The following is a 57,671-nucleotide window of genomic DNA, read 5'->3' as shown; positions in this document are numbered from 1 at the left end:
AGGTTTGGGAATGCTATTTGCTGCCTATGGAATTGAAAATGCTAGTGATGGCGATCGCGCTCCCACTCTAGATGTGAGATTTCCAGTGCTGGTACTCTCAAGTATCTTAGGGTTGTTGTTCTTGCTAATTTTTCCACTGCATCTTAATAATGTGAATCAAGCTAAGAATCAAGCACTTAATCAGATTACCCAAGAGGCAGATCAGGCAGAAAATCAACTAAACAGTCGCTTCTCCCAATTACAAGCACAACTGAATACTGAACAAGGAAAAGCTCAACTAGATCAGCTGCGAAACCAGACCAAAGCTCAGTTGACTGAGATACTTAAAGACGAGCAGAAATATAAGCAAGCACTTGAAAGCCCTCAAATACCCCCAACTGTAAAAGATGTACTCAAGAAAGCTAAAGCAGATCCGAAAGTGCTTGACAAAGCCATTGAACAACAAACAGATATTCAGGCGCTACGCAATCAACAATTAAGCCAAGTCCGCCAGCGTAGGGACGATGCTGAAAAACAAGCTAAAGACAACGCTTGGAAATCTGGACTGCGAACTGGTATTAGCAGTTTGCTGTTATCAATTGGTTACATAATCATCGGCTGGACAGGATTAAAAGGTATGGGTGCTTTACAAGGTGGTGGAGGCCGCAAAACTCCTGCACCACGTTAGAAAATTTTTAATGGCAGTAAGACAGATCAAATATTTTTTTGACCTTCCGGGTGAATCCTACGGAGACGCTGTGCTAGAACCAGTCCCCATCGTTAGGAGAATTGCCAGAACGGGGGCTGGAATCACAGTTCATACTGCCACTTGAGGATTTTGGAGCCACTGTGTTGGTGTTAGCGTCGTGGTAGCGACCTAGGGGAGCCACTACGCTTTTACAGGTTTCTCGGCTTGTAGGCACCAGAGAGCCTTCCCACAAGGTAGTAAGTGTCTGTTGAGGTTCCCTGCGTTATAGCAAGTGGCATGATTTTATATTGGTTAAATCAAGCTACCAACAATTAACCGCTATGTAGCTTGACAAAATTAAAATATTTTTACTTAGAGTTTAGAATGTTCTCAATTTATATACTGACATATAACGAAGAATTAGATATTGCTGCTTGCATAGAGTCAGCGATGCTATCGGATGAAATTATTGTTGTAGATTCATGCAGTAGCGATCGCACTGTAGAAATTGCCAATCGCTATCCTATCCGCATCGTTCAACACCCTTTTGAAAGCCACGGACGCCAACGTACTTGGATGCTAGAATCCATTCCCCCCAAGCATGAATGGGTTTATATTCTAGAAGCCGATGAGCGCATGACACCAGAACTGTTTGCAGAATGCGAACAAGCAATTCAGCATCCAGAATACATCGGTTATTACGTTGCTGAACGTGTCATGTTTATGAATCGTTGGATTCGCTACAGTACCCAATATCCGCGTTACCAGATGCGCCTTTTTCGTCATGGTAAAGTTTGGTTTACAGATTATGGTCATACAGAGCGAGAAGTTTGTAACGGTACAACCAGCTTTTTAACAGAAACTTACCCTCATTACACTTGTAGCAAGGGCTTGAGCCGTTGGATTGAAAAGCATAACCGCTACTCGACAGATGAAGCCGCAGAAACATTGCTTCAAATTCAACAAGGTAGTGTTAACTGGCGAGATTTATTCTTTGGGAAGTCAGAGGTGGAAAGACGCCGCGCTTTGAAAGACTTATCTTTGCGTTTACCTGCCAGACCGATTGTACGCTTCTTGTATATGTATTTTTTATTAGGTGGCTTTTTAGATGGACGTGCTGGGATGGCTTGGTGTACATTACAGGCATTCTATGAATATTTAATTTTACTCAAAGTTTGGGAAATGAAGCACATACCCGTAACCAGCTTAGATACACAAACATCTTTTCGAGAAAAAAATACACAGGCTGATGTAGCCTGAGTTCATCTTCGGTTTAAAGACTATGCCAATTTGCTAGCTGTAAGTGGTTTTACTCACCAATAAGATTTACCTAAAAAATTTTGTAAGACATCTTGCACATATTCTTGAGATTTCCAAGTCCAAGGATATGGCTGAGGATGTTCTTCGCATTATGTTAAATTAATATTTATATATAGATTTATTAGAAAGATTTCTCTTGCTTGGCTGAGAGATATTAAAAGGAAAAACCGTTCTTTATACTGTTTGACAATAGTTTTATAACTATGAGCCGCTTTTGATTACGCGCGGTAAGATTAGTAATAACCAGGTGACTTGCAACAATTATTTACAAATCTTACAAAGAAAAGTAACATCATCTGAGACAAACCAGCCTTGATTTTAATAGGTAGTTATACCAGATCTATATGAGGTTGCGTTTTATTGACTCAGAGGCTAAAGCCTCTGGCTCACGAACCTAGATACAGAGCGGCCTTCCGCATTGCTGGGGTCGTTAGGCTAATTAGGCGCAAGTTTATCAAGAAGTGGTCTAACCTAATAATCCAGAAAAGCACCGGATTTTCGGCAACGAAAAGGTATTTTTGTAACTGTGGCTAAGCTGCTAGTAGAGACAGCTGCTTGCAGTAACTTGTGCTTTAACTAGTGTCTCCTTGAGTTAACGAAGATGTTGGTATGAATACTGATAACAAAAGCTCCACTAGCTTAAAAAAGGAGAATAGGGACTTGGTAATTAATCGTCTAAAACAGGACTTAAAAAATGACCTGATCGCTGGTTTGTTGGTAGTAATTCCACTAGCAACTACGATCTGGCTAACTATTACCATTGCTAATTGGGTAATCAACTTTCTTACCCAAATTCCCAAACAACTGAATCCCTTTGAGGGGCTGCATCCTATACTAGTAAATATACTGAATTTAGGAGTCGGATTAGCTGTACCACTGCTGAGTATTCTATTGATTGGTTTGATGGCTCGAAATATTGTGGGGCGCTGGTTATTAAATTTTGGCGAACAGGTATTGCAGGCGATTCCTTTAGCTGGACAGGTATACAAAACCCTGAAACAGCTTTTAGAAACACTCCTCAAAGATTCTCCTGGCAAATTTCGTCGCGTAATTTTGCTAGAGTATCCCAGGCGAGGAGTATGGGCGATCGCCTTTGTCACAGGCATCATCAGCAATGAAATTCAAGCCCAGATGTCTCGTCCTATGTTGAGCGTTTTTATACCAACGACCCCGAATCCCACTACAGGATGGTATGCAATAGTTCCTGAAGATGAGGTAGTGAATCTGTCATTGTCGATAGAAGACGCTTTTAAGATAGTAGTCTCTGGTGGCATTGTCGCCCCCAATACATCCCTAGCAACCCTAACAGTCTCTCAAAAGGAAGTACCAAACCTAGAAACAAAGTCAGAAATCATTCCGCTGGTAGAAAATTCAAATCTCTCGGACAAAGTTACAAGCAAATAGATAATATAGTTGTCTGACCATGCGAAAATCTACTGACTTCTAACTTCATTCTTTCTACTTTTATCAGTCTTTAATTCATTCCAACTTTACTTTTATGCAAGACCGTAAACCCCAGCAACTTGCTCGTGAACTAGCGCTGTTAAGCCTCAGCCAGTTGCCAGTCAATCCTAAGAAACTGACAGAAGAACATCTGCCCAAATTAGTACTAGCAGCAGTACGCACCCTCAGATCAGAAGTCCAGGATACCTTGGATAATGCAGCTGGTGAACTACAACGCAGTCACGATCGCATCTTAAGCAGTCAAACTCGTGCTTCCGACATCAATACTGCTAGAACAATGCTGCAAGAAGCGATCTCATACACACAAACAGCAATCAATAAATTAGGTGCAGCAGTAGAGTTCCCTGAACTAATTCAGCTAGCAAATCAAGACAAGACAGTCAGCAAATATGCTATTCAAATTGTCAAGATAGTCAGCGAACAACGAACTATTGTTGATGAACAAATTACCGCTGCTCTAGTAGATTGGCAAGTTGCTCGCCTCGCCCAAATCGATCGGGATATTCTGCGAATTGCTGTGGCAGAAATGCTGTTTTTAGACTTGCCAGATAGTGTAGCCATCAATGAAGCTGTAGAACTAGCCAAACGCTACAGTGGCGACGAAGGTCATCGGTTTATTAATGGCGTTCTGCGCCGAGTCACAGAGCAAAAAAAGACAGCATAGCGTTTTATAGAAACCAAAGCGACCTTTATGAGTGCTAAGTTTTGAGTTAAGAGTGAGAAGTGAGGAGTGAGGAAATCCTGGGGGTTTTCACACCAAAAAACAGACAGGAGTTAAATTAAACTCATAACTCATAACTCATACTTACATCACAACTAATATCACTAGCTGCAATGGTTTTTAATTGGTTCCGCCGTCAATATAACGATTCCTCCGAGATTCCCGCCCAACAACAGCAACAAGAAACTCCTCCTGTACCAGAACCCCAACCAGAACCAGCCGAAACGTCAACGCCAACAGCAGAAACTACACCAGAGACAACGGCAGATTTATTAGCTTTTGCAAAGGCCGCTTATAAAAATATCCAACAAAAACAGCAATCCCAAGCAGTTGAACAGGAGCCAGCAGAAGCTGAAATTGAAACTGTACAATCACCAGCATCGGCAGAATTAGATGCAACTGTTAGTCAAACAATTACAGAAGAATCTGCTGAAGTTACAGAAAATCTACCAAGCTTAGAAATCGATGCAACTGTTGCTCCAACAACTCCTGAGGAATTATCAAGTACAGAAGAAGAAAGTACAGCTACTTCTGCAATAGCAGAAATTGCCGAAACAACAGATGTCGCCAGCCCAGAATTAGCGCCGAATGCGGTAGAAACAGCAGCCACTGAATCTATTAGTACCCCAGAGCTAGCACAGCCAACAGCATCAGCAAACTTATCCTTCTTAGAACGGGCGGCGGCGGAACGGCAAGCAAAGCAGGAAAGGCTAATAGCCAATGCCATTGAAGTACCAGAACCTGAGATAGTACAGCCATTAGCTACTACCTCAACTAGCGTCACGCCGGAGACAACACAAGAATTTACTGGACTGGCCTTTGATGAAGGATTTGTCTGGTCAACAGAAATCTTAGCAGCCCAAGGTAGGCGTCCAGAGGATATTTCTATTGAAGAAATTACCTGGCTGAAAAAGTTACGGCAGGGCTTAGACAAAACCCGTCGGAGTATACTCAACCAGCTCAAGGCAATTGTGGGTCAGGGACCTCTCAACCAAGCTGCGGTAGGGGAGATTGAAGCTTTGCTCCTCCAAGCTGATGTAGGTGTGGAAGCAACAGATTTAATTATCAATGCCCTACAAAAAAAATTGCGGGATGAAGTTACGCCTCCAGAAGAAGCGATCGCTTACCTCAAACAAATTCTGCGGGATATGCTGGATAATCCAGTACAGAAAAACTACAAACCGACTTTTGCCCCAGAAAAGGAAACACTCAATATTTGGTTGATCACTGGTGTTAATGGTGCGGGTAAAACTACTACTATCGGTAAAATCGCTCATCTCGCACAAAGATCGGGTTATAAATGCTTGATTGGTGCGGCAGATACTTTCCGTGCCGCAGCGGTAGAACAAGTGAAGGTCTGGGGTACTAGAAGTGGTGTAGAAGTAATTTCCAATCCCGGTAAAAATACAGATCCAGCCGCAGTGGTGTTTGATGCGATCGCTGCTGCTCAAGCTAGAGAAACTGAATTACTCTTAGTTGATACCGCAGGGCGATTGCAAAACAAGAAAAACTTAATGGACGAACTCACGAAAATTCGTCGGATTATTGACAAAAAAGCCCCTAATGCCAAAATAGAGTCACTCTTGGTTCTAGACTCCACTTTAGGTCAAAATGGATTGCGCCAAGCTGAAGTCTTCTCGCAAGCGGCCCAACTCAGTGGCGTGGTATTAACTAAGCTCGATGGCACTGCTAAAGGCGGTGTTGCTCTTGCTGTCGTACAGCAGCTAGGTTTACCAATTCGCTTTATCGGTGCTGGTGAAGGAATTGAAGACCTACGTCCCTTTTCTAGTTACGAGTTTGTCGAAGCACTCTTAAGTGGCTGATTTAAAATTTTGCAGTTAAGATTTTTCTTTGGAAACTAATAAATTTGGGACTTACGGCTCTGGTGCGATCGCTTAAATTTACTACTAGTGAATTACTGAAAAAAGCGTAAGTCCCAAAGTCATTAGTTTGTTATAAAATTTGCACTACCTTTGCTAAAATTCTACTCTAATGGGGGGTTCCTAAATCTAGGATTACAGTATAGTTGCAGCGCAAAAAACTCTGTAGACTCTGATGTAGTGCTCTTTTTAAAGTCAGACAGATCTAAGCAACTTTATTCTCTATAGAGTTTCTTACAAATTACCACTGGGTTAGTTACCAGGTAACTCCCAAGAAAGGTATGCATAAGTACCCAGTAGCAATAGATTGTTGCCAGTAACCTGTAGAAACTCCTAAGTGTATTATCAGTCTCTACTGTTTATAGAATCCATAAATATTCTCTGCGCAAACTTTAAAAATGTAAAATATGTTTGTTAAACTACAAAATTCTCCATAAGCTCTAATTGTCAAAATCTGAGGTAGGTGTATTCTCCATGAGCTGCTTAGGTGTAGCCCGCCGTAGGCATCGCTCGTTGAACAACTTTTCTTCCATCAAATAGCCGCATTACCTTGACATCTTTTTAGCCTAGAAGCTGAATGGCATTTGCTTTGCTCTCAAGCTTTTAAGAGACCCTCAAACCCCTAGGAGCTTTGACCCCTCACCCCCAATAATGATGCTGGCAACGTAATATATTATTTTCCGCCCAAAGCATTTTTCTGTCGAAAGACATATAACTAAGTAATTTAGTGATGAGAGAATCAAAATTCTGCTAGGGTCTGCCGAAAATGGCTAATTTTAACCCTGAGTTTCTGAAGAAGAATATAGTACTTAAAATTGCTAACTTTAGTAAGAAATATAATAACCAAATGCAATACTTATATAATTCACTGCCTACGTCTTTCTACTCTTGCTAAAATGACAAATCTTGTCCCAATATGGTTTAGCAATGCCAAATCCAAAAGATTTATCAGTAATCTCAAGTTTGTCTCTTTTAAAATGCAATAGTACCTGTGCTTGTGTCTCAACTGCCCTCTCAACCCACTGACAGTAATAGTAGTGCTGCAACTGATGTAACTCCAGTCGTAGCGCTGAAAGAACTCGTGTCAAGGCTGCACCGGGAACAGAACAAAATTCAGGATTTGTTAAGTTCTTTAGGATTTGCCCTTAGAAGCTTCAATAATTTGAATCAATTTTTGGAGTTGATTCCGCTGATGGCAACCAGAGTTACAGATGGGGACGGCAGCGCCCTATTTCTGTACAAACCTAACGGTCAAGTCAGATTAGAACAACTACACTGGCAAGATAGTGGTCAGCGTCGGAATATTCGTAAAGCCCTAGAAACCGCTACTAGTCAAATCACCCTTGTGCCAAATACTGCCCCTCTAGCAACCGCCACGGGGATTTTGGACGATCAAATGCATCGTTATTTGGGGCCAGATGTGCAAATCTTTGGCACGGCTATTTTGGTAAAACATACAGAACGCGGATGGCTGTATGTTTTAAGCCGCGATCCAGAATATAGCTGGACAGAAACTCGACAAAAGTTAGTCCGGTTAGTAGCAGATCAAACCGCAGTAGCGATTGAAAACGATGAACTAGCAGTCGAACTGAGGAAAAAAGAACGCCTAGATCAAGAACTAGAAATTGGTGCAGAAATTCAACGGCGACTTCTACCACGTCAATGTCCGATCGTTCCAGGTGCGGTCTTAGCTGCACGCTGTAAACCTGCTAATCGTGTTGGTGGAGACTACTACGACTTTATTCCCACCAATCAAAATCAGATTCAGCTAAACCCCAAAACTGGTTTAGAAACTGGAACTTTGGGTTTAGTGATTGGGGATGTCATGGGTAAAGGTGTTCCCGCCGGTCTGATTATGACGATGATGCGGGGAATGTTACGGGGAGAAGTATTGCATGGTAATTCTCCCTCAAAGATTTTGCAAAACTTAAATCGAGTCATGTATGCGGATTTAGAAAATTCTCACCGCTTTGTGACGTTATTTTACTCAGAATATAATCCTTTAACGCGAGTTTTATCTTACAGTAACGCTGCACATAACCCTCCTTTGTGGTGGCACGCAGCAACAAAAACTGTAACCAGGTTAGACACTCTGGGAATGCTAATTGGTTTAGATGCTAATAGTCAATATGAAGATGCCCAGGCACAATTAGAACCTGGGGATACAGTTATTTACTATACAGATGGCTTAACTGATGCCGCAGCAGCGGGTGGCGATCGCTTCGACGAAGAAAACTTTGTTGCTTGTTTCAGTGCTGCTTGTAGATATTGTGATGGACCAGAAGAGATTGTAGAATACCTGTTTGACCAAGTGCAGCAATTCATCGGTGATGAGAAACAAAACACCGATGATATGACATTAGTAGTTTTACAAATTGAATAGTTCTTCGTCATTAGTCATTAGTCAAAAACTAATGACCAATGACTAATGAGCAATGACCAATATCAAAACACAATTGTCCAACCTTGCTTGCGGGAATCTTCTTTGGTATAGGAAACACCATCAATCTTGATTCCTTTGTGATCAAGTAGGGTAATAATGCCGCCATTATTATCTAATTGAATACCGTCTTTACCTAAAGGGACTTTGATAACCTCGCCTGGATTAATAGTGCCACTGAGGCGCTGTTTGCGCTTGAGGCGATCGGCAATTGCCCAACCACTCAAATCAACTTTATCGGGTGAGGTATTAATTAAAGTCACAGTTTCTTTACCAACATCATCACCAGCCGGATTTACCAAAGCTGCAATAATGCGGACTGCTGCTGTTGCCGCAATTGGCGTAATTTCATCTATTCTGTTACCAGTATTGTCATCGGTATGGAACGATTGGGACTGGAAGGCTAAAAAGATTCCTACCCATTGATTCCGCGCTGGATAATGAATTAGCAGTCCGCCATCTTGCCAAACACCATTATCTTTTTGGAATTGACCGGCATTACCCTGGTTAAAGTGGATGTCATGAATACCGTTACCAGGAAGAAAACCAAAATACTTGTCCTTCACATCTGCTTCTGGACCCCACCTTTCACCAAAAGGATAGAGTACTGCTTCTGGTGAAGCGATCGCCCGCCCAATGTATAATTCCAGCAACTCGTTGAGGTCGTTGTCTGGTCCGGGAACGTTGTAAGGCAATGGCTTCATCTGCTTTGGATCGAATAAATTCCCCCGAATGTAGTCTAAAGCGACTCCTCCTGGTTTACTCGGCAACTCATTAAAGCCAAAATTTAACTCTTGTAGTTCCTTTGTGATGGGGTGAGAGAAGTTTTCGTCAATTAAGTACAGTAATTCGGAAGGACTTTCTTGTGATTTAACATTGATGGCAATGCGATATTTATTCTTCTTATCGTCAGTTACCAGAACTTGATAATGGGGAGATGAGCCTTCACCAAGCTTGCGATCTACCACTTGGCATTTTAGAACCCCATAATTTTTCAATGGCATCTGTATTCTCCTAAATTTCTCTGTAGACAAAGCTGGTCTAATATTTTACTTACTTTGTTTATAGATAATTTAAATAAAAGTTAAACTATCTAGATGAATCAGCTATCATGTTCAATCTTGGCTAAGTATTGTGAGATACAGTAGTAGCCTGTTGGGTAGTTTTTTTCTGTAAGCAATCAGTGATAAATCAGCCCTAGCCAATGGGGGTAACCGCAAGAATCTGCGATCGCTAATGGGGAATTGCGATAAGTATGGAATACCCAATTGGCTGTAGCTTTTAGATTTTCCTTGCGACGTTTATCTTCGCCAAACGCTTCAAAAGCCAGACTCCACCAAGCATTGTCGTGAACTGCCAAATTAGTGATTTCTACACTACAACCGTTATCGATAGGTTCGTTAGCTGCAACGGCTTGTACGGAAAAATCAGCGAAAACTTGAAAAAGCTGCGAATAGCGAACTTTCTGCACAGTTATCCATGAGGGATTACCTAAAACTATTGCAGGCTGAAAACTTTCATCTTGGGAATCTTCACACAGCCATTTGCCCCATTTTTCTGCTTTACCAGTGACTAATTCTCCAAAATCCATTACATCTAGTTCTGCTTGGCGCCATTTAACTTCTAGCCTTCCCTGTCGTAGTTTGATTCCCAGATAATCACATCCTGGCGAGTAGAGATAAACATCTTCCCGTGCTTCTGGTGATTTTAATGGGTCAATCAGACAATTTGCACAAAACCAAACTTGAATATTGTCTGGGAACTTGCCAGGATAAAACCAGCGCAATTCATTACTGATCAACATAAATTCGTTGATTAACTTTAGTTATTTAATAGCGTCCCTGTTGATGGGACAATGAGAAACTGTGCCTGCCTTGTTTTGCTTCCAGTCCAAAGGAATTTATAAAAATGTGGAAACGAATTGCATTCATGTTGCTATTGGTATTGAGCTTTAGCCTAAGTAACCCTGGTGTAGCAGCTGCGGCGGGACTCAAAAGCTTTGTAAACACTACTAATGGCTATGAGTTCTCATATCCTAACGGCTGGTTGCAAGTTAAAGTTGCCAACGGTCCTGATGTAGTGTTTCATGATTTGATTGAAATCAGTGAAAATGTCTCAGTAGTAATTAGTCCTGTTCCAGAAGGTGAAACTTTGGCAAAACTGGGGACACCAACAGAAGTAGGATATAAGTTGGGTAAGGCCGCTCTGGCTCCCCCTGACTCAGGTCGTTCAGCTGAATTAGTCAATGCTTTTGAACGGGAATCTGATGGTAAGACATACTACATCCTAGAGTATGCGGTTAAACTACCCAATCAGCAACAGCGACACAATATCGCTAGCGTCGCCGTCAGCCGTGGTAAACTTTTTACTTTTAATGCCTCAATTCCAGAAAGACGTTGGCAGAAAGTTAAACCTGCTATGGAAGAGGTTGTAAATTCATTTTTAGTTTATTAATTGATAATGGGGAATGGGTAAAGATTAATAGTTAATTTTTAATTCCTCTTTCCCCCTCTTTTTCTACTTTGATATGGTTATTCCACCGTTTGTACTTGCTTCTGCTTCACCAGCGCGACGCCGCTTACTACAAACTGTTGGCATTGAACCAATAGTTTGCCCTAGCGATTTTGATGAATCGCAAATCCAATTAAACGATCCTAGTCAATTGGTGCAAACTCTTTCGCAGCGCAAAGCGGAAACTGTAGTTCCGCAGTTTGAATCAGCTTTGATTATGGGTTGCGATTCAGTTTTGGCTGTTAATGGTGAGATTCACGGTAAACCTGCCAACGCTCAAGAAGCGATCGCCCGTTGGCAGATTATGCAAGGTAAATTTGGCGACCTTTACACAGGCCATACCTTGATTGACCTGGCGCAAAACCGCAGTGTGGTGAAGTGTCAGGTGACTAGGGTTTACTTTGCCCAAATGAGCGATCGCGACATTCAAGCTTATGTGGCTACAGGTGAACCTCTCAAATGTGCTGGTGCTTTTGCGCTTGAAGGTTTTGGTAGTTTATTTGTAGAAAAAATTGCAGGTTGTCACAGCAACGTTATTGGTCTAAGTTTACCTTTGCTGCGCCACATGCTAGCAGAACTAGGATACAACGTCGTTGATTTTTGGCCTTAGTCAAAAGTCAATGGTTAATAACTAAACTGCCTAGTATGCAGTACTGCTTCTCCATGATCTGGAATCCAAGCTAGCCACTCGTCTTCCGCAACCTGACACAATAACAGTGCTTCCTCAAAACTAAAAGGATTAGGAAGTTGCAACAGTTTCACCCAGGTAGAAGCGGCAAACTTCTGTGATGGCTCTTGGGCGTAAGACTTGCTGGTAATATCCAGATTCCGCCTTCTGAGTTGCACTGCAAAATCTGGTCTTTCAGAATCTAGTTTCATAGCTAATGGACTAATATCAAATTTATTCTGTAACTAAGGATACAAAATAAATAATACTGTTGAAAAGCAACCGTTTTATAACTTTACGTTGGATGGGTGTAAGTGTTTGCTTATGTTGCAACCTAGAACAGCTAGGGCGCGGCTAGTTGTAGACTGGCAACTAGACCATATTCCCCAGCTACAATATGTCATTTACTTCTACTCCCTCACTGCGTGAGCAACAACATCCTCTAATTCGTCAGCTGGCTGATTGTATTGAGACAGCTTGGCATCAGCATTTGGATTTGTCGCCTTACAATTTACCTGCGGAATTGGGGTATGTGGAAGGCAGACTTGAGGGTGAAAAACTGACCATTGAAAACCGCTGCTATCAGACACCCCAGTTCCGCAAAATGCACTTAGAACTGGCAAAGGTGGGAAATATGCTAGATATTTTGCATTGCGTCATGTTTCCTCGCCCAGAATATAACCTACCGATGTTTGGTTGCGATTTAGTGGGCGGTAGGGGTCAAATTAGCGCGGCGATCGCAGATCTTTCACCTGTGAGTTTAGATCGCACCTTACCCGAATCTTATACTTCGGCGCTGTCAGCTTTAAAAGGGGTAAACTTCTCCCAACCTCGTGAATTGCCAGAATGGGGACATATCTTTTCTGATTTTTGCATCTTTATTCGCCCCAGTTCTCCAGAAGAAGAAACGCTGTTTCTCTCCCGCGTACAGGAATTTTTAACAGTTCATTATCAGCAAGCGATCGCCTCTAGTCCCGTTTCACCGGAACGAGTGCCGCAAATTCTGGCTGGACAACGCAACTATTGCACCCAACAGCAGCAAAATGACAAAACCCGTCGCGTACTCGAAAAAGCTTTCGGCCCAGTTTGGGCAGAAAATTATATGACCACAGTTTTGTTTGATCTTCCAGATTAATCTCTACTGACATACAGAGAAAGTTTTTTCAGACGGGGAAGATAGCAAAGACAAACAGAGACTTTTTCAAAAATTCGCCCTTATCCCTCCAAAGTTCTGAGCGCTGAAAGTCGGCGCTTAGACTTCTGTGTTTTTCTCCCTTTCCTGCGCATATTCTCATCTGTAGGTTCTGTTACGTTTTCCAGAAACTGATGAATGTAGAATTCATTTAACCAAAGTTTGATGGAGTGAGTCAAAACCAGCAGAGAGGCTAAGTCTTTGGAGTGGATATCTAAAGACACTTGGTTGTCTTGTGGATATGGATATAAGTCAAAAACTCTGCTTATAAGTTAACCAGAAAGTTAAGGAAAAAGAGATGTTAGGACTTCTCTGTTTGATAGATATTTTTTAGTTGATCGATGTTTCACTGAAAGTCAACTCACTTTCGTAACTAAATTGGGTTCACCAATGCAAACAGCTGAATTTCATATTCTCTTTTACTTTTGTAACTAAATACAGTCCCTGCCATCAATCTGTGGAATTATTTCTGAGCAGATGTAACCTTGAACCCCAAAAAACTTGTTTATGTTATAGACAACTGGCAGATTCTAGTTTGCGATATTTGCCGTTGTTAATTTCAAGGTAATCAACTCTTTCAGACTACCCACAGTTAGGTGCAGCTAGAAATATTCATTCAATCAACAAAGTTCTTTTGCTAGCATCATCACCAGCAAAAAGTTTGTAAGTGCAAAGGCAACATTTTTACGAGACTTCACCTTCATAAGATTGATGTCGATAATGTTACCTTTGCTAATACCAATTCCAGGAAAAAATGAGACAGATGCGTAGGTTGGGGAGCCACTCACGTGGGCGGGTTTCCCGACTTGAGTGAAGTGGCGTTTGAACTCAGTGAAACCCAACAATTACAAAACTTTGAAGTGTTGGGTTTCGTTCCTCAACCCAACCTACATCCACATCATATTTTTTGTGAAATGGTATAAGCTCCACGGCATCACTTCAGTTGATTAAAGCATCTATCTAGTGGAGTAAAACTACTAAAAACTAAAAATTTTTGCACTTACAATACGCTTTCACCATCACAGGCTATGTCAAAGACATCTGCCGTAAAAGTGTCTACGCAATTGTCATCCTCTCATACTTAATTCAGTTCACTAATAACTGTATGAGAAGCTGGCTGTTTACTAAAAACTCTGTTTGACTAGTGCAGCAAGGCAAAAACTACTATCCAGTTGAAAACTCTAAAAAACTGTCTATATAAGCTTTCTTTCTGCCTACTAAATTCTGCCTTTTAACACTAGTCAAACTGCGCATAAGTCGCTTTTTTCAATCAGCACAACTCAGATAAATGGGCAATATATCATGTCAAGGGTGACTGAGAAGCCACAGTTAAGGGAGCAGCAAGTTGATCAACCTAAAGTTTGGTGGAGCATTGCTGTAGCCCTACCAATAGTAATCGCTGTCGGCGTTTTAGGTACAGCCAAAGTCGAGCAGTTGAAAAAGTTAGCTTCGTCCGTACCCATTAGGCCAATGACCAACAATATCACTGCTGTGGGGCATTTGGAACCACGTGGAGAAGTAATTAAGTTGTCTGCGCCAATGGCGGGGATGCAAGCGTCGTCGCGAGTTCAACAACTCTTGATTAGAGAAGGCGACAAGGTAAAACAAGGTCAAGTACTTGCGATTTTGGATAACCACGATACTCAAACAGCTGCACTAGAAGAAGCAAAAGCAAAACTGCAAGAATCTCGTGCCAATTTAGCACAAGTAAGAGCTGGCTCACCAAGAGATATTCAAGCCCAAACATCTGTAATTGCTCGATTAGAAGCTCAGTTACGTGGAGAAAGGGATGCACAGCAAGCAACCATCGCTCGAATCGCAGCCCAACTAAGTGGCGAAAAACTCGCTCAACAAGCAATGGTTAATCGCTTAGAAGCGGAACTGGGAGGACAAAAAGATACTTTAAGAGCCACACTGACACGAATACAAGCTGAACAGCGTAATACCCAAGTCGATGCTCAACGCTATGACATGTTGTATAGAGAAGGTGCAATTTCTCAACAGGAGCGAGATAGAAGGCGCTTAAGCGCAATCACTAGCAATCAACAGGTTGTAGAAAGTCAAGCTACTCTCAAGCAGACTATTGCAACTATTAAACAGCAAATTGCTGAAGCTAGAGCTAATCAAGTCAAAACCTTATCCACTTTACAACAGCAGCTGATTGAAGCCAGAGTTAACCGCGATAAAACAGTAGCAACTTTGCAAAGGCAAATCGACGAAGAAAAAGCTAAACTCAACAGACTTCTAGAAGTTCGCCCCACTGATGTGCAAATGGCACAAGCGCAAGTCAGCAATGCGATCGCAATGGTGAGAAAAGCGGAAGCAGAACTCAAATTGAGCTATGTTCTAGCCCCAATTAATGGTGAGATTTTAAAAATTCACACCAAGTCAGGAGAAGCCATCAATCAAATGGGAATTGCTGAAATTGGGCAAACCGATCAAATGTTCGTCATCGCTGAAGTAGCTGAAGACAGTATTGGTAGAGTGCGTCTCGGTCAAAATGCCACTGTTAGTAGTGACAATGGAGCCTTTACCAGCGAATTAAGGGGAACAGTTACTGAAATTGGTAGAAAAATTGGCAAAAAAGATGTGCTGAATACAGATCCAGCCGCAGATGTTGATGCCAGAGTTGTAGAAGTGAAAATTGCTCTGACTCCAGAAGATAGCTCAAAAGTTGCAGGCTTAACCTACGCAAAGGTTGTAGTTGAAATTAATAACTAAGCAATTCAAAATTCCAAATAACTAGCCTTGTTTTAGCAAGCTAATGAGTTACTAACTGTATCCAAAATAAACTTGGAAAAATTTAGCAATTTCAAGCTCATACCAACAGCTTTTAATATCAAACTTTATTACTAATCTTTATGTGGTCTTGGTTGAGATTGCTAGAAAATCATTTTGATTAAAATTTTTACTCTATAATCCAAAACCTCAAGTGTGAAATTGGTATTAGTAATGATAAATGAATTAATTGCTGGGATTTTTCAACCCCATAAGCTCAATAAAAAAATACCTTTATCCTGGCTACAACTAACAAGAGAAAGAACTCGCTTAGCCGTGGCTTTGGCAGGGATTGGCTTTGCCGATATTTTGATGTTTATGCAATTAGGTTTCCGAGATGCTTTGTATTTTAGTAACGTTCGTTTTCATAGTAGCTTGCAGGGCGACATTATTTTAATTAATAGTCAATCTAATGCTGTCCTATCAATGAAAAGTTTTTCCCAACGGAGATTATATAAAGCTTTAGATTTACCAACAGTACAATCAGTACATGGAATATATCTGGACTATACAAGCTGGAAAAATCCTGAAACAGGCCGTCCTCGTAGCATTCTAGTATTTGGATTTAATCCTGAAGTCAACTTATTTAACTTACCTGGAGTTCAAGAAAATTTAGAGCAACTGAAACTGCCTGATGTAGTGTTATATGACCGTTCTTCTAGGGTAGAGTATGGGCCAATTGCTGCTAATTTTGACCAAGGCAAAACTGTGACAGCAGAAGTACGGCGGCGACGAATAAAAGTAGGAGGACTATTTACTTTAGGTGCATCATTTGGGGCTGACGGTAACCTAATTACTAGTGATATCAACTTCTTACGAATATTCAATAATCGTCAGCGAGGTTTAATTGATATTGGAGTTATTAAATTAAAGCCAGGAGCAAACGCTACTACTGTCACTCAAGACTTAAGAAATTATTTACCTAAAGAAATCAATGTTTTAACTAAGCAAGAATTCATCGACTTTGAACGAAATTACTGGGCTAGTAGTACCGCTATTGGATTTATTTTTACTTTAGGTACAATTATGGGTTTCATCGTAGGAACTGTAATTGTTTATCAAATACTTTATACAGAAGTAGCCGATCATTTGGCGGAGTATGCTACTTTGAAAGCCATAGGATATACACAAAATTATTTATTAAAAGTAATCTTACAAGAGGCATTAATATTAGCAGTAATCGGCTATATGCCTGGATTCACTTTTGCTTTATTTATGTATAAGACTGCCAGAGATGCAACACTATTACCAGTATTTATGAGCCTTGGACGAGCAGTAACAGTGTTGATTTTAACTATGGTAATGTGCTTTATTTCTGGCGCAATAGCTGTGCGGAAATTACGTTCAGCAGATCCGGCAGATATATTTTAGTTAATAACAAACGAAAAATTATTAATTATTATTTTTTAAATTAAAAATGATTATAAATGCTCAATACTTATTAAGATTCATATTTTATAATTAATAATTGACAACCTGTTTTTAGTACTAAATTTCCGTTCTTGGACTGCTAACATCTAGCTATTTAACTTATGATGAAAAAAGAACCTGTAATTGCTATTAAAAATCTCAATCACTACTATGGTAGAGGCGCACTTAAAAGACAAATTTTATTTAACATTAACCTAGAAATTTTCCCTGGAGAAATTGTGATCATGACCGGACCATCTGGTTCAGGTAAAACAACATTACTGAGCTTAATTGGTGGTTTACGGTCTGTACAAGAAGGTAGTTTAAAATTTTTAGATAGAGAATTATTTGGTGCTAGCCAAAACCAATTAGTGCAAGTTCGGCGCAAAATTGGTTATATTTTTCAAGCTCATAATTTGTTGGGTTTTTTAACAGCCAGACAAAACGTGCAAATGGCGGTAGAGTTAAATGATGAGATTGCACAAAGTGAAGCAATCGCTAAATCAGAAGCAATGCTTGGGGCTGTTGGCTTAACCGAAAGAATTAATTACTATCCAGATAATCTTTCTGGAGGTCAAAAACAAAGAATTGCGATCGCTCGGGCTTTGGTGAATCATCCCCCACTAGTACTAGCAGACGAACCTACAGCAGCTTTAGACAAACAATCTGGACGTGATGTTGTAGAAATAATGCAGAGTCTTGCCATAGATCAAGGAACGTCTATTTTGTTGGTAACCCATGACAACCGGATTTTGGATATAGCCGATCGCATTGTAGAAATGGAAGATGGCCTTTTAACGCGTGATTCTCAAGCTATGGTTAACAGTTACGATTCTGGTGTGAAGAATCATAACTCAGAAAAACGATAGAACTGCACCCTAAAACCCTAATAATTATTTAGCAGAACCTGATTGTTTGAATATCGACTGCTGTAAATTTTTTGGGGAGTTAGGTTGACGACTAGTACGGAATGTAACATTTACACCTTCGTTTGACTGCTCCAGTACTAAAAGAGGAGTAGGCTTAGCCTTTTGATCCCAGTGCATGTGGGCAACGCGCCCTTGAATTGTCGGTTGCCAGGTATCTTCATCTTCTGTGGGGCTTAAGTAAGTTTCAATACAGTCAATAATTTGGCTAATAGTTGCAGAAGTCGCTTGCGTTGGTAACTTCATTAACCGAATTTGAATGCGAAATAGTACTCGCTTGGCAATGTTTGCCCCACTGCCAGTTTCGTACTCTACATCAAAAATTTCATCTACCTGCCGTCCGCTATTGCTGGCAATCCCTACTTGTCCCTGTTGGGATTGATTTGGACGCAGAGCTTGCGAAATTTTATCTTTGACTTTGATTTTCATTTGATTAACGATCGCAAAATGAAATACCTCCTCAGACATCCGCATCCGCAAGTAATCCAAGTTAAAGTCCCGTGAGTTAACCAAATCGGGATTAGTTTCCATTTTGCGAATTGTATCCAGCGCTAACTTAAACTTTTTCTCTAGCTCCCGCGCCCGAAATTGTTCAAACTTGAGTTTTTTCTCTAGCTGAGTCATCAAAACTCTGCCATAAACAACCACAACAATCAAGGCTAAAGCTAGTCCTCCAGAGCCTAAAACTAATAAAGGCGGTGTTTCTGGAGTACTTGCTGGTACTTCATGGGATGCCTTTTTAGGCAGTTGGGCAACAAACATCGAAGTTGACATGGTGAGCAAATAGAAAAACTTTATTTCTAATGTTTAGGATGCCCAAATTTTGCATCTCATTTTGCGGTATTATTACTGTTTTTTACAGCTTTTGCGAAATAGTATATGTACACACACCTTAGCCTCTCTGGTGAAGGTTTTATAAATCCCTTGCCTGTGTCTCAAGCTGACTCAAGTTGCTGGAACAATATTCGGCTGATTGCTACAGATATGGATGGGACTTTAACCAGCAAAGGAAAATTTACAACTAAATTGCTGCAAGCTTTAGAAAATTTAGCAGCAGCAGAAATTAAAGTAATAATTGTTACAGGGCGTTCTGCTGGGTGGGTGAGTGGACTAAGTAGTTTAATGCCTGTGGTAGGTGCTATAGCAGAAAACGGAGGCCTATTTTATCTGTCTGGGAGCAATCAACCAGTAGCCTTAACTCCCATTGCCGACTTAGATAGTCATCGTCAGCATTTAGCAACGGTTTTTGGGCAATTACAAACTAAATTTCCGCAACTCCAAGAATCCGCCGATAATCGTTTTCGCATCACCGACTGGACTTTTGACGTAGCTTCATTAACTACTACTGAACTACAAACTCTAGGTCATCTGTGTCAAGAAATGGGATGGGGATTTACTTACAGTAATGTGCAATGCCACATTAAACCCCAAACTCAAGATAAGGCTATTGGATTATTGCAGATATTGCAGGAATACTGGCCTGAATATTCCACAGAACAGGTTGTCACAGTGGGCGATAGCCCTAATGATGAAAGTTTATTTGATCGGCGTTATTTTCTGATGTCTGTAGGTGTAGCAAATGTGTTGGAGTATGCAAATCAGTTACAGCATCAGCCAGCTTATGTTACTTCTGCTAGTGAAGGTGAGGGATTTTGTGAGTTATCTAATTATCTTTTGCAATGTCGACCTATACAACCCACAGACATAATTTCGTAGTCATACCATTTTAGATTTTGGATTTTGCGAAAAGTTGAGCCAGTGCGTTGCGGTGAATCCAGCCCTGAAGGCGGGAAACCCGCCGTAGGGGACTGGTGAACCCGGAGGGAGGTTCCCTCCGTTATAGCAACTGGCCTTGTGTGGGCGGGTTTCCCGACTTGAGCAAACTTTTCAAGACAGCCATTCACGCCAGGTTTTGGCACAACCAAGGATGAAAATATTAATCCTTCTTTCTGCCTCCTGCCCCCTGCCTCCTGCCTTATTTTCAAGCTAGATTTTGGATTGGAAATTGCCTTCTGTGTCCGGTTTTCCTGAATTCATCTGTTGCAATCAATTTTTAAATTGGTATCAGAACTTCAGTCTGCAAGTATAAATTCTATATTAGTCATTAATCATTAGTAAACAATTAGATCCCCAACTTTTTTGAAATTTGAAAAGTCGGGGATCTGGAAGGAGCAAATTTTCACATATCATCTAGGATTGCTATTGTGTAGCAAACAAGAAAAATAAATTTTTGCTGTTTGCCCCTACGATCGCTCACAGATCAGAAGAAGGTTCTAATAACTGAACAGTCGCCTGTGCTGCTGGGACCTTAATTATCACTTTTTTGTTAAAAGTCAGTCCGGTTTCACCTTTGTCAATGAGAATTGTGTCCCCAGAAATAAAGGTGTTCTCCAGTAACTTAGTGGCGATGGGGTTTTCTATTTCGCGCTGAATTGCTCGTTTCAAGGGACGTGCGCCATAAACAGGGTCATAGCCTGTTTCCACTAGGTAGTCACAAGCAGATGCAGAAATATCAAAGAAGATTTTTTGCTCTTTGAGCAGATTTTCGACGCGCTTAAGTTGAATGCGGATAATATGTCGCATTTCTGAACGACTAAGAGTATGGAAGATAACAGTTTCATCCACACGGTTGAGAAATTCTGGGCGGAAGTGCGATCGCAACGCTTCTGTTACCCGATTTTGCATCATGTCATACTTGGAGTCATCACCAGATATATCGAGGATGTGTTCACTACCGATGTTACTGGTCATCACAATCACAGTGTTCCGAAAATCGACTGTTCTGCCTTGAGAGTCAGTAATTCTACCATCATCTAAGACTTGCAATAAAATATTGAATACATCTGGGTGAGCTTTCTCCACTTCATCCAATAGGACTACAGAGTAGGGATGACGGCGAACTACCTCGGAAAGTTGACCTCCTTCTTCATAGCCAACATAGCCTGGAGGCGCGCCTACCAGTCGAGAAACCGAGTGTTTTTCCATATACTCGGACATATCCAAGCGCACTAAGGCATCATCAGAATCAAAGAGAAACTGAGCTAGAGCACGAGCTAGCTCGGTTTTACCTACACCCGTAGGCCCCATGAACAAAAATGAACCGATAGGACGGTTAGGATCTTTCATGCCAGCCCTAGCACGACGAATAGCCGCCGCTACTGCTATTACCGCTTCTTGTTGCCCAATAACTCGTTGATGCAAATGATGCTCTAGTTGTAGCAATTTTTGCCGTTCCGATTCCATCAGGCGATTTACAGGAATCCCTGTCCACTTGGCGACGATTTCCGCGATATCAGCTTCTGTTACTTGTTCTCGCAGCAGAGTAGAACCTGTACTTTGAATTTTTAAAAGTTGTGCTTCTTTGGCTTCGCGATCGCGCTGTACTCCCTCCAATTTGCCATACTTCAATTGAGCAGCTTTATTTAAATCGTAGGCACGTTCCGCCTGCTCTATTTGCACTCGCAGCGCATCTTCTTCTTTCTTTAAAGCACTGATAGCCTCTAACAGTTGCTTTTCACCTTGCCATTGCCCATTTAAATCTTGTTGTTTTTCAGTTAAATTAGCGATTTCTTCTTCAATGCGCTGCAATCGCTCTCTTGTTGGTGCGGCAACTTTGTCTTCCCCAGCTAATGATAGCTTTTCCATTTCTAGCTGCATCAGGCGGCGGTCAATGGTTTCCAGTTCCGCAGGTTTAGAGGTAATCTCCATTTTCAGCTGTGCCGCGGCCTCATCCACTAAGTCAATGGCTTTATCTGGTAAAAAGCGATCAGAAATATAACGCGCTGACAGCGTTGCTGCGGCTACTAATGCTGAATCAGAAATTTTGACGTTGTGATGAACTTCGTAACGTTCTTTTAGACCTCGGAGAATGGAAATCGTATTTTCTACACTAGGTTGATCCACAAATACTTGCTGAAAACGACGTTCTAGGGCAGCGTCTTTCTCAATGTGTTTGCGGAACTCATCTAAGGTAGTAGCGCCAATACAGCGCAATTCTCCCCGCGCCAGCATGGGTTTTAGCAGATTCCCTGCATCCATTGCTCCTTGCTGATTGGAACCAGTACCAACAACAGTGTGTAGTTCGTCGATAAACAAAACTATTTGACCGTTTGATTCAGTAACTTCCCGGAGAACAGCTTTGAGACGGTCTTCAAATTCACCTCTGTATTTAGCACCAGCAATTAAACTACCAATATCTAAAGAGATCAACTGGCGGTTTTTCAGAGATTCGGGAACATCACCATTCACCATGCGTTGCGCTAAAGCTTCCGCGATCGCTGTCTTACCGACCCCAGGTTCGCCAATTAATACAGGGTTATTTTTGCTACGACGAGATAGTACCTGAATTACCCTGCGAATTTCATCATCTCGCCCAATTACCGGGTCAAGCTTGCCCGCTTTAGCCTGTTCTGTCAAGTCTCTACCAAATTTTTGCAGAGCTTCATAGCGAGACTCTGGATTTTGATCTGTCACTTTTTGGCTACCGCGTACAGTTTTGGTTGCAGCCTCTAGCTTACTATTATCTACATTCAAACCTTTGAGGAGCCGCCGCCCAATCCGGTCATCCTCAGCAAAGGCCAGGAGTATATGTTCCACGGAGATGAAAGAATCTTTCATCCGCACTCTATTTTCTTCGGCGCGATCGAGCAGAACGTCTAAACTCCGACCAAGATAGAGCTGATCGCTTTTCCCAACTTTTGGCTGACGTTGGGTAAACGCTTCGAGTTGCTGTTGCAAGCGCAGCGGATCAACTTCAGATCTCGCAAGAATACGTATTGCTAGGCTAGTAGGTTCTTCTAAAAGGGCAATAATTAAATGTTCTACGTCAAGCTGCTGTTGTTGATAGGCACGGACTATATCCTGAGATTTTACAATCGCTTCCCAGGCTTTATCAGTAAATTTATTGGGATCTGTAGGTTGCATCTTTAAAATTTTTGAGTTGAGATTTCAGATTTTACAGCCATTGGAAGGGTTCTCTGGCTCGTACTAAATGGCGTGATTTTATTGTATAAATTGGCAATTGGGGAGGAATAAATACATAAAAAGCCCAATATATAGCAATGCGCTTATTGCCTTAGCCTAGAATAAAAACTGTGCTGGTTCATAGTTCATACTTCATAAATAGTTTTTACTCCCCAATTAAATATCCAAACATTATTGGCATGTATTCGCGTGTATCTGTAGTTGCAATTTAAACTTAGTAATTGATTTTAGTGCAACGCATTAGCTATTTTGTGACATCGTCCTATAAGTCATGCTATCGCATACAGTGTAGGCTTTTCACCAAGTCTAGCTCTTGCTTTGAATACTCAGTGAGCCATGAGAAGCCATTAACAGCGAATTGGTTAAACAATTTAAAGATGAACTTGTTAACGGATAAATTTTCCAGTTCTAGATAGATGACATGGAAATCGCTTAATAAAAAGCTATTTATGGTTGACTCTGATTGATACCCAGTAAATTGGCTTTTTTGAGAGTACTAAGTAATAGAAAATACTTCTCAATTATTGTGAGCGATCGCAATGCCTGAGTCACCCAGTCTATTGACTGAAAATCAGATGAAGGAGGAAAATTAACTTTTAGCCGCAGGCATTGCTTCGCACTCAACTGTTTTACCTGAATTATTTCAAGATGATTACTGAGTCACCAATTTTTGTGATTCCTGTTTCGTCTCTATTGCTTGAGTACCCAATTGAATCAGTTCAATCTTATATCCGTCCGGATCTTCCACAAATGCAATTACCGTAGAACCGTGTTTCATTGGTCCTGGTTCCCGCACTACCTTACCGCCACGATTTCTGATTTCTGCACAGGTGGCATAGATATCATCAACACCAATGGCAATATGACCATAGGCATTACCTAATTCGTACTTTTCTACCCCCCAGTTGTAAGTTAGCTCTAAGACTGTATGATCGCTTTCGTCACCATAGCCAACAAAAGCTAGAGTGAATTTTCCATCTGGATAATCTTTTCGACGCAATAATTTCATTCCCAGGACATCAGTGTAGAATTTCAAGGACTCTTCAAGATTGCCCACCCGTAGCATTGTATGAAGTAAGCGCATCATTAACTCCTAATAGGTTCTTTACCGATTTTAATTTGGGAGTGGTGATACAGACTTGCAACTGGGAAATGAAAGGACAAGGAAGCAGGGGAGCATAGGGGGAAGAAATGCTTGACCCTTGACTCTTGACAAATGCAAAATTGCAAATCAGTTGACGCAATGAGTTGAAATATTCTTGAATCTCAGCCTACAGCGTCCCTTAAAAGCCTATGCTAGCGATTGGGTTAAGCCACTGTACTGTATGCGAGCAACTCTAAGAACGCAGTTCTACAAAGGAAACAAAGGATAAATCACACATGAGTACAATTCAAGATTCTGCCATTGAGGCGATTGTTGCCCGTGAAATTCTCGACTCGCGGGGTAGACCTACAGTTGAAGCAGAAGTACATTTGCTCAACGGTGCTGTGGGACTGGCACAGGTTCCCAGTGGTGCCTCTACTGGCACTTTTGAGGCCCACGAACTGCGGGATAAAGATAAAGGCCGTTACGGAGGTAAGGGAGTACTCAAAGCGGTACAAAACGTCAAAGAGGTAATTGCTCCCAAGTTATTAAATTTAGATGCCCTTAACCAGGAATTGCTAGACCGCACGATGATTGCTTTGGATGGTTCTGCAAACAAATCTCATTTGGGGGCAAATGCGATTTTGGCGGTTTCTTTAGCAGCAGCCAAAGCCGGTGCAGAATCTTTAGGACTTCCCTTATATCGCTACTTGGGTGGGCCTTTAGCAAATTTGTTGCCAGTGCCGTTGATGAACGTGATTAACGGTGGTGCCCACGCAGCTAATAACGTAGATTTTCAAGAGTTTATGATTGTCCCAGTTGGGGCATCTTCCTTCCAAGAAGCATTGCGCTGGGGTGCAGAAGTATTTGCTACCCTGAGCGAGGTATTACATGAGAAGGGTTTACTAACTGGTGTGGGAGACGAAGGCGGCTTTGCCCCTAACTTGGAGTCCAATCAGGTAGCTTTAGAATTACTCGTTGCTGCCATTGAACAGGCTGGTTATCAGCCAGGGGAACAAGTGGCTTTAGCTTTGGATGTGGCAGCTAGTGAGTTTTACAAGGATGGACAGTATGTTTACGATGGTAAACCCCACGCCCCGACAGAATTTGTTAATTATTTAGCGCAGTTAGTTGACCAATATCCCATTGTTTCGATTGAAGATGGCTTGCACGAGGAAGATTGGGAAAATTGGCAATTGCTCACCCAAAAGCTTGGTTCGCGGGTGCAGTTGGTAGGCGATGACTTATTTGTGACTAACGTCGACCGCCTGCAAAAAGGAATTGCGCAAAAGGCTGGCAACGCCATTTTGATTAAACTCAATCAAATTGGTTCTTTGACTGAAACTTTGGAAACAATTGATTTAGCGACTCGCAGTAGTTTCCGCTCAGTCATTAGCCATCGTTCTGGTGAAACTGAAGACACAACGATCGCGGATTTAGCTGTAGCTACCCGTGCCGGTCAAATTAAAACTGGTTCTTTATGCCGTAGTGAACGGGTGGCAAAATACAATCGCTTGCTACGCATTGAGCATGAACTAGGCGATCGCGCCCTTTATGCTGGCGCAGTGGGTTTAGGACCGAAGTAAATACTGAGTAGTAAGTACTAAGTGCTGAGCGAAAAAATTACTTAGGACTCAGCACTCAGTCCTGATTATGGATAAAATCCCAATTTGGGCAACCCCAAGGTTTCATCCCAACCCATCATGAGATTTAAACACTGAATTGCTTGACCCGCTTGCCCTTTAATTAAGTTGTCGATTACTGACATGACAATTATTCGACCAGTACGCGGGTCAACTTCTATACCAATGTAGCAAAGATTACTGCCGCTAGCCCACTTTGTTTGGGGGTAAATGCCACTTTCACAGACTTTCACCCAAGGCGAGTTACGGTAAAAAGCATTGTAAATTGTCACCATATCATCTCGCACGAGACCGGGATCGCGCAGTGTGGCATATACAGTTGCTAAAATTCCCCGCACCATCGGAATCAGATGCGGTGTAAATTGGATGGTGACTTCGTGTCCGGCGAGATCGCTACAAACCTGCTCAATTTCTGGGGTATGACGATGACGGGCAACTCCGTATGCAGCGAGGGAGTTGTCTGCCTCAGCTAAGAGCATATTAATTTTAGCTTGTCGTCCCCCGCCAGATGTACCAGATTTAGCATCGATAATGGCAGTTTCAGGCACAATTAGACCCTGTTTCAAGAGTGGTGAAAGAGCTAAAAGACTGGCTGTGGGATAGCAGCCGGGACAGCCGACAAGCTGCGCTTCGGTAATGCGATCGCGGTAAAGTTCTGGTAATCCGTATACTGCTGTAGCCGCAGTTGTTTGATCGCTTCTCTCTGTGCCATACCAAGTGGTATAGGTTGCCAAATCATTAAATCGATAATCGGCACTGAGATCTAGTACCTTACATCCTTTTTCGATAAGTTTTGGAGTGATTTGGCAAGCCAGACCATTTGGTAGAGAAAGAAACACTGCTTCACAGCGCTGGGCGATAATTTCTGCATCTACCGCCTCTATTGGCAGGTTAACTGCATGAGCCAGATGGGGATAGAGATCCGCAAAGGATTTTCCCGCACTGCTCTCACCGCCTAAATAAACTAGTTCGACTTCTGGATGATCCATCAGTAGTCGTACTAACTGCACTCCGCCATAGCCTGACGCGCCAATAATCCCAACGGGTACGCGTCCATTTTTGCCCATGATGATCAAATCCTTATCTGTTTTTGTTTAATTAGTTCTTAGCTATCAAAATATCAGCGACCAGACGCGCAACGCACAATTAGCCACGGACTTGAGCCGAGGTATTGGTGGCTTTGCACTTAATAGCGATGAGATTCTATGCTCTCACCAAAAGTAAGTTTTTTAGCTTTTTCTTCCCAAGGACAGGAGTAGTAACTGTTCACAGACTTAAGTAAATAGGAAATCAAACATTGTGAAACTACCATATTCAGGCAATCCCAAACCTTTTAAAGCAGGAAGTTTGCAAGTATACTCTTGCTCTTGATGCTTTGCTGTCACACTTGAGTAATAAACCTCAATTTTAAAGCAGAAATTTTTGCCATGTTATCAAATCATTGCTAGTGTACTTCTCTGCCTTATAAAGGAGCTACAATCTAAAAGAAGAAATTGTTAAAAAAATTTACTTTTGGTAGCTGGAAATACTCTGTGTCAAAGCCTAAGACTAAACGGCAGTCGCAAGCCACTCCCCTAAACTCTAGCGACCAGAGCGCTGGGGTGGCTCCTCAAGTAGAGAAAGCCTTTCACCAGTCGCCTGAATCGAAAAACATTGCCGCAGCGTCGGCTCAGAACGGCGCTAGCTCATCTTTTAAGTTTGATTCCATTGACGCGGCTCTAGCAGATTTGAAAGCTGGTCGTGTGATCGTCGTGGTAGATGACGAAAATCGAGAAAATGAAGGAGACCTGATTTGTGCTGCCCAATTTGCCACACCCGACATGATAAATTTCATGGCAGTGGAAGCAAGAGGGCTAATCTGTCTGGCGATGACAGGCGATCGCCTAGATGAACTAGACTTACCATTAATGGTGAGCAATATTACAGACACTAACCAGACAGCTTTTACCGTCAGTATTGACGCTGGACCACATTTGGGTGTAAGTACTGGGATCTCAGCCGAAGACCGTGCTCGTACTATCCAGGTGACTCTCAATCCAGCGACAAAGCCTTTAGATTTACGTCGTCCTGGACATATTTTCCCGATTCGAGCTAAAGCTGGAGGCGTACTCAAACGCGCCGGACATACAGAAGCGGCTGTAGACTTATCTCGATTAGCAGGGTTATATCCGGCTGGGGTAATTTGCGAAATTCAAAACCCTGATGGTTCAATGGCGCGATTGCCCCAGTTAATCGAGTATGCTCAAAGTCACAATCTCAAAATTATTAGTATTGCTGATTTAATCAGTTATCGTCTCCAGCACGATCGCTTAGTTACTCGCGAAAGCATTGCCGATTTACCCACCCAGTTCGGTCACTTTAAAATCTACGCTTACCGCCATACCCTAGATAATTCTGAACACGTTGCGATTGTCAAGGGCGATCCCGCTAGCTTCAAAGATGAAGAAGTTATGGTGCGGATGCATTCAGAATGCTTAACTGGTGATGCTTTGGGTTCTTTACGCTGCGATTGTCGGATGCAGCTGCAAGCAGCACTGAAAATGATTGAGAGTGCTGGCCAAGGTGTCGTAGTCTACCTACGTCAAGAAGGACGGGGAATTGGGTTGATTAACAAGCTAAAAGCCTATTCCTTACAAGATATGGGTTTGGATACAGTGGAGGCGAATGAGCGTTTGGGATTCGCTGCTGACCTACGAGATTATGGTATGGGCGCACAAATGCTCATGGACTTGGGTGTGAAAAAGATTCGCCTGATTACGAATAATCCCCGCAAAATTGCCGGAGTCAAGGGCTATAGTTTGGAAGTAGTCGATCGCGTGCCGTTGTTGATTGAAGCCAATGACTACAATTCCTATTACTTAGCAACCAAGGCGAAAAAGCTAGGTCATATGCTTCTGCAAACGTATTTAGTAACAGTAGCTATTCACTGGCAAGATGATCCCCAATCGGTAACGCAACGCTATGAACGCTTAGAAAAAATACGGCATTTAGCGAAAACTCACGACTTATTGCTACAAGAAGAAGCGCGGCCATTAGCGATCGCTTTATTTGACAAGCCTTCCTTAACAGTACACTTGGGTTTTGACCAACCGAAAGTAGCTGCTTGTGATTGGTATCAGCAGACAGGTCATCCTTACCTACAAGCAATCTTTCAAATTCTCGACCAACTAGCAACTTTGCCTTACATCCAAAAGCTAGAATTTCTGATTTCTGCTGGTAGCGATCCCCTAAGTAATTTGCAAGTCCAACTAGATCGGCAGACTTTTGGGGTTGATACACTACCTTCGGCAATTTGCGATCGCCTAGAAACTCAGCAAATCTATAGTTTTAGCAAATAATCAAATAATTTTTCTTTTAAATCTCACATCAAGATGCCAAGTTATCTGAAAACCTTAGCGTCTTTATGTGAGATTTTTATCTGTGTGCCCTATTAATTGGTGTTAGCTGACGATAGCTATGAAGTAAATCGAAGAACTTGTTAAAATCAAAACTTATGGGATCAATTCTTTGACCTGAGCGGTCTACGGCTCGATGAGTAGTGATGCGATCCTCTGGAACTTGACTTTGAGCGATTAACCAAGCCAGAGAATGATATTGAGCCTCGGTGTAACCACTATGGCTTTGTACGTGGTTATCTCCCCAAGCCTCTGGTGGTGTTTCTAAAGAAACGTGATAAGCAAAGTTATTGACAGACGGTGGCAAATTAGGGTTAGTCTTCACAGTTTCAGAACCATTAGGCCCATCAAATACCGAGTTACCTGCACCAAAGGCACGCTTTTCTGGTGGGATAAGATAAACTACCGTCCCATCTCGCTTAATTAACGTGTGATAACTCGCTTGGATATTTTCATTATCATGAGGGGTTTGAAAAAAATTAATCGCACTAGACGCAGAATTACTAGTTTCATGTAGTACTACAATAGGCTGATTGCGTAGAGATACGCCATTAATATCTTTGGCATACCTATCACCGTAATTGCTTGGATCTACGGGTGTGATTTCATACTGAGGCTTGTATCTGGCAAAGGCCTCAGTAGTGCTGTACAGTGCTAGAGGCTGACTCTTTTTGACTTGCGATTTGGGAACACTCGGAGATTTGCTACTCAGATTTTTTGCTGATTGTAATTGCGCCTTCGGATACTCACTCCAGGCTATAACCTCTGGAATCGATGTTGCTGTATTTTTTGCAATTTTTGCTGATTTCCCGGCAAACAGCGCCAAAATTAGAGTGGCGAACAATAGAAAAATTAGCATGACTTTAGTCGCCCATTCTCTAAATCTCATTTTTTTATACTTACTAAAACAGCTAATAGTAATTTTAATATCTTGATATTACTGAAAAATAGGCTACTGGTATACTTGTCAAACCTCAGTAATTTTGTTAAGCTAGCCCTCTATCTCTACAATTATGCTGATGTCTGCTTTGTACATAAATTATCGTCAAGCAGCATCGCCAACCTATTTAATGTATTTAAAAATCTAAGATAAAGTATCTATGGATTTAGCTCCCCGACTTCTTAAAGAAGTCGGGGAGCTAAATGAAGAGCAAATTATTTAGATATTATTTGATTGGCAATACATAAGTTTTGACGTTGCCAAAACTATAAACCATCCCACTGAAATTCAGCTAACATTAATAAGCATAAAGCCATAAAAGCGCCAGTACTGAGAAACTGCCAGGGGGCGATATAAGGCAGAATAAAAATTAATAGGAGGTGAAGCATCCCTGTAAAAACTAGGGCACGCGATCGCACTCCTAACCCAGTACAAATATATCCAACTGTACTTAAACCTAGCCACAATGGGCATAGATTTAATAAGATATTAGCCCAGCCTAAGTAAATACTTAAATTCGTTAAAAGCACTCCCAATAACATTAGGATTACCCAGCAAAATAGCACCCATTTAACTTGTCTTACCTTTACCCAGTAACTAGTCCAACTGACCATTGCTATGGTGCCGATACCACTAAGTATTGACCATAAGGTAGCTTGTAAACTCCAACTAATTGGCAAAAATTGAGCGGTCATAAATATTGGTAAAAGTAGCAAACTCCAAAGGATGCAAGCTTGATCGACACGAGTATAAAAAGTTGAGTAAAGTGGAATTTTACCTATTTGCCAGTTTACATACCAAAGCCCTTCTAGTTCTTGAATTGCTTGAGTTGGCTGTTTGCGGCATAAAGGCGGTTGTGAATAATTAAAAAATGTCATTTTTATTTTTATAACAACAAAGAATTAATATTATTTCCTATGTAAAATCATTTAGCTCTTAATCTAATCTCTCTTTGGTGATAAATTTAGCTATGTTATATTCTCTATTCGGTTGTAGATCTGTAATTTGGTTTACAATTCTCAAGACAAATAAACCCGCCTGAAAAACATGTCTTCAGTGGAATAATTATTAAATTTTTATGACAATTTCATTTCTTTTTTTGTAGTTTTACAACCTAATACTATTTCACAAAAAATATGATGTAGGTTGGGTTGAGGAACGAAACCCAACATTCCAAAGTCTTTTAATTGTTGGGTTTCACTCAGTTCAAACGCCACTTCACTCAAGTCGGGAAACCCGCCCACGTGAGTGGCTCACCAACCTACGTGTCTCATTTTTTGCTGGAATTGGTATAACAAGTGTAGGTTTAGATTTTTTAACAAAAAAGTAATTATTGTATGCCAAATTTATTTGGAGATTGAGTAATATTTATTGATAATTCTTAACCACTTATAGACTATTACCCATTTAATGAAGTGGCAGTTGCTCAATTAAGAAAAATGCTAGGGCCGCACTACCTAAAGGAACAGTCAAATTATCAATACCTAAAAATGAAAAAGCTTCTAAAGCAGTAGCTACCACTGCCACTACTAAGGCTACTACCCAAGTTTGCCAAATATTCCCTTGGACACCGAGCAAAACTAAACTACTGACTAGATAACTAACAAGGGTCATTGTTAAAGAACCTTCCCAGCTTTTTTGTGACCCAAGAACTTTATACTTATGTTTGCCAAAGCGCTGACCAATTAAAGCTGCTAGTCCATCTCCCCAAGTCATCACCAAAATTCCCAATGCTGCGTACTGGGGTTGTTGCAAGTACCAGAAGCTGGCAACTAGAATACCGAAACTGACAGAGTAAAAAAATGTTCCGAAACTTTGACGACCGACACTATTAATACCAGGGAGAATCGGAAAGCGATATGACAATAAGGTGACCGCGCTGGCTAAAATTGAAGCTGTAATGCCTATACTTGCAGGAATATTTAACCACCAAGCAAGCATTATCACATTGCCAGTGCCAATATGAACTATCTTGCGGACAATTTCTGGGTCTTTATGGGCGAAGCGATTAACTCCCCAGGCGATCGCTAAAATGAATAACACCCAAACCGCAACGATCGCAATTTGTAGCCATAAAGGAGAAATCGAGTCTAAAGCAGGAAATTTACTCACCAAAAATACTAATAGAAAGAAAATTTAGGACCTTATTACTACTTTATTAGATTTAGTTACTGCTATGAAACTATTATTGATTTGGCTGATTCGGGGCTACCGAATGTTTATCTCGCCACTATTTCCGCCAACTTGCCGCTTTCAGCCGACTTGTTCGATGTATACCATGCAAGCAATTGAAAGATTTGGCCCTTGGCGCGGTACGTGGATGGGAATTCGGCGCATTTTGCGCTGTCATCCATTTCATCCTGGTGGTTACGATCCAGTACCAGAGGTAATTGAAAAAACAAAAGATTGCTGCTAATTGTAAATAGCATTTGTTCGCTCAACTTTGGAAACCAAAGCAGTGCTGCTTCACAAATTTAAAATCCAAAATAGGAATGAGACCTTATCATCAGATATCAATCTTCGAGTGTGGTGAACCGTTAGTAGAGATTCCTTTAAAACTATTTGCTGTAGAATCTCCCCATCCTTATGAAAAACTGGGTGCGCCTTATGGAGCACATTCTCCTTATTATCTGCGGCAAAGTGTGGTTGAAAATTTAATCCAAGCTCAAAATTACCTGCAATTGCTGCATCCTAATTGGTACATCCAAATTTTTGATGCTTATCGCCCGGTGGCTGTGCAGCAGTTTATGGTAGATTACAGCTTTACCCAAGCCCTAAACCAGAGAGGACTGATTGCGGCGGAGTTATCGCCAACTCAGCGCCAAGAAATTTGGGAATTGATTTATCAAATTTGGGCTGCACCTAGCTTAGATGAAAAAACTCCCCCGCCTCATAGTACAGGTGCAGCAGTGGATGTAACGCTGGTAAACGATCGAGGACAAATCGTGGATATGGGTTCGCTAATTGATGAATTATCCGAGCGATCGCTTCCTGATTACTATGCCAACAGTGAGTATCCAGAAGCACAACAGTATCATACTCACCGCCAGTTATTGCGGGATGTAATGGTAAAAGTCGGATTTCAACGCAACCCCAGAGAGTGGTGGCATTTTTCTTTTGGGGATCAAATGTGGGCTTGGTTGAATAATCAATCGAGTTCAGATAATTGCTTCACTGCTCGCTATGGGCGTCTTAAGATATAAGCCTGATATTAATTCAGCTTCATAGTCAAATACCTTCGGTGCTTCCCTATAATTTTCATCAATCTGGAAATTACCCTCAGCCATTGGCTATGTTGGGATGGCATAAGGGAATAATTTATTATGAGCATTAAGTGGGCTGAAGATCATATCCACTGAGGAGGTTGTTTGAAAAAGCGTTCATTTGGGTTAATAGCGATTGTTTGTTACAAAGCTTTTACTGCCTCATTATTGATGGTTACTGCTATAGCTTTATTATTTGCCTTAAAAAATTATCAATATCTTGAGGATTTTTCGGACGATTATGTTTTAGAAGGTAAAGCAAGAATTATTAATTGGCTTGTCGAAAAGATGCTTAATTTTAATCCTAAAACATTAGCATTCAGTGGTATTGGAGCAGGAATCTATTCTATTGTGACTGCAATTGAAGCTATTGGTTTATGGTACGAAAAGCGCTGGGCACATATTCTAGTATTAGTACTAGTAGGTATTAGTATTCCTCCAGAAATTTATGAGTTAATTCGGGGTTTATCTCCTATTAAATTAATTGTATTTTTGGCTAATGTAGGAGTATTCTGGTATTTGTTACGTAATTTTCCTAAGCATAAACACTAATTCTTTTAGTGTTTAAGACAAGATAAATTTGCATCATTTATTGTCACAATTATTTTTGCAAAAGTGCGATCGCACAATGCATAACTTTAATTTCATTAACAATACGCTCTAATTCTGTGAATAGGGTAGTTTGTTCGCGAACGGCTTTTAACGTGGGAGTTACAGTGTTGGGATGTATGGCAATTTCTGATATCCGCGCAGTATGTAGCTGTTCAATTTCGTTGTGGATTGCTTCAAGATAATTATCCAGTTCTGGTAATGGTTGCGGTGGCTGTTGGTTTTGCAATGCATCTGCTAAGTTTTCTAAAACTGGGATAATGGCATTAGCAAGTTGCTTGAGTTCAGTAAATTGGTACTCACCGCTAAATTCCCGCAGATGTTCGGCTAAAGTGGTCACAGAACTGAAAAAGGCACGAATGTAAATCATCAGCGTCATTACAGGTTCGACTTCTCCCTGAACGTGACGGGGTTCGCCAAATAACCGTTGAGCAGCAGCCTCAGCGTTGGCGTTTTCTAGTGCGGCTTGATGTCGTAGTCTATTAATAGAATCAGCAGCATCTTGTCGAGAATTAAGATAATTAGCGATGACCTGCTGAAAGTAGACGAGATTTGCTCGCATTGTTTTTTCTAGTTGTGTGGGGAGTTGCTGTCGCTCCCAACGAGGGAAAAGTAGATAGCTACCAAGCAGTGCTAACAGTCCCCCAGCTAGGCTATCAACGATCCGCAATACTCCAATCTTCCAGCCACCTGTACTAATAACGTTAAGTAACAGAATAATGACGGGAGTCAGCAGAATGGTGAATATGCTGTAGCTTAACGGTCGCACTGACATAGCAGCAAATATGAGCAGCAAAATACAAACTGCGATCGCCATTGGATTCTTAATGAGCACGACTAGAGCAATACCGATAATTCCACCCAAGAAAGTACCGAGAACGCGTTGTACTGTTGTCTGCGAGGTTCCGCCAAAATTGGGCTTAAGTGCAACTACAGCAGTTAGCGTTACCCAATAGCCTCTAGGTAGTTGCAATACTGAGGCGACTAGTTCTGCAATGGTTGTAATTAAGGCTAAACGTAACGCATGACGAAACAGCACTGAATCAAAAGTCAGGTTATCCCGCAACGTGTCGATGAATGAAAAACCCTCTGGCTGCGCTGGGGGAGAAATTTCTCGCCAAATCTGACTGCGCCGTTTTCCCGTACTTAAATCTGAAACAATTTCAGCATCGGTATGAATTTGTTGTGTCAGCTTTGTCAGACTGGTGACAATCTTCCTCAAGTTAACTAAATCAGAATATTCATCAGTGTGGATATCGCTTGTTTGATTAAAAACTTGACTACGCAATATTTCCCATTGATGTTCTAATGCTTCAATCGTTCGATCTAAATTTCCCAGGTGAACTGAGCTTTTACTTTTGGTAATTCCTTCTGATAAACTTTGCAGCGCAATTGCCAACTCTGCCATTACTTGCCAAATTTCTCTCTGCAACCCAGAAAATAACGGGCGTTGCGATGCGATCGCCAAAAGTTCAACCTCTGCCACAACAGAATTAATTATTTGGTTGGCATCCTCAATTAAAATTAGTAACTGATTTCCCCGCAAATTCATGGCTCTTTGTCCAGTCCAGACAGATGCCCAAGTGGTACGAGCAGAAGTTAAATCCTGTGTTACGGTATCCTGAGCTTGCAAAAATTTCTGTGCCCAATCTTGAAGATCCTCTGGATTTAATACTCTCTGGCTTGCCAATTCCACAAATTTACTCAATGACAGATAACAGTTAGCAACTGCTTGCATGACAGGGATGTAAGGACGTATCACCCACAACCCTAATGACAGAGCCATTGCCCATATTCCTCCAGCCAGACATAGCAAGCATTGCAGCAGCACCGTAGATAAATCGGGAAATGAAGCGAATCTAGCCAGCGAGACAACAAACATAATCGAAATAACCAAGCTGACAGAAGCAGCTACACTGCTATACAGCCCTGCTAAACCTGCGATAAATATCACAATGAATGTTGTGGGAAGCGCTAACCAAAGGGTGCTGCTAACTAAATTTGCTAACAGTAACGCTACAGTTACCCCTATAGTTGCTGCCATCATCGCAGTGGCTTTCTGACGGTAGGCTCCGCCCACATCCACCATACTCACGAACATCGCCGCCATCACCGCGATCGCACTTGCAGCACCATTACCTGTAAGAATTCCGACTGCAACCGGACCACCCAGTGCCAAGAGAGTCCGCAATCCGTTGGCAAATGCTGGCTTACCTGGCTTGAGTTGAAACTGCTGTAACAGCCAACTAAGAGAACCTTGATCTGTAGATGGCATTATTTAGGCTGGGGATTATTTAAAAAAAGTATAGAGCGATCGCTTCTTCAAGAATTGTAGCTAGATGTAACTGTGCAGCGAATAGTTATTGTCAATCGCTCGACCTCAAAGCCTGATTATTCCAGTTCTGAACTCGAAGCTTGCACTTCGGAACACGAATTGTCGAGTTAAAAAGGCGATCGTTTGACTTCCGAACTCGAAGCTTGCACCTCGGAACACCAATTGTCGAGTTAAAAAGGCGATCGTTTGACTTCAAAGCCTCACCATTGGACTTCGAAACACGAATTGTCGAGTTAAAAAGGCGATCGCTTGACTTCCGAACACCATCGTTCAAGTTCGGAACTTGGAAGTTGCTGCTTGGAACCTGAATTGTCGAACAAAAAGAGCGATCGCTGAAGCTCGGAACTCGAAACTTGCACTTCGGAACCCAGTTGTCGAGTAAAAAGTGCGATCGTTCAAGTTCTGAATTCTTTGGAACTTTTAATCTTTATAAACCTCCCCACGAACACCCACTCTGATTACAGTAATCAACAAAACATCATCATAAATTTCATAAACAACTCGATAATTACCTACTCTAATTCGGTAAGTATTCTCTTCACCTTTTAACTTTTTAACTCCACTAGGACGCGGTTCTGTGGCTAATGCATCTATTTTAGGTTGTATACGGTCTTGTAAATCTTGAGAGAGGTTTCTAAACATCTTTCTTGCACTAGGAGAGAATTCTACTTTGTAAGTCACAATTACGCTACGTCCTGTTTTCTCTCTTCGGCAATTTCTTTTTTGATTTCTTCCCAAGAGATAGTACCGTTAAGGCGTATCTCTTCTCTAGATTCCTTAACAGCTTTCAAATCTTCCTCATCCTCTTCATCTTCGATTCTTTGAAGTAGTGCATAAATTTCATCTAGGGTACTGTCATAAGCTTGATGTAAGAGTACGTTGATAGATTGGATTAATTCTTCGCGTTCTTGGTCGGTTTTCATTTTCAATACCTCTTAAGGTTTAATCATTTTTAATTTTAAATTCTCATAATTGGGTAATATATTTGAGTTCAAAAAACTCAGCTAAAGCTTCTAAAGTCGCAACATCAAATCTAGAAACCTGATGACGATGTAGTGTCTTGCAGCTTTCTAAGGTTCATCTCGTCTGGCAAAATAACTACACAGGAGCGTGTCTTTTTAATTTCAGTGCCAATAGTAGGATCGAGATTCACCAGGAACATATCAAAACGCTTGACTACCATTCCCATTCAACCCGATCCCAGTTTGTTGTATTAACGTCATCTAGGAGAACATCATTCTGTCGTTTTGCCATTGCTGCAAAAGCTTCGTCCCAGCCAACCCGTAATTTTGTTGCTGGACGAATAATTAAGCGATCGCCATGCACCTCAATTTCAACCTCTGTATGAATACCACTTTGCTCTAGCAGACGTTTGGGTATACGAATACCTTGAGAATTGCCGATTTTAACTATTCTGATTCTAATAGCTGCGCCCATGTTCAAGTCACTTGGGAAATGATAATGATATTGATTAAATGGTAGACACAGGTTGATAAATTCTCAAGTTTAGCTAAACAGCTATCTAATGCTTGAGTTGTGTAGTAACTATTAACTTTTACAATCACACTAGAGGTTTGGTTTCAAACGCTCTACCGTAGTTTTAGGCTGTGTCAACAACTGAACTACTTATACTTCTATACCAGTGAGAACCTTATAAGTAGTACGTGCTTTTTCTAATACATCATCATATGTAAGGACTTGTAAGTTGCCTCGAAACAAATTATTTCTTTGATTCAGTCTATTTCTACCTTTATCACTTAAATCACTAGATCTTCCAATAACTACAAAACCTAGTGGTTTTGTAATCCCTGGTAGACTTTCCCTAGCATAAGGATGGTTACGTTCTATCCAGGCCAACCAATCTAAAACTTGTTGTTCTGCATGAATAAGATAATGAGAAGGATCTCCATTCTTATTAAAAAGTGGGAGACTGCTCGCTTCAATTTCCATCACATCAACCAATCCTGAAGAACGTTGAAGGGCATAGTCCATTTCATATTCTGCTCCTAACTTGTACTTCGGTATTACATTTCGGTATTCCAATCCTAATAGAATAGGATTTTGTGTAAGATATGATTGTAATTCATATTCATTACGCTCTTTCTTGTTAAGCAAAAATTCTAATTGTTTAATAGCTCTTTCTAAAGAAGTAATAAATTTTTTGACTTCACTTAGTTTACTAATTTCTTTTTGAATCGATGAGCGTATGATTATCAATTCTGCTGCGTATATTGGTTCAGTTAAGCTAATTTTTTCAAGAAAATCAGACTCTTCTATTATATAAGATCGAGATTTCGTTAGTATATATCTTTGCCTGCTACCCTCTCCATCAGGCATTGTAAATCCTTGAGTCATCATATCTTTGTAATACTCGGCAAGTTTTTCAGCAAGCTCATCTGTATTTGGATAAACTGGGACTTCATGTATGTGGGCTAAAGCTAAAGTATTACAGATACTATCATCTATCTCTTCAGAAGAATCACCTTCAATTATTAGGTCTAGCAAATGACTTATTTGAAGTTCTCCACGTCGGACATTAAAAGAATATCCAATTATGTGAAATATTGGTTGTCCATCATTCAGATCATAAATAAGCTCTCTCGTTGCTCGCATACATCCATCTTGAGTGTTCCATCGGGCTTGCTGTTGTTCATGCTCGTCATAAAAATGCTTTTGAATTTGATTTATGTAGTCAGAAACAGCTTTATCTTTTTCTGTAAGCTGCCTACCAACAGTAGTAAATGGAATATCAATAAATTCCATGTTTTTCCATCTATCAATCCTAGCCATTTGACTATAACCTCAAAACTGTAGCGTCAAACCCTTATGCAGACTAGAACCTCATGTGTAAATAATTCTGTGCAATTACTTATGTAAAGATCGTAAACACTTCCTACCATGACACATAGAAATTTTGGCGTTGCTGATTGATGAGATGATTTTTGCCTCACGCAAAGGCGCAAAGAATCTACTTTAATCTGTGCCCAGAATTCTCAATTCATCCCGCAAATATGCAACACCGAAATTTTTAATATAGTACAAGACTTAGTAAGACACAAGGAAATAAAAACAACAATGACAATACGTTTCTGTCCTGAACTGTGATACGTCAGGTTTTTCTCGCCCTCTGAATTTTTGAGGACATACTACATAAAAATTTGCTTACCTCAGTGACTCAGCAAAAATTTCTGGTGAAAAAACTGATCTGGTTGGAGAAGAAACCAGGATAATGAAGCATAATTAACCTTTATAGCTTTTAGTTACCAGCCACAGGCAAAACGCTGAAATGCTGAATACTCAAAGCTTTCGATTCAACTTAACTACTTGGCTATGAATCCAGAACAAGTCAAAAGTTCTCTTAATATTTCGCCAGCGATACGTGTAGGAGTACTGGGTTTCGGCGGACTCGGACAAGCAGCCGCCAAGGTACTTGCTGGCAAACGGGAAATGATTTTAGTAGCAGTGGCAGATCAAAAGGGCTTCGCTTATGCTGCTGAAGGTTTAAATGTTAAAGAATGCATTGCAACCTACCAATCTCAAGGTTCGGTGGGTTATTTAGAACCGGTTGGTACTTTAACTAATCACAGTATTCAAGATTTAATTGATACTCAACAACCCGTAGACGGGTATTTTCTGGCTTTACCCAATTTACCCAACGACTTTATTCCCTCTGTCGCCAAGCAGTTTATCGCTGCTGGTTGGCAAGGGGTGCTGGTAGATGCAATTAAGCGCACCAGTGCAGTAGAACAACTCCTGGCGATGAAAGAGGAACTGCAAGCAGCCGGAATTACCTACATGACAGGATGTGGCGCGACACCTGGATTATTAACAGCCGCAGCCGCTTTAGCAGCCCAAAGCTATGCTGAAATTCACAAAGTTGAAATTACCTTTGGGGTAGGAATTGCTAACTGGGAAGCTTACCGCGCCACAGTTAGAGAAGATATTGGCCATATGCCTGGTTATTCAGTGGAAGCTGCGAAGGCGATGAGTGACGCGGAAGTAGAAGCACTACTAGATAAAACTAACGGCGTGCTTACTTTAGAAAATATGGAACACGCCGATGATGTGATGCTAGAGTTTGCCGGAATTTGCGATCGCGATCGCGTTACTGTTGGTGGTGTTGTGGATACGCGCAATCCTAAAAAGCCACTGAGTACAAACGTTAAGGTTACAGGACGTACCTTTGAAGGTAAAATTTCTACTCATACCTTTACTTTGGGAGATGAAACCAGTATGGCAGCCAATGTCTGCGGTCCTGCGTTTGGTTATCTCAAAGCCGGTAAGCAATTGCACCAACGCAGTATCTATGGAATTTTTACTGCTGCCGAAATTATGCCTCAATTTGTGAAGTAATGGGCTAGGGAATAGAGGTTAGAGACTATAGCGCTTCTCGCTTGATGGCAATACTGTTGGAACCTCACTCCACATTTGCGTTAGCAAATGTTCTCCTGTACACACAGATCGGAAAAATCCCCAACCTGTGCGTGAAAACCCCTGAGGCTGTAAGCGTTGGGCTAATTATACAAAGCCTGCCAACCCAGGTTACAACAGTTTTTTTTGCATTTAGCCCACGCAGGTGGGCTTTGTTTGTATAGCCCTAGGCTTCTAGCCTCAGGGCGATGGGAATTAAAGGGGTAGAGTAAAAGCATAGTGTACACAACTGAGAAACGCTATATTCTTTGACTTCTGTGGGTAAGAACTTTGCTTTCAACTCTTACACTTTTTGTTCTGTCACTAAGGTGAGACTTGTCCATTCACCTTTATCACTGTAGCTGCGAACCATTCTTTGGCGAAGATTTGGCTGAATTAACCAACCCACTTCTAGGATAAAACTTTGACGTAAATTAACTTTTAGTGGAGAAGTGGCAGAAGCACCATTAGGTAGAAGCAATACTTGCATCTGCTTGTGCGGATCTTGATCGAAGTGGATGATGGACCCTTTAATAGTTGCACTGGAGGTAATTGTGTGTTTGCCATAAGAAAGACTTTGAACAAATCGCCCAGCATCATCAAGTTCTAATTTCAAGGTTGTTGAGACAATATTAGGCGATCGCAAATCTGTATATATTGTTATTGCTTCACCTCGCCATTCTCCCAACAAGTCTTTTACTTGTAAAGTTGGGCTTTCTGCGGCTTCAGTACCAGCTAAATGTTCTCGAATTAGGGTGAGTTGATCTAGTTGACCGTTTTTATCAAACAGTTGTACCAGACGCAAACGGTAATTTTCATGAATCAAACCCAGTTCCGCCCCAAATTCAGTAAATGGTGCTAGTTGAATTGAACCTTGAGAAAATGCGCCATTTTCAAAAAACAAAGTACTCTTAGACAAAGAACTGTATTCCAGAACTAAATCTTCTTGTCCCTGACGGCGAACAATCTGACGAATTGTCTGGTTATTATTCAACCCTTGTAAAGAGACGACACTTTTGATATCTTGCAGTAGTTCACCTTGGGGCGAGAAACGGGTGAATGAACCTTGCCATTCACCAAGATTTTGCAGCAACCGTTCCCATTGAGATGTCATAGCAATTTTGTCCTTTGTCCTTTGTCCTTTGGCATTTGTCATTGGTCATTTGTCATCTGTCATCTGTCATTTGAATAACCATTGACCGCCTATTGCCTCTTGACCCTTGACTGTTGACTAATGACTAACTTCTAGCAAAACGCCGGACAGCAAATAAACTCCCCATTAATCCTACAGCTGCACCAAAGCTTAAGAGAATTAAGGGTAATAATAAGATTTGTACGGGAGTGAGTTGTAAACCTTTAGTAATAAATTGAACAAACTCAGGCTGGTTGGCTAGCAGGTTTCCGAGAAACTGTTGAATTAGAGAAATCAAACTCCAAGCGATCGCACCCCCAATTATGCCAAAAGTTATACCTTGCAAAATAAAGGGTAAGTAAATCCAAGCAGTAGTTGCACCTACTAGCTGCATGATTTCTATTTCTTGTCGTCGCGCCATCACAATCAAGCGAATTGTAATACTAGTGACAGCGATCGCAGTTAAGGTGAGGAGGATGGTAATTGTCAAAGTAATCCAGTTTAGACCTTGGTGTAACTGGGCGATGCGTTTAACTGCTTCATCGACATACTGCACCGTACTCACTCCCGGTAACTTAGCCAACTGCGTCGCTAAATTCGGCACAACTTCTGAGTTCCGGGCTTTTACCTTGATTTCATCAACTAGAGGATTTTCTCCTAGCTGCTGGTTAGCACCTTCAATATCAGAAATTCTTAGTTCTTTAACTAACTTACTCCAAGCTTGCTCTTTGGTAATTGTTTGCGTTGCTGCCACCTCTGGCATATTTGTTACCAGTGCTTCAATGGTTGTGGCTGGTGTACCAGAATCAAGATAAACTGAGACTTCCATTTGACTACCAAACTGGTAAAGAAGCTTTTCCACTTGCCAGGAAGTTTGCAAACTCATACCAAATAAAAATAGCAATACCGTTACAGTACTAACAGCCGCCCAATTCATCCAACCTCCACGCAGCAAGCCAAGGAAAGTTTCTTTGAGTAGGTAGTCAAGTTTATTTAAAAATTTCAACACACATTATGACTCCGATATACGAGTTTCGCGCCTAAATGCAATATCTGGTGAGAGTTTAGCATTGCTAAACTCCTACTAATTGGCGCGATATCAGATCACATTTATACTCGACGGTGGAGAGTTTGGGTATTTTGTGTTTTTTACCGCAGAGTCCGCAGGATTCCACCCCCAACGAGATTGATAGAATTAAAGTAGTAGGAATTTTCACAATCTAGCCATAAGGAATCATGCCCTCCGAAATTGCTGTCGAGAAAAAAAAGTTAAAAAATCCTCCTTTGGAACTGCACTATTTAGGCGATCGCGTTTTACGTCAACCAGCAAAGCGCATTACTAAAGTAGATGATGAACTGCGCCAACTAGTACGCGAAATGCTGCAAACTATGTACAGCAAAGATGGCATTGGTTTAGCTGCGCCCCAAGTAGGAGTTCATAAACAACTAATAGTCATTGACCTTGAACCAGATAATCCAGTCAATCCACCCCTGGTATTGATCAACCCGACAATTAAACAGGTGAGCAAGGAAATCTGCGTTGCACAAGAAGGATGTTTAAGCATTCCCAACGTTTACATGGATGTAAAGCGCCCGGAAGTGGTGGAAATTGCCTATAAAGATGAATATGGTCGTCCTAAGACATTAAAAGCTAATGACTTACTCGGACGCTGCATTCAGCACGAAATGGATCACCTCAATGGCGTGGTATTTGTAGACCGCGTGGATAATTCCTTGACTTTGGCCCAGGAACTATCTAAAAATGGCTTCTCGTATCAAGCGGTGAAACCTGTAGCATAGGGTGGTCTAGTAGTGTATTTAACTCCAAAAAGCGGTTTATTTCTAGGCGGTTCTTGTGTAACCGCGATCGCGGCTGTCGGTTCAATTTTTGAACTCAGTTACGGACAACCAGATTTAGGCGTCCCACTCACGACAATTATCCTAGTATTGAGCATTCCACTCACAGGATTATTTTTCTTTGCCGCAGTGAGGGACGCAAGGGATAACATTAAATAAGCATCAGGTACATAAAAAGGTAAAAGAAAGAAGGACAAATTACAAAATTCATCCTTTTGCCTTTTACCTTTTACTTTTTCTTAAGCTTTGAGTAACCGTACCTGTGCTGCTATCAATCCTGTCAGTTTAATAATACTCATTGGTATTCGACGCCTGGAATAATAGCTTTGTAGTTCACTTCCATTCTCCCTGTAAAGTGAAAGCAGCCCAGTAAAATGGTGCAGCAAATTCTTGATGTTGCCACATTTCTAGCTGTGCAGCACGCAATGCAGCAGCAGGTGGTAAAGTTTCTTTTAACATTTTTTGGTAGAACCTCTTCATCAATTCTGATGTACCTCGATCGGATACACTCCACAAACTAACTAAAACTCGCGGACTACCTGCATACATAAAGCCTCTTGTTAAGCCAACTAATCCTTCTCCTTTGACTTCCTCGCCTAATCCGGTTTCACAAGCACTTAACACAACCAATTCTGCCGACAAGTTGAGGTTAAAGACATCGTGAAGTCGCAAAAAGCCATTTTGTGGCTGTCCCTTGTTATTAAATAGCGATAGCACTACTCCAGATAATTCTGGATGAGTACTATTGAGTATGCCATGAGTAGCAAAATGTACAATTTTAAATTTACTTAATTCGGAACTAATCACAAATTGCCGACTAGCAGTAAAGTCAAAAGCTTGTGTTCGTAAATCGTCAGGAACTAAGGTCAAAATTTGTTGGGCTTCTTCGCGGGTAAAAGGTAAACGGTCAAAAGAAACACTACTATCTCTAGCAGCTCTTGCCAAAGTAATACTATCTGCATCACCTCGATTCATTGCTGAGGGAGAAACTTGAGAGACAATACCCTTAAGCCGCTCATCGTTACTAGCAAAAATCGGATCGGCAATGACAGCTAAGGTTTTAGGTGCAGCTTGTCTTCCTTGAAGTTCTTTTCGCAATACAGCCAAGGTAGTAGCTGAGGGTAAATTGACTATCTCGTGTTTTACCAATAAAGGTACTAATTTTGATTCCTCTCCTTTGCCAGTATCTAGAGTGAGCAAGGCGGCAAATGGTACATACTGCAAAGCCCCATCACTAATAATAATTAAACGTTTATTCCCCAATTGCCCAGCTACTGGTTGTAGTAGCATCTCGCTTAATTCTGTGAAGACTGCGGCTTTGCTTGATCCACTATTAGCTTCAGTACCTCTTCTACGCGAGCTTAATTTATAGATAGGGTTTTGTAATAGTTGATAGAACTTTTTAGCTGTGGCTTCGATAGTAGTGCTTTTAGGTAGTTCATAACTGCTCATGCTATTCTTAGTCACTGCCCAAAGATAGCTACGTTGTTCTCCCAAAGAGTATTGCAACAGCATAGTATTGTCATCAAGGAGCTGCTGCTGTTCTACCAATGTTAAGGGTTTTGGTTGAGTCAGTGAGGCATAGCGGGGACTACTGGCGCGAATTCTTGCTTGGATTTCTTGATACTGTGCTAGTAAAGCTTGATTTTCTGTTTCTAAAGCTTGCACTTGTGCTTCGCTGTATTTGCCGTTGAATTGAATGCGGCGTTTTTCTAGGGCATCTAATTTTTGCTTAATTGTACGTTCTGCCTCAAGCAACTTTGGATCTACGCCTTGACGAATATCTGCATGAGCCTCTGTTAGCAGTTCTAATAGACTACGCGCCCGAGAACGTTCGCTAGCTTGCAAAGCTAAGGCGTCATAGCCTTGAGATGGTTGTTTTTTGTGCAACTGCATCAACAAATCAATGTAGAACTTGTAAACAATTTGCTGGGAAGCAAAGTAGGAAGTTCGCAATTCTGGGCTAGCAACTTTAGTACGTAAATCTTCAATAATTGCGATCGCAGTTTCAATTTGGGTTACAGCTTGTTTAAGATTACCTCGGTTATTTTCCAGGTAAGCCATGTTGCTGAGGATGGTAACTTCTAAATCTTTATCGCCCACTGCTCTTGTTAAAGGCAGCGCTTGGTTGTAATAAGAGAGTGCTTTGGGCTTGTCTCCCAAATCATCGTAGTTTGCGCCAATACTAGTAAGGGTAGAGGCTTCCCCACCTTTATCGCCTACTGCTTGTCTTAAAGTAAGTGCTTGGTTGTGGAATGCCAGCGCCTTCTGCTTGTCTCCCAAATAGGAATAGACTGCACCGATATTGCTAAGAGTAGTAGCTTCTCCAGCTTTATTACCTACCTGCTTTTTTAAAGGCAGTGCCTGATTAAATAACTCTAGAGCCTTTTGCTTATCTCCTAAATCGTAGTAGACTTTACCGATATTGCTGAGAATAGTACCTTCCCCAGCTTTGTCTTTTACTGCTCGCATGATGACTAGTACTTGGTTATAGTACTCTAGTGCTTTTTGCCTAGCTCCCAACTCATCGTAGACTTTGCCGATATTGTTGAAAGTAATAGCTTCTCCACTTTTGTCGCCTAATGCTTGTCTTAAAGTGAGTGCTTGATTATACAAATCCAGCGCCTTCTGTTTCTCTCCCAAATCCGAGTAGACTACGCCAATGTTACTGAGTGTGGAACCTTCTCCACGTTTATTACCTACTAGACGAAAAAGAGGCAGTGCTTGGTTATACAAATCCAGCGCTTTCTGCTTCTCGCCAAAATCATCGTAAACTGTGGCTATATTAGTCAGAGTGACAGCTTCCCCACCTTTATCGCCTACTGCTCGTCTTAAAGTGAGTGCTTGGTTATAAAAATCCAGCGCCTTCTGTTTCTCTCCCAAATCCGAATAGACTACGCCAATGTTGCTGAGGATGTTGCCTTCGCCAGCTTTGTCACCCATCATCCTTCTTAAAGACAGAGTTTGATTGTAAAACTCTAGTGCTTTTTGGTTATCCCCTAAATCGTTGTAGATAGAGCCGATATGGTTAAGTGTGGTAGCTTCCCCAGCTTTTTCACCCAATACCCGATGAAGAGATAGAGATTGGTTAAAGTATGAAAGTGCCTTCTGCTTATCTCCTAAATCGTCATAGATTTTACCAATATTACTGAGTGTGATGGCTTCCCGTCCTCGATCTTTTGCCATCCTTGTGAGGGGTAGCGCCTGGTTGTACAGTTCTAGTGCCTTTTGCGGATCTCCCAAATCTGAGTAAGCTACGCCCATGTCAATGAGAGTTGTGGCTTCCCCTATCTTGTGACCTGCTTGTTGCCAAAGCTTCAGCGCTTCTTGCCATTTCTTAATTGCTTGTCGCAGTGATTCTGCTGTCCCTTGTCGATAAAGTTTCGACCCCTCTGCTAAAACTCGTTTAGCAGCAGCAAGATTATCTGGTGTACTGATTTGTTTTAACTGGGCTATTTTCACTAAGTTTTGCCCAGGTGCAGCTAGAGTTGGTACTGATACCAAAATACTGGTAACTACAGCGAGGCTAGGATAGCTGAATAATCTTTGAAAAGGCTGTTGCCTCTGCTTACATACCTGAGTTTTTGTCATAACAGCCCCTTTAGTCTGCAATTTTCTTCTAATTGCTACTGTTCCCTGAACTCTTAGGAGATTAACAGGTTTTGCAACTGTACTTAACTGTTTGTAATTACTAAGGATTTTTGAGCCTGATTAGTATGCATAATTAGAGCGATCACTTATCCTGACAAACAGCGCTCGCTTCTAAAATATAAGAATGCTGTCAACTTCTACTCAACTATTACGAATTTCCCAAGGACAACTTAATTTACTAGAACGTTGTCCTCGTCAGTTTCAACATACCTACTTAGAAAACCTCAATTCTCCTTCAGATCCAGAACAGGAAGAACGGCAAACTTTAGGTAGTCGTTTTCACTTGCTGATGCAGCAGCGAGAAATGGGTTTGCCAATTCAGAGTTTTTTGCAAGCAGATACCCAACTACAAACCTGGATGTCAGCTTTTGCCAATGCTGCACCAGAAATTTTAGCTCCTGCGACTGATAATCAAACTTTTCGGGAAAGCGAACACTACCGCACCCTGCAAGTGCAAAACTATTTGCTTACTGTTGTCTATGATTTATTAATTGCCGATAACCAAAAAGCCCAAATTCTCGACTGGAAAACTTATCCTAAACCACCACATAAAAGCAAGTTAGAACAGAACTGGCAAACACGTCTTTATCTCTATGTTTTGGCAGAGACTAGCGAATACTTGCCAGAAAATATTTCGATGACTTATTGGTTTGTCCAGTCTGAAGGCAAACCAAAAAATATTAAATTTATTTACAACGCTGCTCAACACCAGCGCACAGCAAATGAACTTAATGAACTTTTAAGCGATTTAACTTATTGGCTGGAACGTTATCAACAAAAAGAGCAATTTCCCCAACTACCATTAGGTAAGAAAGCTTGCAATTATTGTCAATTTGCCACACGCTGCGATCGCACACAAGCAACCGAACACCAGAGCGATATCTACGACGGGCTACACCTACGCAACTCCCTGCCCAATCTCGCCAATATAGAAGAAGTATCACTTTGAAGAAAAGGCGATGGGACGTAAAGAAATAACATATGACAAATAACAAATAACTACTATGACAAATATTGATGACATGGACACAGTTTATGTCCGTGAACTAGGAATTGATGACATAGCTCCGGTTTACCACTTAGGAGAAGAGCTATTTACCAGCGATTTATATCCTTATTTATATAGAACGTGGGACGAATGGGAGGTGATTGGACTTTACAACACAGATCCCGAATATTGCTTAGTAGCTGAAATAGATGGCGAACTTGCCGGATTTATTTTAGGAACTATTATTACTAAAGCATCTTGGACTTACGGATACATTCTGTGGCTAGGAGTTAATCCGCAGTTTCAGCGTCGAGGAATAGCAGATAAGTTAGTTGATAAAGTCGTCGCCCGCATGATTGAAGACGGGGCGCGATTTATGCTGGTAGACACCGATCCCACCAATACCTCAGCAGTTAAGTTTTTCAACCGCAAAGGTTTTGGCAATACCCGCCAGCACATTTTCTTATCGATGAATCTCAGCAAGCACCCATACTATGGCAGACTGATTGATTATGAACATCAAAAAGCTGAAAGAGCAGGTTATAGGCGATCTCGTCCTGCTGCTATTCGCACCCGTAAACCTGAGGGATTTTCTAACGAAGTAGTCCTTAATCCCCTAGTACATGAACCTCAGGTAGATTTGATCGTCAATGATGAATAGTCATTTGTCCTTCGTCATTAGTTATTTCCTCCTTGTCCCCCCCACACTCCCCACCCTCCTCACACTCCTCATCTCCTTTCTCTAAAAAATGCAGTGGACTCTAGCCGCAACTGAACAACCACCAGAGTGGTTTATCCAAGCAGTGAAAAAGTATACTCCTGCATCAAGTGGGCTTTATGCAGCACAATTATTATGGCAACGGGGTATTCAAGATCAATCTCAATTAGAAGGTTTCGTCAACTATAAAACTTATCAACCAGCTAGCCCCTTTGAGTTTGGGGAAGAAATGCATCTAGCCGTCGCACGCTTGCAACAAGCACGCAATGCTGGTGAGAAAATTGCTATTTGGGGAGACTTTGATGCCGACGGAATTACCTCTACATCTGTGCTATGGGATGGTTTGGGGCAATTTTTTGGGCAAAACGCGCAGTTAAGTTATTACATTCCCAATCGCCTGAAAGAATCTCACGGACTTAATAATTCAGGTATTGATAACTTAGCAAAACAGGGTTTTACATTAATTGTCACCTGCGACACTGGCAGCACTAATATTGATGAAATTATTTATGCTCAAAAGCTAGGCATTGATGTCATAGTTACAGACCATCACACCTTACCGACAGAACGTCCACCAGTTACAGCAATTATTAACCCCCGCAATTTACCTAATGAACATCCACTATTTAATCTTTCTGGGGTGGCGGTAGCTTACAAGTTGGTAGAAGCACTTTATCAAACCCTGCCTGATGTACCAAAACATCCCTTAGAAGATTTATTAGATTTAGTGGCTGTCGGGTTAATTGCCGATTTGGTGCAGTTAAGCGGAGATTGTCGCTATTTAGCGCAATTGGGAATTCAACGTCTACAGGAAGATTTTAAACAACCACCCACAGCACGACGACGACCGGGGGTAGGCAGATTATTAGAACTATGCCAGAAAAGTGGCGATCGCCCTACAGATATTTCCTTTGGTTTGGGGCCGCGCATCAATGCAGTTAGCCGTATTCAAGGTGATGCTAGTTTTTGCGTAGAATTACTTACAAGCCGCGATGTTAAACGTTGTAACGAACTCGCAGAAGATACAGAACTAGCCAACGCCCGGCGTAAGTCTTTGCAGAAAGATGTGCAAACGCAAGTAGCACAAAAGCTTACTCAATTAGATTTATCTACCACAAGTGCGATCGTCCTAGCAGATGCTCAATGGCCTGTAGGCGTGCTGGGCTTAGTTGCTGGACAAGTAGCACAAGAAACAGGTCGCCCCACCATACTTTTGAGTACAGAAGTAGCCGAGGAAGCAAGGGGAAATGAGGAAGAATTAACTCCTTCATCTTCTAACTCAGCACTCAGCACTCAGCACTCAGCACTCTCACTAGCCCGTGGTTCTGCCCGTTCAGTGAATTCTGTTGATTTATACCAATTAGTTAAAGACCAAGCACATCTGTTGCATCGCTTTGGTGGGCATCCCTTTGCCGCTGGGTTGAGTATGCCAGTGGAAAATATTCCCTTATTTTCAGAAGCGATTAACCAAAGGTTGCGGCAATCCTTGAGTGGTAAAACGCTAACGCCTACGGTTCAAGCAGACATAGCGGTAACAGTTGTAGATTTAGGCAAAGATTTATTTTTGGAACTTAAAGTATTAGAACCTTGCGGTATGGGTAATCCCGTTCCGAAATTATTGATTCAAAACTGCTGGTTTGAAAATGCTTGGCATCGCAATCAACAAGATTCCCAAGGGAAAAAAGTACAGTACATCAAAACCGATTTTGATATCAGGGATGATTCCACGAGAAATGCTTTTCCAGGTATCTGGTGGGGACATTACAAAGATGAATTACCCATTGGTAGATGTGATTGTATAGCCGAGTTGGACTACAACACCTTTAAAAAACGCTACGAAATTAGATTAATCGCCGTTCGGCCCAGTGCTAACTCACTACTCACCACTCAGCACTCAGAACTTATCTTCGATTGGCGCAACCAAGAACACTCAGAACTAAAAACTCAAAACGCAGCACTGATTATCGAAGAATGTCCCAATAACTGGGATGATTTAAGGACTTGGTGGAAGCGATCGCTATACAATAATCAAAAACTTGCGATCGCCTGGACTAAACCCCACCAGCAACCACCCAATCAAATTTGGCTGACTCTGGTGGGAATTGCCAAATATCTCAGTCGCACCAATCAACTAGTTACCCGCGTCCAACTTTTAGACAAACTGGGTATTGGCGACCAAACCTTACTGATGGGAATCAGAGCATTAAAATATTTAGGATTCACCCTTCAACGCCAAGACAATTATTTGCGAATTAGCCAAGAACCCAAAAATGCCTCCCAAACTCAAGCTGAAGCTGCTGTTGCCAAATTTTTAGCTGCTGTGCGCGAAGAACAATTTCAACGAGAGTATTTTGCTGAAGTACCTTTGTCTACGATTGTGGCGATGGTTAATACTCAATAGTTCGCTTTAGACTTTATATCAAGTCCGGTTGAATACTTGTCATTGCGACCGTAGGGAAGCAATCCCAACAACCTTGCGATTGCGTCGTTTCACTCCGTTCTACTCGCTGCGGACATATTAAGCGTGATTGACAGGACATGATATTACATGACTAAACGGCGATTGCCATACCATTGACTCAAATCATGCTCAATTCCTTCAAGGATTGCGATCGCATCCATTATTGATTTTGCATCAACACCTAAGCCAGCAAACACTGACTCTATCCGTTGTTGATACTTCTGTGGACAAAGCGTAAAGCTATTGGCAACTGCCACCGCGCCTTTCTCATTCAATAGGTACTCTTCATTGAGTGCAAATAATACCTGATTCATACAAGCTACGCTGCGGAAACAGCAACCTGCGGCATAGGCAACATCACCACGTGCAATTGCTTTTTGGGCAACTAACAGTGAAAAACTAATTTCCCAGGCAAAAGTATTAATAGTTGCTTGTTTAAGCCCAATAGGATAAGGATTCGTCTTAGCCTTTAAAGCGTCTAAAACGCCACCCGGATCGTGAAGTGGTAGACAAATGGCAACTTCCCCCATATAAATAGAGGACACAAAGCCGTGTGGATGTCCTGGTTGGTAATCAATAGTAATTTGCCCAGCATGGCAATCAGCAATGACACGATCAACCTGAATCAGATCGCGGTAGAGAAAATCTACAGATACACCTTCTATATGTAGCCAACCACCGCCATTAATCCATTTTCCCCATTCACCAATTGCAGTGATTAGATTTGCGCGATGGTTGTCGTCAACTTCAGAGGCGAGGTGGTTGAGAGCAATTAGATCGAGCGGATTCTCTGGGTTGTAATAAATTCCCAGATCCACATCTGACTTCTGTGTATGGTTGCCTCGTGCCCTTGAACCACCTAGAGTAATAGCTGCAATCCCCTGAATTGACTGCAAACGATCGACAACGCGGTGGATGAAGTGTGGTAATTGCTGGTTCATAAGTAGTCAGAAACTATTATAGGACTTACGCAAAAGTCACGGAATTACGTCATTACGAGCGTTCGACGAAGTCGTTCCCGTTCGGCAAAGCCGTTCTCGAAGAGTAGGGTAGCGATGTAATCGCCCGAAATTCTGGGATTACTTCCCTACACTATGTTCCGGTCGCAATGACAAATTTTGCTTGCGTAAGTCCTGTATTTAAGTCCTGTATTAATTACACAACGTCATTGCGCTAAGCGTAAAGCCTTCTCCTAGCAAAGATGCTGCGCGTAGCTTGCTTCCCCTTCGGGGTACGGCATAGCTTCGCTTAGCGCCTTTGGCGTTCCCACAGGGTAGCCATGCCCGAAAGGCTTTATGGAGCGAAGCGGTCGTCAGCGGGTTGCCGTTCGGCTTAACCGTTACCGCAGGCTAGGGTAGCAATCGCAAGGCTTGGGATCGCTTCCCTCCGATCGCAATGACGGTTATTGAAACGGACATGATATGAGGCTATCTTATATAAGTTTTTTTCTCGCTTTTTGGCAAGAATTCTAAGTGCAGGATGCCTAAACTGTCTTTTTGCTTTGTTTAAGTTAGCAAAAGTATTGATTTGAGCAACCCCAATTTTGGTTACATTCAACTCCTGATCTGGGAATCCTGAAAGAAACTAACATTCACCTGGAGGATAGCTACTGCTGCGAAACCACGCATCTAGCTAGCAAATTATGTATAGCAAAATACCGCTACGAGTCATTTTTATTCTATCCACACTACTCCAGGTGATTACGGCTGTAGGACTAACCGGATATTTCTCCTTCCGTAATGGACAAAAGGCAGTAAACGAAGTCGCCACCCAACTCCGGGATGAGGTAACGGAACGGGTTAAGGAAAGGCTGCTACTCTATGTGGAAACACCCCATCTGATCAATCGGCTGAGTGCAAATGCCTTTGAGTTAGGACAGTTAGATACTCAAAATACCCAGTATAAGCAGAAGTATTTCTGGCAGCAGATCCGTACCTTTCCAGTTATTACCTACAACTTTTACGGTAGCGTTTCAGGAGAATATTTAGGAGCAAGACGCTTACCAAATGGTGACTTGCAGGGAATTGAACGCAATCAGTCTACAGGATACAACCAGTACTTTGCTACCAATGCACAGGGCGATCGCACAGGTCTAATCGAAGCTTTGCCGAATTTCGATGCGCGACAACGCCCTTGGTATAAGCAGGCAGTTCAGGCAGGTAAACCTACATGGAGTACAATCTATCGCGACTTTAGTACAGGGGGACTGGCGATTACAGCAGCCCAACCTATCTATGACAACCAAGGAAAACTCAAGGGTGTCCTGGGTAGCGATTTTATTTTCTCCCAGGTGAATGCATTTCTGCAAAGCCTCAAGATTGGCGCATCCGGTCAAACGTTCATTATGGAACGTTCTGGAATGCTAGTTGCCACATCTACGCCCGATCCAACCTACCAAATTACTACTAAGCAGACGCAACGGATTAAAGCTTCTGAAAGTCAAAATTATCTACTCCAGCAGAGTGCTAAACATTTACAGCAAAGGTTCGGCAATTTTACACAAATTCACAAAAGCCAACCATTAGACTTTGATATTCAGGGAGAGCGGCAATTTCTCCAGGTTACGCCATTACAGGATGGCAGAGGATTGGATTGGTTGATTGTGGTTGTTATGCCGGAAGCCGATTTCATGGAGCGCATTCAGGCAAATACTCGGATTACGGTGATGCTGTGCCTGCTGTCGCTGATCGTTGCCACGGTGCTGGGACTGCAAACATCCCTCTGGATTGTCAAGCCGATTCAGCGTTTGAATACCGCAGCCAAGGGGCTAGCAGATGGATGCTGGGAGCAAGAGCTACCAATTGAGAGGTCTGATGAGATTGGGGAACTGGCTGAATCGTTCACCTGCATGGCGAAACAGTTAAAAGAATTGTTTGACACTCTAGAACAAAAAGTACGCGATCGCACCCAGACACTTGCCAAAATCAACGGGGAATTGAAAAACAGAAATGCGCTGATCCGTCAAGTCTTTGGGCGATACCTCAGTGATGAGATTGTTAGCAATCTCTTAGAAAATCCCCTGGGGCTAGAGTTGGGCGGGACGCGACGTAAAATCACCATCCTGATTTCAGATCTGCGCGGCTTCACTGCTACAGCCGAACGGTTATCTCCAGAGCAAGTGATCGCCATCCTCAACTTTTACCTGGAATATATGGCAGATGTAATTACAAGCTACGAAGGTACAATCGATGAGTTCATGGGGGATGGGATTCTGACCTTATTTGGTGCCCCCACCGTCAGAGCAAACGACACAGAACGGGCAGTTGCTTGTGCGATCGCCATGCAACAGGCAATGATTCCCGTCAACCAGCAGATGCAAGAATGGGGCTTCCCCGAATTAGAGATGGGCATTGGCATTCATACAGGTGAGGTTGTCGTCGGCAACATCGGCTCAGAAAAACGGACAAAGTATGGTGTCGTCGGCAGCCACATTAACCTTGCCTACCGCATTGAGGCGTGCAGCGTCGGCGGACAAATTATTATCTCGGAAGATGTGTTGTCTGAAGTGCGGGACATCGTGCAGGTAGATGGACAGCAAAAGGTGCAGATGAAGGGAGTCAAAGATCCGATTAACCTTTATGAAATTAGCGGCATTGCGGGAGAGCATAATTTATTTCTCTCCAAATCAGAAGAACAATTCCTCGATTTGCCAGAGCCTATTTCACTCCAGTACGTCACCTTAGAAAGCAAACACGTAGGCGATCACTGGTATGACGCAGAGATCGTCAAACTCTCCTGTCGCGAAGCCCTAATTCAGCAGCATAACCTTGACGGAGAATTGCCAGCCCCTTTGACGAATTTGAAGCTGATTCTGCTGAATAAAAATCTGCCCCAAGAAGCCGGCGAAGATGTCTATACCAAAGTGCTGGAAAAACCCGCACCAGAGGGCAGCTTCTACATCCGCTTTACAGGGCTTCCTCCATCTGTGCGGACAATGCTCGATCATCTCTACAATGCGATTTCTCTGGAGTTGAAAAGGCAGTTAGAAACCGCATTGTAGGGTGGGCAATGCCCACCGGCTCCGGGTTTTGATGGGCATTGCTAAGATGAACTGCAAATTCCATTCGCCCGGACTTCAGTAAGCAGCACTATGATCAAAGTACGAGATAAACGCTAATCAGATCATGCTACAGTACGATCCGCTAGACTGCTTACCTTCCGCCGAGGATTTGCCGGACTCTGACGATACCCCTGTGGATAACGAATTACAAGATTTGATTCCCGGTTTACTCAAAGCCATACTAGCTTTTGTCTGGGCAGATCGTATGGACTGGTTCTTTGGCGTTGATATGGGGATTTATTACGATCCCGATCAGCCGGCGATCGCACCAGATGGGTTTTTGAGCTTGGGTGTTGAACGAATTATTGATGAAAATCTGCGTTTAGCTTATCTTCTTTGGGAAGAACAGCGCGTACCAATTATGGCATTGGAGGTGATTTCTCATCAACCAGGCGCGGAATACAACACCAAGAGAAAAATTTATACTCAACTAGAAGTCTTATATTATGTCATTTATAGTCCTCATCGGCAGAGAAAACGCACTTTAGAAGTGTATCGCTTGGTTGATGGCAAGTATCAATTACAGCTAGGAAATCCTGTTTGGCTTCCGGAAGTAGGATTAGGGATTGGTAGTGAAATCGGGACATATCAAGGCATTACCCGCGAGTGGCTTTACTGGTACAACGAGCAAGGTAAGCGATTATTAGCACCAGAAGAACGAGTGCAACAAGCAGAACAACGCGCTCAATTGCTAGCAGAACGTCTGAGATCGCTTGGTGTAGATTCAGATTCTTTGGTTTAGAATGTGCTTCGGGCTGAATTGCGGCAGATGCAAGCTAGGATAACCAAGACACAAGTCTAAAAAACTGGTGAATGAGTATTAAAAACTCGCCGACGAGTATCAAAGACTCTCGCACGAGTATTAAAGACTCGCCGACGAGTATCAAAGACTCGCCGACGAGTATTAAAGACTCTCGCACGAGTATCAAAGACTCGCTCACGAGTATTAAAGACTCTCGCGCGAGTATCAAAGACTCGCCGACGAGTATCAAAGACTCCCCGACGAGTATCAAAGACTCTCGCACGAGTATTAAAGACTCTCGCACGAGTATCAAAGACTCTCGCGCGAGTATCAAAGACTCGCCGACGAGTATTAAAGGCTGATTAATAGAGTTAAAAGCCTCATTAATGAGCATTCAAGACTTAGGGACGAGTTAGCTTAACGCAAAATTGGCGATCGCTCACAACACAATCGAGTTGAATTAGGCTGAAATGAGATACTTTGTAGGGGCACGGCATCCATAATGTTTCGGTGCATCACATAATTTTATCGGTGCCGTGCCCCTACTACGACGTATTGCTTTCTTAATTACGAATTAAATCTTGCACTCTCACTACCATTTGCCTAACTTCCTCAGCATCAGGCGATTGGATACGCTGCAATATCTCCAAAGCTAGCTGCAAATAATATAGTGCTTGATTATAATTATGCTGTTGTTCTGCTATGCGTCCTAAATAAGACAACGTTATTGCTTGACTTTGGACATTACCAATTTTTTTAATGGCAAGGGATTGCTGAAAAAGCGCGATCGCTTCTTCTATTTCTCTGTTATTACCTTTGAGACACATTAATTTGTACAACGTCGCCGCCTTGCCTTGTAGATTGCCGACTTGTTCATTGAAAGAAATAGATTGTTTATAAAGGGCAATGGCTTCACTGATTTCTCCCTTATCAGCTTTAATGCCCCCTAGATTGTGCAATGTTGCTGCTTGATCTCTGACATTGCCGATTTGTTTGTTGATGGCAAGGGATTGTTCATAAAGGTCAATTGCTTGGCTGATGTCTCCGTTATCAGCTTTGAGCGTCCCCAGTTGGTGTAAGTTTGCTGCCTTGCCTTTTAGATTGCCGATTTGTTCATTGATGGCAAGGGATTTTTCATTAAGGGCAATTGCTTGACTGATTTCTCCGTTATCAGCTTTGAGCATTCCCAGTTGACTTAAGGTTGTCGCAATACCAGGTAGATATCCGATTTGTTCATTGATGGCAAGAGATTGTTCATGAAGAGCAATTGCTTGGCTGATGTCTCCCTTATCAGCTTTGATTATCCCCAGTAGGCTTAAGGTTGCTGCAATACCAGGTAGATATCCGATTTGTCTTTTGAGAGTAAGAGATTAGACCTCTTGCATGAATCAAGAAAAAAGAGCAAGTTCATAGTTAATCAGTCC

The 57,671-nt window shown here is 41.9% G+C and carries 54 protein-coding genes (1 of these 54 running past the window's edge); 28 read left to right on the top strand and 26 right to left on the bottom strand.

What is annotated here, in order from left to right:
* Positions 1-667, top strand: the 3' portion of a protein-coding gene (locus BV375_RS28500) for an HpsJ family protein (protein ID WP_086766762.1). The gene continues 179 nt to the left of window position 1, outside the view; the window shows 667 of its 846 coding nt (coding positions 180-846); its start codon lies beyond the left edge, outside the window; its stop codon occupies positions 665-667.
* Positions 668-740: 73 nt separating this feature from the next.
* Here the strand turns inward: BV375_RS28500 and BV375_RS37270 are convergent, their stop codons facing one another.
* On the bottom strand, positions 741-902 hold the full coding sequence (locus tag BV375_RS37270) for a hypothetical protein (protein ID WP_166507552.1): 162 nt from the start codon (positions 900-902) through the stop codon (positions 741-743).
* A gap of 149 nt (positions 903-1,051) precedes the next feature.
* Here BV375_RS37270 and BV375_RS28495 point away from each other — a divergent pair, with 149 nt between their 5' ends.
* The 5 genes from BV375_RS28495 (at position 1,052) to BV375_RS28475 (ending at position 8,435) form a co-directional block, all read left to right on the top strand.
* Positions 1,052-1,927, top strand: a complete 876-nt coding sequence (locus tag BV375_RS28495) for a glycosyltransferase family 2 protein (protein ID WP_086766760.1) — start codon at positions 1,052-1,054, stop codon at positions 1,925-1,927.
* A gap of 669 nt (positions 1,928-2,596) precedes the next feature.
* The gene (locus tag BV375_RS28490; protein ID WP_086766758.1) at positions 2,597-3,391 is read left to right on the top strand and encodes a DUF502 domain-containing protein; all 795 of its coding nucleotides are present in this window, start codon (positions 2,597-2,599) and stop codon (positions 3,389-3,391) included.
* A gap of 94 nt (positions 3,392-3,485) precedes the next feature.
* Positions 3,486-4,115, top strand: a complete 630-nt coding sequence (gene nusB, locus BV375_RS28485; protein WP_086682055.1) for a transcription antitermination factor NusB — start codon at positions 3,486-3,488, stop codon at positions 4,113-4,115.
* A gap of 170 nt (positions 4,116-4,285) precedes the next feature.
* Complete coding sequence (gene ftsY, locus BV375_RS28480; RefSeq protein ID WP_086766756.1) at positions 4,286-5,995, top strand: signal recognition particle-docking protein FtsY; 1,710 nt, start codon at positions 4,286-4,288, stop codon at positions 5,993-5,995.
* Between the two features lie 1,054 nt (positions 5,996-7,049).
* Entirely contained in the window at positions 7,050-8,435 is a 1,386-nt protein-coding gene (locus BV375_RS28475; protein WP_208096156.1) for a PP2C family protein-serine/threonine phosphatase, read from the top strand.
* Positions 8,436-8,497: 62 nt separating this feature from the next.
* On the opposite strand, the gene BV375_RS28470 is transcribed toward BV375_RS28475, so the two are convergent.
* Together BV375_RS28470 and BV375_RS28465 are read right to left on the bottom strand one after the other, a co-directional pair.
* The gene (locus tag BV375_RS28470) at positions 8,498-9,496 is read right to left on the bottom strand and encodes a DUF2278 family protein (protein ID WP_086766752.1); all 999 of its coding nucleotides are present in this window, start codon (positions 9,494-9,496) and stop codon (positions 8,498-8,500) included.
* A gap of 176 nt (positions 9,497-9,672) precedes the next feature.
* Entirely contained in the window at positions 9,673-10,296 is a 624-nt protein-coding gene (locus tag BV375_RS28465) for a hypothetical protein (protein WP_086766750.1), read from the bottom strand.
* A 104-nt stretch (positions 10,297-10,400) separates the two neighbouring features.
* Between BV375_RS28465 and psbP the strand changes: the two genes are divergently transcribed.
* On the top strand, positions 10,401-10,946 hold the full coding sequence (gene psbP, locus BV375_RS28460; protein ID WP_086766748.1) for a photosystem II reaction center PsbP: 546 nt from the start codon (positions 10,401-10,403) through the stop codon (positions 10,944-10,946).
* Between the two features lie 73 nt (positions 10,947-11,019).
* Positions 11,020-11,613 carry a nucleoside triphosphate pyrophosphatase gene (locus BV375_RS28455; protein WP_086766746.1) on the top strand — a complete coding sequence of 198 codons (594 nt, stop codon included), beginning with the start codon at positions 11,020-11,022 and terminating at the stop codon, positions 11,611-11,613.
* A 14-nt stretch (positions 11,614-11,627) separates the two neighbouring features.
* Here the strand turns inward: BV375_RS28455 and BV375_RS28450 are convergent, their stop codons facing one another.
* On the bottom strand, positions 11,628-11,882 hold the full coding sequence (locus BV375_RS28450) for a hypothetical protein (RefSeq protein WP_086766744.1): 255 nt from the start codon (positions 11,880-11,882) through the stop codon (positions 11,628-11,630).
* 185 nt (positions 11,883-12,067) lie between these two features.
* On the opposite strand from BV375_RS28450, the gene BV375_RS28445 reads away from it, so the two are divergent.
* Positions 12,068-12,805: a phycocyanobilin:ferredoxin oxidoreductase gene (locus BV375_RS28445; protein WP_086766742.1), complete on the top strand. Its 738-nt coding sequence runs from the start codon at positions 12,068-12,070 to the stop codon at positions 12,803-12,805.
* A 677-nt stretch (positions 12,806-13,482) separates the two neighbouring features.
* On the opposite strand, the gene BV375_RS37265 is transcribed toward BV375_RS28445, so the two are convergent.
* The gene (locus BV375_RS37265) at positions 13,483-13,650 is read right to left on the bottom strand and encodes a hypothetical protein (RefSeq protein WP_166507551.1); all 168 of its coding nucleotides are present in this window, start codon (positions 13,648-13,650) and stop codon (positions 13,483-13,485) included.
* Between BV375_RS37265 and BV375_RS38895 the strand changes: the two genes are divergently transcribed.
* The 4 genes from BV375_RS38895 to BV375_RS28425 all read left to right on the top strand — a co-directional run bounded on the left by BV375_RS38895 (position 13,651) and on the right by BV375_RS28425 (position 17,919).
* Positions 13,651-13,785 (top strand): hypothetical protein, encoded by a 135-nt coding sequence (locus tag BV375_RS38895; RefSeq protein WP_279432977.1) that lies wholly within the window; start codon positions 13,651-13,653, stop codon positions 13,783-13,785.
* Positions 13,786-14,164: 379 nt separating this feature from the next.
* A complete protein-coding gene (locus BV375_RS28435) occupies positions 14,165-15,583 on the top strand; it encodes an HlyD family efflux transporter periplasmic adaptor subunit (RefSeq protein WP_086766738.1) in 1,419 nt (472 codons plus the stop codon).
* Positions 15,584-15,814: 231 nt separating this feature from the next.
* A complete protein-coding gene (gene devC / locus BV375_RS28430) occupies positions 15,815-17,011 on the top strand; it encodes an ABC transporter permease DevC (protein WP_086766736.1) in 1,197 nt (398 codons plus the stop codon).
* 164 nt (positions 17,012-17,175) lie between these two features.
* Positions 17,176-17,919, top strand: a complete 744-nt coding sequence (locus tag BV375_RS28425; RefSeq protein ID WP_086766735.1) for a DevA family ABC transporter ATP-binding protein — start codon at positions 17,176-17,178, stop codon at positions 17,917-17,919.
* Positions 17,920-17,943: 24 nt separating this feature from the next.
* Here BV375_RS28425 and BV375_RS28420 read toward each other — a convergent pair whose 3' ends face one another.
* Positions 17,944-18,750 (bottom strand): hypothetical protein, encoded by an 807-nt coding sequence (locus BV375_RS28420; RefSeq protein ID WP_086766733.1) that lies wholly within the window; start codon positions 18,748-18,750, stop codon positions 17,944-17,946.
* Positions 18,751-18,855: 105 nt separating this feature from the next.
* Between BV375_RS28420 and BV375_RS28415 the strand changes: the two genes are divergently transcribed.
* Complete coding sequence (locus BV375_RS28415; RefSeq protein ID WP_086766731.1) at positions 18,856-19,692, top strand: HAD family hydrolase; 837 nt, start codon at positions 18,856-18,858, stop codon at positions 19,690-19,692.
* A 537-nt stretch (positions 19,693-20,229) separates the two neighbouring features.
* Here the strand turns inward: BV375_RS28415 and clpB are convergent.
* The 3 genes from clpB to gloA form a co-directional block, all read right to left on the bottom strand.
* Positions 20,230-22,899, bottom strand: a complete 2,670-nt coding sequence (clpB, locus tag BV375_RS28410) for an ATP-dependent chaperone ClpB (RefSeq protein WP_086766729.1) — start codon at positions 22,897-22,899, stop codon at positions 20,230-20,232.
* Between the two features lie 507 nt (positions 22,900-23,406).
* Positions 23,407-23,583 carry a hypothetical protein gene (locus BV375_RS37260; protein ID WP_166507550.1) on the bottom strand — a complete coding sequence of 59 codons (177 nt, stop codon included), beginning with the start codon at positions 23,581-23,583 and terminating at the stop codon, positions 23,407-23,409.
* Positions 23,584-23,611: 28 nt separating this feature from the next.
* Positions 23,612-24,043, bottom strand: a complete 432-nt coding sequence (gloA, locus tag BV375_RS28405) for a lactoylglutathione lyase (RefSeq protein ID WP_086766818.1) — start codon at positions 24,041-24,043, stop codon at positions 23,612-23,614.
* A 296-nt stretch (positions 24,044-24,339) separates the two neighbouring features.
* On the opposite strand from gloA, the gene eno reads away from it, so the two are divergent.
* Positions 24,340-25,629: a phosphopyruvate hydratase gene (eno, locus tag BV375_RS28400; protein WP_086766727.1), complete on the top strand. Its 1,290-nt coding sequence runs from the start codon at positions 24,340-24,342 to the stop codon at positions 25,627-25,629.
* Between the two features lie 65 nt (positions 25,630-25,694).
* Here eno and argC read toward each other — a convergent pair whose 3' ends face one another.
* Complete coding sequence (argC, locus tag BV375_RS28395; protein ID WP_086766725.1) at positions 25,695-26,753, bottom strand: N-acetyl-gamma-glutamyl-phosphate reductase; 1,059 nt, start codon at positions 26,751-26,753, stop codon at positions 25,695-25,697.
* 465 nt (positions 26,754-27,218) lie between these two features.
* On the opposite strand from argC, the gene ribBA reads away from it, so the two are divergent.
* Positions 27,219-29,024 (top strand): bifunctional 3,4-dihydroxy-2-butanone-4-phosphate synthase/GTP cyclohydrolase II, encoded by a 1,806-nt coding sequence (gene ribBA / locus BV375_RS28390; RefSeq protein WP_243714082.1) that lies wholly within the window; start codon positions 27,219-27,221, stop codon positions 29,022-29,024.
* 76 nt (positions 29,025-29,100) lie between these two features.
* Here ribBA and BV375_RS28385 read toward each other — a convergent pair whose 3' ends face one another.
* The 4 genes from BV375_RS28385 to BV375_RS28375 all read right to left on the bottom strand — a co-directional run bounded on the left by BV375_RS28385 (position 29,101) and on the right by BV375_RS28375 (position 32,136).
* Positions 29,101-29,970: a peptidoglycan recognition family protein gene (locus tag BV375_RS28385; protein ID WP_086766723.1), complete on the bottom strand. Its 870-nt coding sequence runs from the start codon at positions 29,968-29,970 to the stop codon at positions 29,101-29,103.
* Positions 29,971-30,287: 317 nt separating this feature from the next.
* Complete coding sequence (locus tag BV375_RS28380; RefSeq protein ID WP_086766721.1) at positions 30,288-30,899, bottom strand: hypothetical protein; 612 nt, start codon at positions 30,897-30,899, stop codon at positions 30,288-30,290.
* Positions 30,900-31,097: 198 nt separating this feature from the next.
* Positions 31,098-31,265 carry a hypothetical protein gene (locus BV375_RS37255; protein WP_166507549.1) on the bottom strand — a complete coding sequence of 56 codons (168 nt, stop codon included), beginning with the start codon at positions 31,263-31,265 and terminating at the stop codon, positions 31,098-31,100.
* A gap of 163 nt (positions 31,266-31,428) precedes the next feature.
* Positions 31,429-32,136, bottom strand: coding sequence for a diacylglycerol/polyprenol kinase family protein (locus BV375_RS28375; protein WP_086766719.1), 708 nt, complete (start codon positions 32,134-32,136; stop codon positions 31,429-31,431).
* A 61-nt stretch (positions 32,137-32,197) separates the two neighbouring features.
* Between BV375_RS28375 and yidD the strand changes: the two genes are divergently transcribed.
* The 3 genes from yidD (at position 32,198) to BV375_RS28360 (ending at position 33,836) form a co-directional block, all read left to right on the top strand.
* The gene (gene yidD, locus BV375_RS28370; protein ID WP_086766718.1) at positions 32,198-32,437 is read left to right on the top strand and encodes a membrane protein insertion efficiency factor YidD; all 240 of its coding nucleotides are present in this window, start codon (positions 32,198-32,200) and stop codon (positions 32,435-32,437) included.
* A 76-nt stretch (positions 32,438-32,513) separates the two neighbouring features.
* Positions 32,514-33,224 (top strand): M15 family metallopeptidase, encoded by a 711-nt coding sequence (locus BV375_RS28365; RefSeq protein WP_086766716.1) that lies wholly within the window; start codon positions 32,514-32,516, stop codon positions 33,222-33,224.
* 165 nt (positions 33,225-33,389) lie between these two features.
* Positions 33,390-33,836: a DUF2127 domain-containing protein gene (locus BV375_RS28360; RefSeq protein WP_086766714.1), complete on the top strand. Its 447-nt coding sequence runs from the start codon at positions 33,390-33,392 to the stop codon at positions 33,834-33,836.
* A gap of 49 nt (positions 33,837-33,885) precedes the next feature.
* On the opposite strand, the gene BV375_RS28355 is transcribed toward BV375_RS28360, so the two are convergent.
* The 7 genes from BV375_RS28355 to BV375_RS28330 all read right to left on the bottom strand — a co-directional run bounded on the left by BV375_RS28355 (position 33,886) and on the right by BV375_RS28330 (position 39,018).
* Positions 33,886-36,168: an FUSC family protein gene (locus tag BV375_RS28355; RefSeq protein ID WP_086766712.1), complete on the bottom strand. Its 2,283-nt coding sequence runs from the start codon at positions 36,166-36,168 to the stop codon at positions 33,886-33,888.
* Between the two features lie 293 nt (positions 36,169-36,461).
* Entirely contained in the window at positions 36,462-36,587 is a 126-nt protein-coding gene (locus BV375_RS38890; protein WP_279432976.1) for a hypothetical protein, read from the bottom strand.
* Positions 36,588-36,648: 61 nt separating this feature from the next.
* Positions 36,649-36,909: a type II toxin-antitoxin system RelE/ParE family toxin gene (locus tag BV375_RS28350; RefSeq protein ID WP_086766710.1), complete on the bottom strand. Its 261-nt coding sequence runs from the start codon at positions 36,907-36,909 to the stop codon at positions 36,649-36,651.
* 2 nt (positions 36,910-36,911) lie between these two features.
* Positions 36,912-37,151 (bottom strand): hypothetical protein, encoded by a 240-nt coding sequence (locus BV375_RS28345; protein WP_086766708.1) that lies wholly within the window; start codon positions 37,149-37,151, stop codon positions 36,912-36,914.
* 110 nt (positions 37,152-37,261) lie between these two features.
* The gene (locus BV375_RS28340; RefSeq protein ID WP_243714081.1) at positions 37,262-37,411 is read right to left on the bottom strand and encodes a type II toxin-antitoxin system PemK/MazF family toxin; all 150 of its coding nucleotides are present in this window, start codon (positions 37,409-37,411) and stop codon (positions 37,262-37,264) included.
* Complete coding sequence (locus BV375_RS28335; protein WP_086766704.1) at positions 37,405-37,665, bottom strand: AbrB/MazE/SpoVT family DNA-binding domain-containing protein; 261 nt, start codon at positions 37,663-37,665, stop codon at positions 37,405-37,407. Before BV375_RS28335 ends, BV375_RS28340 begins: the two co-directional genes overlap by 7 nt.
* A gap of 189 nt (positions 37,666-37,854) precedes the next feature.
* On the bottom strand, positions 37,855-39,018 hold the full coding sequence (locus BV375_RS28330; protein ID WP_086766703.1) for a Shedu anti-phage system protein SduA domain-containing protein: 1,164 nt from the start codon (positions 39,016-39,018) through the stop codon (positions 37,855-37,857).
* A 540-nt stretch (positions 39,019-39,558) separates the two neighbouring features.
* On the opposite strand from BV375_RS28330, the gene BV375_RS28325 reads away from it, so the two are divergent.
* Complete coding sequence (locus BV375_RS28325) at positions 39,559-40,581, top strand: saccharopine dehydrogenase-like oxidoreductase (protein WP_086766701.1); 1,023 nt, start codon at positions 39,559-39,561, stop codon at positions 40,579-40,581.
* 361 nt (positions 40,582-40,942) lie between these two features.
* Here BV375_RS28325 and BV375_RS28320 read toward each other — a convergent pair whose 3' ends face one another.
* Positions 40,943-41,752, bottom strand: a complete 810-nt coding sequence (locus tag BV375_RS28320; RefSeq protein WP_086766814.1) for a DUF3598 family protein — start codon at positions 41,750-41,752, stop codon at positions 40,943-40,945.
* A 124-nt stretch (positions 41,753-41,876) separates the two neighbouring features.
* On the bottom strand, positions 41,877-42,779 hold the full coding sequence (locus BV375_RS28315; protein ID WP_086766699.1) for an ABC transporter permease: 903 nt from the start codon (positions 42,777-42,779) through the stop codon (positions 41,877-41,879).
* A 227-nt stretch (positions 42,780-43,006) separates the two neighbouring features.
* On the opposite strand from BV375_RS28315, the gene def reads away from it, so the two are divergent.
* Positions 43,007-43,570, top strand: a complete 564-nt coding sequence (gene def, locus BV375_RS28310) for a peptide deformylase (RefSeq protein ID WP_086766697.1) — start codon at positions 43,007-43,009, stop codon at positions 43,568-43,570.
* A 12-nt stretch (positions 43,571-43,582) separates the two neighbouring features.
* Positions 43,583-43,786 (top strand): hypothetical protein, encoded by a 204-nt coding sequence (locus BV375_RS28305; RefSeq protein ID WP_086766695.1) that lies wholly within the window; start codon positions 43,583-43,585, stop codon positions 43,784-43,786.
* 174 nt (positions 43,787-43,960) lie between these two features.
* Here the strand turns inward: BV375_RS28305 and BV375_RS28300 are convergent, their stop codons facing one another.
* On the bottom strand, positions 43,961-47,218 hold the full coding sequence (locus tag BV375_RS28300; protein WP_086766692.1) for a tetratricopeptide repeat protein: 3,258 nt from the start codon (positions 47,216-47,218) through the stop codon (positions 43,961-43,963).
* A gap of 184 nt (positions 47,219-47,402) precedes the next feature.
* Between BV375_RS28300 and BV375_RS28295 the strand changes: the two genes are divergently transcribed.
* The 3 genes from BV375_RS28295 to BV375_RS28285 all read left to right on the top strand — a co-directional run bounded on the left by BV375_RS28295 (position 47,403) and on the right by BV375_RS28285 (position 51,385).
* Positions 47,403-48,227, top strand: a complete 825-nt coding sequence (locus tag BV375_RS28295; RefSeq protein ID WP_086766690.1) for a PD-(D/E)XK nuclease family protein — start codon at positions 47,403-47,405, stop codon at positions 48,225-48,227.
* Between the two features lie 55 nt (positions 48,228-48,282).
* Entirely contained in the window at positions 48,283-48,927 is a 645-nt protein-coding gene (locus BV375_RS28290; RefSeq protein WP_086766688.1) for a GNAT family N-acetyltransferase, read from the top strand.
* 88 nt (positions 48,928-49,015) lie between these two features.
* A complete protein-coding gene (locus tag BV375_RS28285) occupies positions 49,016-51,385 on the top strand; it encodes a DHH family phosphoesterase (RefSeq protein WP_086766686.1) in 2,370 nt (789 codons plus the stop codon).
* A gap of 143 nt (positions 51,386-51,528) precedes the next feature.
* Here the strand turns inward: BV375_RS28285 and BV375_RS28280 are convergent, their stop codons facing one another.
* A complete protein-coding gene (locus BV375_RS28280) occupies positions 51,529-52,386 on the bottom strand; it encodes a nucleotidyltransferase domain-containing protein (protein WP_086766684.1) in 858 nt (285 codons plus the stop codon).
* Positions 52,387-53,087: 701 nt separating this feature from the next.
* On the opposite strand from BV375_RS28280, the gene BV375_RS28275 reads away from it, so the two are divergent.
* The 3 genes from BV375_RS28275 (at position 53,088) to BV375_RS37250 (ending at position 56,609) form a co-directional block, all read left to right on the top strand.
* Positions 53,088-55,445 carry an adenylate/guanylate cyclase domain-containing protein gene (locus tag BV375_RS28275; protein WP_086766682.1) on the top strand — a complete coding sequence of 786 codons (2,358 nt, stop codon included), beginning with the start codon at positions 53,088-53,090 and terminating at the stop codon, positions 55,443-55,445.
* A 124-nt stretch (positions 55,446-55,569) separates the two neighbouring features.
* Positions 55,570-56,247, top strand: a complete 678-nt coding sequence (locus BV375_RS28270; protein WP_086766680.1) for a Uma2 family endonuclease — start codon at positions 55,570-55,572, stop codon at positions 56,245-56,247.
* 71 nt (positions 56,248-56,318) lie between these two features.
* A complete protein-coding gene (locus tag BV375_RS37250) occupies positions 56,319-56,609 on the top strand; it encodes a hypothetical protein (protein ID WP_166507548.1) in 291 nt (96 codons plus the stop codon).
* Positions 56,610-56,810: 201 nt separating this feature from the next.
* Here the strand turns inward: BV375_RS37250 and BV375_RS28260 are convergent, their stop codons facing one another.
* On the bottom strand, positions 56,811-57,578 hold the full coding sequence (locus BV375_RS28260) for a tetratricopeptide repeat protein (RefSeq protein WP_279432978.1): 768 nt from the start codon (positions 57,576-57,578) through the stop codon (positions 56,811-56,813).
* Between the last annotated feature and the right edge of the window lie 93 nt (positions 57,579-57,671).

It is taken from the genome of Nostoc sp. 106C (genome assembly GCF_002154725.1).
GTDB lineage: Bacteria > Cyanobacteriota > Cyanobacteriia > Cyanobacteriales > Nostocaceae > Aulosira.
This window is presented reverse-complemented; position numbering and strand designations above follow the sequence as displayed.

Coding starts and splice junctions, on each gene's coding strand:
- devC (WP_086766736.1), top strand. CDS start 15,815: ATGATAAATGAATTAATTGCTGGGATTTTTCAACCCCATAAGCTCAAT.
- BV375_RS28280 (WP_086766684.1), bottom strand. CDS start 52,386: ATGAACCAGCAATTACCACACTTCATCCACCGCGTTGTCGATCGTTTG.
- BV375_RS28445 (WP_086766742.1), top strand. CDS start 12,068: ATGTCATTTACTTCTACTCCCTCACTGCGTGAGCAACAACATCCTCTA.
- BV375_RS28330 (WP_086766703.1), bottom strand. CDS start 39,018: ATGGCTAGGATTGATAGATGGAAAAACATGGAATTTATTGATATTCCA.
- BV375_RS28385 (WP_086766723.1), bottom strand. CDS start 29,970: ATGAGATTTAGAGAATGGGCGACTAAAGTCATGCTAATTTTTCTATTG.
- BV375_RS28355 (WP_086766712.1), bottom strand. CDS start 36,168: ATGCCATCTACAGATCAAGGTTCTCTTAGTTGGCTGTTACAGCAGTTT.
- BV375_RS28290 (WP_086766688.1), top strand. CDS start 48,283: ATGACAAATATTGATGACATGGACACAGTTTATGTCCGTGAACTAGGA.
- BV375_RS28270 (WP_086766680.1), top strand. CDS start 55,570: ATGCTACAGTACGATCCGCTAGACTGCTTACCTTCCGCCGAGGATTTG.
- clpB (WP_086766729.1), bottom strand. CDS start 22,899: ATGCAACCTACAGATCCCAATAAATTTACTGATAAAGCCTGGGAAGCG.
- BV375_RS28420 (WP_086766733.1), bottom strand. CDS start 18,750: ATGTCAACTTCGATGTTTGTTGCCCAACTGCCTAAAAAGGCATCCCAT.
- psbP (WP_086766748.1), top strand. CDS start 10,401: ATGTGGAAACGAATTGCATTCATGTTGCTATTGGTATTGAGCTTTAGC.
- BV375_RS28415 (WP_086766731.1), top strand. CDS start 18,856: ATGTACACACACCTTAGCCTCTCTGGTGAAGGTTTTATAAATCCCTTG.
- BV375_RS28470 (WP_086766752.1), bottom strand. CDS start 9,496: ATGCCATTGAAAAATTATGGGGTTCTAAAATGCCAAGTGGTAGATCGC.
- BV375_RS28490 (WP_086766758.1), top strand. CDS start 2,597: ATGAATACTGATAACAAAAGCTCCACTAGCTTAAAAAAGGAGAATAGG.
- nusB (WP_086682055.1), top strand. CDS start 3,486: ATGCAAGACCGTAAACCCCAGCAACTTGCTCGTGAACTAGCGCTGTTA.
- gloA (WP_086766818.1), bottom strand. CDS start 24,043: ATGCGCTTACTTCATACAATGCTACGGGTGGGCAATCTTGAAGAGTCC.
- BV375_RS28285 (WP_086766686.1), top strand. CDS start 49,016: ATGCAGTGGACTCTAGCCGCAACTGAACAACCACCAGAGTGGTTTATC.
- BV375_RS28435 (WP_086766738.1), top strand. CDS start 14,165: ATGTCAAGGGTGACTGAGAAGCCACAGTTAAGGGAGCAGCAAGTTGAT.
- BV375_RS28340 (WP_243714081.1), bottom strand. CDS start 37,411: ATGGTAGTCAAGCGTTTTGATATGTTCCTGGTGAATCTCGATCCTACT.
- BV375_RS28380 (WP_086766721.1), bottom strand. CDS start 30,899: ATGACATTTTTTAATTATTCACAACCGCCTTTATGCCGCAAACAGCCA.
- ftsY (WP_086766756.1), top strand. CDS start 4,286: ATGGTTTTTAATTGGTTCCGCCGTCAATATAACGATTCCTCCGAGATT.
- BV375_RS28300 (WP_086766692.1), bottom strand. CDS start 47,218: ATGACAAAAACTCAGGTATGTAAGCAGAGGCAACAGCCTTTTCAAAGA.
- BV375_RS28320 (WP_086766814.1), bottom strand. CDS start 41,752: ATGACATCTCAATGGGAACGGTTGCTGCAAAATCTTGGTGAATGGCAA.
- yidD (WP_086766718.1), top strand. CDS start 32,198: ATGAAACTATTATTGATTTGGCTGATTCGGGGCTACCGAATGTTTATC.
- BV375_RS28345 (WP_086766708.1), bottom strand. CDS start 37,151: ATGAAAACCGACCAAGAACGCGAAGAATTAATCCAATCTATCAACGTA.
- BV375_RS28450 (WP_086766744.1), bottom strand. CDS start 11,882: ATGAAACTAGATTCTGAAAGACCAGATTTTGCAGTGCAACTCAGAAGG.
- BV375_RS28275 (WP_086766682.1), top strand. CDS start 53,088: ATGTATAGCAAAATACCGCTACGAGTCATTTTTATTCTATCCACACTA.
- BV375_RS28425 (WP_086766735.1), top strand. CDS start 17,176: ATGAAAAAAGAACCTGTAATTGCTATTAAAAATCTCAATCACTACTAT.
- def (WP_086766697.1), top strand. CDS start 43,007: ATGCCCTCCGAAATTGCTGTCGAGAAAAAAAAGTTAAAAAATCCTCCT.
- BV375_RS28465 (WP_086766750.1), bottom strand. CDS start 10,296: ATGTTGATCAGTAATGAATTGCGCTGGTTTTATCCTGGCAAGTTCCCA.
- BV375_RS37250 (WP_166507548.1), top strand. CDS start 56,319: ATGAGTATTAAAAACTCGCCGACGAGTATCAAAGACTCTCGCACGAGT.
- BV375_RS28295 (WP_086766690.1), top strand. CDS start 47,403: ATGCTGTCAACTTCTACTCAACTATTACGAATTTCCCAAGGACAACTT.
- BV375_RS28335 (WP_086766704.1), bottom strand. CDS start 37,665: ATGGGCGCAGCTATTAGAATCAGAATAGTTAAAATCGGCAATTCTCAA.
- BV375_RS28455 (WP_086766746.1), top strand. CDS start 11,020: ATGGTTATTCCACCGTTTGTACTTGCTTCTGCTTCACCAGCGCGACGC.
- BV375_RS28325 (WP_086766701.1), top strand. CDS start 39,559: ATGAATCCAGAACAAGTCAAAAGTTCTCTTAATATTTCGCCAGCGATA.
- argC (WP_086766725.1), bottom strand. CDS start 26,753: ATGGGCAAAAATGGACGCGTACCCGTTGGGATTATTGGCGCGTCAGGC.
- eno (WP_086766727.1), top strand. CDS start 24,340: ATGAGTACAATTCAAGATTCTGCCATTGAGGCGATTGTTGCCCGTGAA.
- BV375_RS28365 (WP_086766716.1), top strand. CDS start 32,514: ATGAGACCTTATCATCAGATATCAATCTTCGAGTGTGGTGAACCGTTA.
- BV375_RS28495 (WP_086766760.1), top strand. CDS start 1,052: ATGTTCTCAATTTATATACTGACATATAACGAAGAATTAGATATTGCT.